Origin of the sequence: Serratia sp. HMSC15F11 (assembly GCF_001808215.1) — a bacterium.
GTDB lineage: Bacteria > Pseudomonadota > Gammaproteobacteria > Enterobacterales > Enterobacteriaceae > Serratia > Serratia nevei.
Genome location: NZ_KV792434.1, coordinates 1 through 55198, shown reverse-complemented (window position 1 = coordinate 55198; position 55198 = coordinate 1). Strand labels below are relative to the sequence as shown.

At 59.4% G+C, this 55198-nt stretch carries 57 protein-coding genes and 3 tRNA genes (1 of these 60 cut by a window edge); 19 read left to right on the top strand and 41 right to left on the bottom strand.

The genetic code is table 11. The features are described from left to right. Positions 1-583: the 3' portion of a bifunctional chorismate mutase/prephenate dehydratase gene (pheA, locus tag HMPREF3138_RS09080; protein ID WP_038871795.1), read on the top strand. The gene continues 575 nt to the left of window position 1, outside the view; 583 of the gene's 1158 nt are visible here — the last part of the coding sequence; its start codon lies beyond the left edge, outside the window; the stop codon is at positions 581-583. Between the two features lie 61 nt (positions 584-644). Here pheA and tyrA read toward each other — a convergent pair whose 3' ends face one another. Continuing rightward, positions 645-1766 carry a bifunctional chorismate mutase/prephenate dehydrogenase gene (gene tyrA / locus HMPREF3138_RS09075; protein ID WP_038871798.1) on the bottom strand — a complete coding sequence of 374 codons (1122 nt, stop codon included), beginning with the start codon at positions 1764-1766 and terminating at the stop codon, positions 645-647. A gap of 3 nt (positions 1767-1769) precedes the next feature. After that, positions 1770-2846, bottom strand: coding sequence for a 3-deoxy-7-phosphoheptulonate synthase (locus tag HMPREF3138_RS09070; protein ID WP_038871801.1), 1077 nt, complete (start codon positions 2844-2846; stop codon positions 1770-1772). 506 nt (positions 2847-3352) lie between these two features. On the opposite strand from HMPREF3138_RS09070, the gene HMPREF3138_RS09065 reads away from it, so the two are divergent. The 4 genes from HMPREF3138_RS09065 (at position 3353) to HMPREF3138_RS09050 (ending at position 5378) form a co-directional block, all read left to right on the top strand. Further along, positions 3353-4117, top strand: coding sequence for a DUF481 domain-containing protein (locus HMPREF3138_RS09065; protein WP_025159658.1), 765 nt, complete (start codon positions 3353-3355; stop codon positions 4115-4117). Between the two features lie 248 nt (positions 4118-4365). Further along, entirely contained in the window at positions 4366-4587 is a 222-nt protein-coding gene (locus HMPREF3138_RS09060; RefSeq protein ID WP_038871804.1) for an HP1 family phage holin, read from the top strand. Next, positions 4571-5086, top strand: coding sequence for a lysozyme (locus tag HMPREF3138_RS09055; RefSeq protein ID WP_038871806.1), 516 nt, complete (start codon positions 4571-4573; stop codon positions 5084-5086). Before HMPREF3138_RS09060 ends, HMPREF3138_RS09055 begins: the two co-directional genes overlap by 17 nt. A gap of 64 nt (positions 5087-5150) precedes the next feature. After that, positions 5151-5378, top strand: coding sequence for an ogr/Delta-like zinc finger family protein (locus HMPREF3138_RS09050; protein ID WP_016929021.1), 228 nt, complete (start codon positions 5151-5153; stop codon positions 5376-5378). A gap of 142 nt (positions 5379-5520) precedes the next feature. Here the strand turns inward: HMPREF3138_RS09050 and rplS are convergent, their stop codons facing one another. The 5 genes from rplS to ffh all read right to left on the bottom strand — a co-directional run bounded on the left by rplS (position 5521) and on the right by ffh (position 9137). Continuing rightward, a complete protein-coding gene (rplS, locus tag HMPREF3138_RS09045) occupies positions 5521-5877 on the bottom strand; it encodes a 50S ribosomal protein L19 (protein ID WP_015376707.1) in 357 nt (118 codons plus the stop codon). Between the two features lie 48 nt (positions 5878-5925). After that, entirely contained in the window at positions 5926-6693 is a 768-nt protein-coding gene (gene trmD / locus HMPREF3138_RS09040) for a tRNA (guanosine(37)-N1)-methyltransferase TrmD (protein ID WP_038871810.1), read from the bottom strand. A gap of 52 nt (positions 6694-6745) precedes the next feature. Next, positions 6746-7294, bottom strand: a complete 549-nt coding sequence (gene rimM / locus HMPREF3138_RS09035) for a ribosome maturation factor RimM (protein WP_019455135.1) — start codon at positions 7292-7294, stop codon at positions 6746-6748. 18 nt (positions 7295-7312) lie between these two features. Continuing rightward, on the bottom strand, positions 7313-7561 hold the full coding sequence (rpsP, locus tag HMPREF3138_RS09030; protein WP_004932501.1) for a 30S ribosomal protein S16: 249 nt from the start codon (positions 7559-7561) through the stop codon (positions 7313-7315). Positions 7562-7775: 214 nt separating this feature from the next. After that, entirely contained in the window at positions 7776-9137 is a 1362-nt protein-coding gene (ffh, locus tag HMPREF3138_RS09025) for a signal recognition particle protein (RefSeq protein ID WP_004932504.1), read from the bottom strand. Between the two features lie 169 nt (positions 9138-9306). Here ffh and HMPREF3138_RS09020 point away from each other — a divergent pair, with 169 nt between their 5' ends. Beyond that, positions 9307-10098, top strand: coding sequence for a cytochrome C assembly family protein (locus HMPREF3138_RS09020; RefSeq protein ID WP_004932506.1), 792 nt, complete (start codon positions 9307-9309; stop codon positions 10096-10098). Positions 10099-10140: 42 nt separating this feature from the next. Then, entirely contained in the window at positions 10141-11430 is a 1290-nt protein-coding gene (locus HMPREF3138_RS09015) for an HlyC/CorC family transporter (RefSeq protein WP_038871814.1), read from the top strand. 67 nt (positions 11431-11497) lie between these two features. On the opposite strand, the gene luxS is transcribed toward HMPREF3138_RS09015, so the two are convergent. The 9 genes from luxS to alaS all read right to left on the bottom strand — a co-directional run bounded on the left by luxS (position 11498) and on the right by alaS (position 18675). Next, positions 11498-12013 carry an S-ribosylhomocysteine lyase gene (luxS, locus tag HMPREF3138_RS09010; protein WP_019455133.1) on the bottom strand — a complete coding sequence of 172 codons (516 nt, stop codon included), beginning with the start codon at positions 12011-12013 and terminating at the stop codon, positions 11498-11500. 166 nt (positions 12014-12179) lie between these two features. Beyond that, a complete protein-coding gene (gshA, locus tag HMPREF3138_RS09005) occupies positions 12180-13742 on the bottom strand; it encodes a glutamate--cysteine ligase (RefSeq protein ID WP_038871817.1) in 1563 nt (520 codons plus the stop codon). A gap of 82 nt (positions 13743-13824) precedes the next feature. Beyond that, positions 13825-14253, bottom strand: coding sequence for a YqaA family protein (locus tag HMPREF3138_RS09000; RefSeq protein WP_004932520.1), 429 nt, complete (start codon positions 14251-14253; stop codon positions 13825-13827). Further along, the gene (gene yqaB, locus HMPREF3138_RS08995) at positions 14250-14816 is read right to left on the bottom strand and encodes a fructose-1-phosphate/6-phosphogluconate phosphatase (RefSeq protein WP_038871820.1); all 567 of its coding nucleotides are present in this window, start codon (positions 14814-14816) and stop codon (positions 14250-14252) included. The genes HMPREF3138_RS09000 and yqaB overlap by 4 nt, the downstream gene beginning before the upstream one ends. Before the next feature lie 175 nt (positions 14817-14991). Further along, positions 14992-15068, bottom strand: a tRNA-Arg gene (locus tag HMPREF3138_RS08990). Positions 15069-15126: 58 nt separating this feature from the next. Further along, positions 15127-15203: transfer RNA gene (locus tag HMPREF3138_RS08985), tRNA-Arg, on the bottom strand. A gap of 3 nt (positions 15204-15206) precedes the next feature. Further along, positions 15207-15299, bottom strand: a tRNA-Ser gene (locus HMPREF3138_RS08980). Positions 15300-15609: 310 nt separating this feature from the next. Continuing rightward, positions 15610-15795: a carbon storage regulator CsrA gene (csrA, locus tag HMPREF3138_RS08975; protein WP_004091602.1), complete on the bottom strand. Its 186-nt coding sequence runs from the start codon at positions 15793-15795 to the stop codon at positions 15610-15612. A gap of 252 nt (positions 15796-16047) precedes the next feature. Continuing rightward, entirely contained in the window at positions 16048-18675 is a 2628-nt protein-coding gene (gene alaS, locus HMPREF3138_RS08970) for an alanine--tRNA ligase (protein ID WP_038871824.1), read from the bottom strand. On the opposite strand from alaS, the gene HMPREF3138_RS26660 reads away from it, so the two are divergent. Next, positions 18625-18768, top strand: a complete 144-nt coding sequence (locus HMPREF3138_RS26660; RefSeq protein ID WP_162091232.1) for a hypothetical protein — start codon at positions 18625-18627, stop codon at positions 18766-18768. The two genes, alaS and HMPREF3138_RS26660, sit on opposite strands and share 51 nt — an antisense overlap. Positions 18769-18808: 40 nt before the next feature. Here HMPREF3138_RS26660 and recX read toward each other — a convergent pair whose 3' ends face one another. The 3 genes from recX to pncC form a co-directional block, all read right to left on the bottom strand. Next, a complete protein-coding gene (gene recX, locus HMPREF3138_RS08965; RefSeq protein ID WP_038871827.1) occupies positions 18809-19321 on the bottom strand; it encodes a recombination regulator RecX in 513 nt (170 codons plus the stop codon). 60 nt (positions 19322-19381) lie between these two features. Next, positions 19382-20446, bottom strand: coding sequence for a recombinase RecA (gene recA / locus HMPREF3138_RS08960; protein WP_004932541.1), 1065 nt, complete (start codon positions 20444-20446; stop codon positions 19382-19384). A gap of 111 nt (positions 20447-20557) precedes the next feature. Beyond that, entirely contained in the window at positions 20558-21046 is a 489-nt protein-coding gene (gene pncC, locus HMPREF3138_RS08955; protein WP_038871831.1) for a nicotinamide-nucleotide amidase, read from the bottom strand. Positions 21047-21289: 243 nt separating this feature from the next. Between pncC and HMPREF3138_RS08950 the strand changes: the two genes are divergently transcribed. Beyond that, positions 21290-22669 carry an MFS transporter gene (locus HMPREF3138_RS08950; RefSeq protein WP_038871834.1) on the top strand — a complete coding sequence of 460 codons (1380 nt, stop codon included), beginning with the start codon at positions 21290-21292 and terminating at the stop codon, positions 22667-22669. Between the two features lie 9 nt (positions 22670-22678). Here the strand turns inward: HMPREF3138_RS08950 and chbG are convergent, their stop codons facing one another. From chbG to HMPREF3138_RS08920, 6 genes are all read right to left on the bottom strand, one after another. After that, positions 22679-23440 (bottom strand): chitin disaccharide deacetylase, encoded by a 762-nt coding sequence (gene chbG, locus HMPREF3138_RS08945; protein ID WP_038871837.1) that lies wholly within the window; start codon positions 23438-23440, stop codon positions 22679-22681. 148 nt (positions 23441-23588) lie between these two features. Then, positions 23589-24437: a transcriptional regulator ChbR gene (chbR, locus tag HMPREF3138_RS08940; protein WP_038871840.1), complete on the bottom strand. Its 849-nt coding sequence runs from the start codon at positions 24435-24437 to the stop codon at positions 23589-23591. A gap of 15 nt (positions 24438-24452) precedes the next feature. Further along, positions 24453-25838: a glycoside hydrolase family 1 protein gene (locus HMPREF3138_RS08935; RefSeq protein WP_038871842.1), complete on the bottom strand. Its 1386-nt coding sequence runs from the start codon at positions 25836-25838 to the stop codon at positions 24453-24455. Positions 25839-25881: 43 nt separating this feature from the next. Then, a complete protein-coding gene (chbC, locus tag HMPREF3138_RS08930) occupies positions 25882-27243 on the bottom strand; it encodes a PTS N,N'-diacetylchitobiose transporter subunit IIC (protein WP_038871844.1) in 1362 nt (453 codons plus the stop codon). A gap of 12 nt (positions 27244-27255) precedes the next feature. Further along, positions 27256-27573 (bottom strand): PTS sugar transporter subunit IIB, encoded by a 318-nt coding sequence (locus HMPREF3138_RS08925; RefSeq protein ID WP_004932561.1) that lies wholly within the window; start codon positions 27571-27573, stop codon positions 27256-27258. Between the two features lie 417 nt (positions 27574-27990). Then, entirely contained in the window at positions 27991-28884 is an 894-nt protein-coding gene (locus HMPREF3138_RS08920) for a LysR family transcriptional regulator (RefSeq protein WP_038871846.1), read from the bottom strand. Between the two features lie 106 nt (positions 28885-28990). Between HMPREF3138_RS08920 and HMPREF3138_RS08915 the strand changes: the two genes are divergently transcribed. From HMPREF3138_RS08915 to mutS, 5 genes are all read left to right on the top strand, one after another. Further along, complete coding sequence (locus HMPREF3138_RS08915; RefSeq protein WP_015376694.1) at positions 28991-29791, top strand: SDR family NAD(P)-dependent oxidoreductase; 801 nt, start codon at positions 28991-28993, stop codon at positions 29789-29791. Between the two features lie 12 nt (positions 29792-29803). Further along, complete coding sequence (locus tag HMPREF3138_RS08910) at positions 29804-30775, top strand: aldo/keto reductase (protein ID WP_038871848.1); 972 nt, start codon at positions 29804-29806, stop codon at positions 30773-30775. Between the two features lie 30 nt (positions 30776-30805). Then, positions 30806-31471 (top strand): NHL repeat-containing protein, encoded by a 666-nt coding sequence (locus HMPREF3138_RS27015; RefSeq protein WP_223294883.1) that lies wholly within the window; start codon positions 30806-30808, stop codon positions 31469-31471. Between the two features lie 41 nt (positions 31472-31512). Further along, positions 31513-31797, top strand: coding sequence for a hypothetical protein (locus HMPREF3138_RS27010; protein ID WP_223295900.1), 285 nt, complete (start codon positions 31513-31515; stop codon positions 31795-31797). 309 nt (positions 31798-32106) lie between these two features. Continuing rightward, positions 32107-34662 (top strand): DNA mismatch repair protein MutS, encoded by a 2556-nt coding sequence (gene mutS, locus HMPREF3138_RS08900; protein ID WP_038883263.1) that lies wholly within the window; start codon positions 32107-32109, stop codon positions 34660-34662. A gap of 79 nt (positions 34663-34741) precedes the next feature. Here mutS and rpoS read toward each other — a convergent pair whose 3' ends face one another. The 8 genes from rpoS to ftsB form a co-directional block, all read right to left on the bottom strand. Further along, positions 34742-35740 (bottom strand): RNA polymerase sigma factor RpoS, encoded by a 999-nt coding sequence (gene rpoS / locus HMPREF3138_RS08895; protein WP_019455119.1) that lies wholly within the window; start codon positions 35738-35740, stop codon positions 34742-34744. 54 nt (positions 35741-35794) lie between these two features. Next, positions 35795-36793, bottom strand: coding sequence for a murein hydrolase activator NlpD (nlpD, locus tag HMPREF3138_RS08890; RefSeq protein ID WP_038871876.1), 999 nt, complete (start codon positions 36791-36793; stop codon positions 35795-35797). 325 nt (positions 36794-37118) lie between these two features. After that, on the bottom strand, positions 37119-37745 hold the full coding sequence (locus HMPREF3138_RS08885; protein WP_038871879.1) for a protein-L-isoaspartate(D-aspartate) O-methyltransferase: 627 nt from the start codon (positions 37743-37745) through the stop codon (positions 37119-37121). Then, a complete protein-coding gene (surE, locus tag HMPREF3138_RS08880) occupies positions 37739-38500 on the bottom strand; it encodes a 5'/3'-nucleotidase SurE (RefSeq protein WP_038871882.1) in 762 nt (253 codons plus the stop codon). Before surE ends, HMPREF3138_RS08885 begins: the two co-directional genes overlap by 7 nt. Beyond that, the gene (gene truD, locus HMPREF3138_RS08875; protein ID WP_038871885.1) at positions 38481-39527 is read right to left on the bottom strand and encodes a tRNA pseudouridine(13) synthase TruD; all 1047 of its coding nucleotides are present in this window, start codon (positions 39525-39527) and stop codon (positions 38481-38483) included. Before truD ends, surE begins: the two co-directional genes overlap by 20 nt. 4 nt (positions 39528-39531) lie before the next feature. Then, on the bottom strand, positions 39532-40005 hold the full coding sequence (gene ispF / locus HMPREF3138_RS08870; RefSeq protein ID WP_004932594.1) for a 2-C-methyl-D-erythritol 2,4-cyclodiphosphate synthase: 474 nt from the start codon (positions 40003-40005) through the stop codon (positions 39532-39534). Positions 40006-40015: 10 nt separating this feature from the next. Continuing rightward, positions 40016-40723 (bottom strand): 2-C-methyl-D-erythritol 4-phosphate cytidylyltransferase, encoded by a 708-nt coding sequence (ispD, locus tag HMPREF3138_RS08865; protein ID WP_038871888.1) that lies wholly within the window; start codon positions 40721-40723, stop codon positions 40016-40018. A gap of 3 nt (positions 40724-40726) precedes the next feature. Further along, positions 40727-41047, bottom strand: coding sequence for a cell division protein FtsB (gene ftsB, locus HMPREF3138_RS08860; RefSeq protein WP_016929043.1), 321 nt, complete (start codon positions 41045-41047; stop codon positions 40727-40729). Between the two features lie 403 nt (positions 41048-41450). Here ftsB and HMPREF3138_RS08855 point away from each other — a divergent pair, with 403 nt between their 5' ends. From HMPREF3138_RS08855 to HMPREF3138_RS08845, 3 genes are all read left to right on the top strand, one after another. Beyond that, positions 41451-42221, top strand: coding sequence for a basic amino acid ABC transporter substrate-binding protein (locus HMPREF3138_RS08855; RefSeq protein WP_038871891.1), 771 nt, complete (start codon positions 41451-41453; stop codon positions 42219-42221). Positions 42222-42334: 113 nt separating this feature from the next. Further along, on the top strand, positions 42335-43054 hold the full coding sequence (locus tag HMPREF3138_RS08850) for an amino acid ABC transporter permease (protein ID WP_042706788.1): 720 nt from the start codon (positions 42335-42337) through the stop codon (positions 43052-43054). Next, positions 43038-43760 carry an amino acid ABC transporter ATP-binding protein gene (locus tag HMPREF3138_RS08845; protein ID WP_038871895.1) on the top strand — a complete coding sequence of 241 codons (723 nt, stop codon included), beginning with the start codon at positions 43038-43040 and terminating at the stop codon, positions 43758-43760. Before HMPREF3138_RS08850 ends, HMPREF3138_RS08845 begins: the two co-directional genes overlap by 17 nt. 52 nt (positions 43761-43812) lie before the next feature. Here the strand turns inward: HMPREF3138_RS08845 and HMPREF3138_RS08840 are convergent, their stop codons facing one another. The 5 genes from HMPREF3138_RS08840 to cysG form a co-directional block, all read right to left on the bottom strand. Continuing rightward, positions 43813-44139 (bottom strand): DUF3561 family protein, encoded by a 327-nt coding sequence (locus HMPREF3138_RS08840; RefSeq protein WP_004932611.1) that lies wholly within the window; start codon positions 44137-44139, stop codon positions 43813-43815. An 84-nt stretch (positions 44140-44223) separates the two neighbouring features. Continuing rightward, the gene (gene cysC / locus HMPREF3138_RS08835; RefSeq protein WP_083301472.1) at positions 44224-44913 is read right to left on the bottom strand and encodes an adenylyl-sulfate kinase; all 690 of its coding nucleotides are present in this window, start codon (positions 44911-44913) and stop codon (positions 44224-44226) included. Then, a complete protein-coding gene (cysN, locus tag HMPREF3138_RS08830) occupies positions 44852-46279 on the bottom strand; it encodes a sulfate adenylyltransferase subunit CysN (RefSeq protein ID WP_038871902.1) in 1428 nt (475 codons plus the stop codon). Before cysN ends, cysC begins: the two co-directional genes overlap by 62 nt. An 11-nt stretch (positions 46280-46290) precedes the next feature. After that, positions 46291-47199: a sulfate adenylyltransferase subunit CysD gene (gene cysD, locus HMPREF3138_RS08825; RefSeq protein ID WP_004932620.1), complete on the bottom strand. Its 909-nt coding sequence runs from the start codon at positions 47197-47199 to the stop codon at positions 46291-46293. A 22-nt stretch (positions 47200-47221) separates the two neighbouring features. Next, the gene (gene cysG, locus HMPREF3138_RS08820; RefSeq protein ID WP_038871905.1) at positions 47222-48652 is read right to left on the bottom strand and encodes a siroheme synthase CysG; all 1431 of its coding nucleotides are present in this window, start codon (positions 48650-48652) and stop codon (positions 47222-47224) included. Positions 48653-48913: 261 nt separating this feature from the next. Here cysG and HMPREF3138_RS08815 point away from each other — a divergent pair, with 261 nt between their 5' ends. After that, complete coding sequence (locus HMPREF3138_RS08815) at positions 48914-49984, top strand: aminopeptidase (RefSeq protein ID WP_038871915.1); 1071 nt, start codon at positions 48914-48916, stop codon at positions 49982-49984. A 55-nt stretch (positions 49985-50039) separates the two neighbouring features. On the opposite strand, the gene HMPREF3138_RS08810 is transcribed toward HMPREF3138_RS08815, so the two are convergent. The 3 genes from HMPREF3138_RS08810 to cysJ all read right to left on the bottom strand — a co-directional run bounded on the left by HMPREF3138_RS08810 (position 50040) and on the right by cysJ (position 54353). After that, entirely contained in the window at positions 50040-50774 is a 735-nt protein-coding gene (locus HMPREF3138_RS08810; protein ID WP_016929052.1) for a phosphoadenylyl-sulfate reductase, read from the bottom strand. A gap of 61 nt (positions 50775-50835) precedes the next feature. Then, on the bottom strand, positions 50836-52551 hold the full coding sequence (cysI, locus tag HMPREF3138_RS08805) for an assimilatory sulfite reductase (NADPH) hemoprotein subunit (RefSeq protein WP_038871907.1): 1716 nt from the start codon (positions 52549-52551) through the stop codon (positions 50836-50838). Further along, the gene (cysJ, locus tag HMPREF3138_RS08800; protein ID WP_038871910.1) at positions 52551-54353 is read right to left on the bottom strand and encodes an NADPH-dependent assimilatory sulfite reductase flavoprotein subunit; all 1803 of its coding nucleotides are present in this window, start codon (positions 54351-54353) and stop codon (positions 52551-52553) included. The genes cysI and cysJ overlap by 1 nt, the downstream gene beginning before the upstream one ends. A gap of 436 nt (positions 54354-54789) precedes the next feature. Between cysJ and queD the strand changes: the two genes are divergently transcribed. Beyond that, entirely contained in the window at positions 54790-55149 is a 360-nt protein-coding gene (queD, locus tag HMPREF3138_RS08795; RefSeq protein WP_004932638.1) for a 6-carboxytetrahydropterin synthase QueD, read from the top strand. Positions 55150-55198 lie beyond the last annotated feature (49 nt).

Below are 55198 nucleotides of genomic sequence, written 5' to 3'. Positions count from 1 at the left end.
GATTGCCGGCGACAGCGATTTGAGCCAGATTGAAACCGTCTACAGCCACCCGCAGCCGTTCCAGCAGTGCAGCCAGTTCCTGAACCGCTTCCCGCACTGGAAAATCGAATACACCGAAAGCACTGCCGCCGCGATGGAGAAAGTCGCCAAGCTGAATTCGCCGAAGGTAGCGGCGCTGGGCAGCGAAGCCGGCGGCGCACTGTACGGGCTGCAGGTGCTGGAACATAACCTCGCCAACCAGCAGCAGAACATCACCCGCTTTATCGTCCTGGCGCGTAAAGCGGTTGACGTCTCCGAACAGGTACCGGCCAAAACCACGCTGATCATGGCGACCGGCCAGCAATCCGGCGCACTGGTCGAAGCGCTGCTGGTACTGCGCGATAACGGCATCATCATGACCAAACTGGAGTCACGCCCGATCAACGGCAATCCGTGGGAAGAGATGTTTTATATCGATGTGCAGGCCAACCTGCGTGCCGACGCGATGCAAAAAGCGCTGCGCGATCTGGCACCAATCACCCGCTCGCTGAAGGTACTGGGCTGTTACCCGAGCGATACCGTAGTGCCGGTCAACCCATCCTGAAACCATAAAAAAAGGGTTCGGCCAAGCCGAACCCTTTACCTTTACGTTTACCGCCCGCGTTTTACTGCCGGCTGTCGTTAGCCTGCCGCAACAGCGTGCGGCTCTCCACCAGGAAGCGCTGGGCGTAATCGCCGAACCAGTGCTCCACCTTGCGGAAACTGTCGATAAACGCCTGTTTGTCGCCATGCTCCAACAGCTTTATCGCCTCGCCGAAGCGCTGGTAGTAACGCTTAATCAGCGCCACGTTTTCCTCCGACGACATAATGATGTCGGCGTACAGCTGTGGATCCTGCGCAAACAGGCGGCCAACCATCGCCAGCTCCAGCCGGTAGATCGGCGAGGAGAGCGCCAGCAGCTGCTCCAGTTGCACGTTCTCTTCCGCCAGGTGCAACCCGTAGGCGAAGGTGGCGAAGTGCCGCAGCGCCTGAATAAACGCCATGTTTTGATCGTGTTCGACCGCGCTGATGCGATGCAGCCGCGCCCCCCACACCTGCAGTTGTTCAAGCAACCACTGGTAAGCCTCCGGCCGGCGGCCATCGCAGTAGACCACTACCTGCTTCGCCACGCTGCCCACGTCCGGGCCGAACATCGGGTGCAGCCCCACCACCGGGCCGCTGTGCACCGCCAGCATCGCATGCAGCGGACGGTTCTTCACCGACGCCAAATCCACCAGAATGCAGTCATCGGGCAACGTTGGCAGGCGGCTTATCACCTGCTCTGTCACATGGATCGGCACGCTGACGATCACCATGCCGGCGTCGGCCAACAGCTGTTCCGCCTGCGGCCAATCTTCCTGATCCAATACCCTGACCTGATAACCCGACAGCGTCAGCAGACGGTTGAACAGCCGGCCCATCTGGCCGTTGCCACCGATGATGACGATCGGCCGCAGCTGCGGGCACAGGGTTTTAAAGCCTTTATCGTTCTCGCTGACGTATGATTCGCGCATCACGCGGCGCAAGACGTCCTCAATCAAATCCGGCGGCACCCCGAGGTTTTCCGCCTCCTGACGGCGCGAGGCCAGCATCGCCGCCTCGCGCTCCGGCACATAAACCGGCAAGCCGTGGCGGCTTTTCACCTCCCCCACTTCCGCTACCAGATGCAGGCGCTTCGCCAGCAGATCCAGCAACGCTTTGTCCACCTCGTCGATTTGATCGCGCAGCGCGGTCAGTTCTGCCACCATAACTTACTTTTCTCCCGTGCGTGCCGTCAGCGCAGCGCCGAGTTCCTGATGCATATGACGCAGCAGCGTTTCCGTGCTCTCCCAGTCGATGCACGCGTCGGTGACGGACACACCGTAACGCATGTCTGCACGCGGCTGTTCGGAAGACTGGTTGCCCTCATGCAGGTGACTCTCCAGCATAATGCCGGTGATCGAACGGTTGCCCGCTTTGATCTGCTCCACCACGGACTCGGCCACCGCCGGCTGACGGCGATAGTCTTTATTCGAGTTGCCATGGCTGCAATCTATCATCAAGGACGGATGGAGTCCCGCCTCAAGCATCTGTTTTTCACAGGCCGCAACGTGCTCGGCGCTGTAGTTCGGGGTTTTGCCGCCGCGCAGGATCACGTGCCCGTCCGGGTTGCCCTGGGTCTGCAGCAGGCAAACCTGGCCCGCCTGGTTGATGCCGACAAAACGGTGCGGCATGGCGGCGGCGCGCATGGCGTTGATGGCGGTGCCCAGACTGCCGTCGGTGCCGTTTTTGAAGCCGACCGGCATCGACAGGCCGGAAGCCATTTCGCGGTGGGTCTGCGATTCGGTGGTGCGTGCGCCGATCGCCGACCAGCTGAACAAGTCCCCCAGGTACTGCGGACTGTTCGGATCCAACGCTTCGGTAGCCAACGGCAAGCCCATGCCCACCAGATCCAGCAACAGGCGACGCGCGATATGCAAGCCTGCTTCAACGTCAAACGAACCATCCATGTACGGATCGTTGATCAAACCTTTCCAGCCGACAGTGGTTCTGGGTTTTTCAAAATAGACGCGCATAACGATGTACAGCTGATCGCTCAAGTCAGCCGCCAGGGTTTTCAAACGACGGGCGTAGTCCAGCGCCGCATCCGGATCGTGGATCGAACAAGGCCCGCACACTACCAACAGGCGATGATCGCGCCCCTGCAAAATGTTGGCGATGGTGTTGCGCGCGGTGGCGATTTCATTTTCGTCGTCGGCGCTAAGCGGGAACTGGTTCTTCAGCTCCTCCGGCGTGATGAGAACCTGTTCTGCACTGATGTGTACGTTATTGAGCGCGTCTTTTTGCATGATGCTATTCCTGTCGTTTGGCGTTATGCGTTGAAATGGAACATTGAGCGTTTCAGGGCTCTACCTTACCACGCAATGTAAAGTTTTCAATCCAATTTCCGTAAATAAAAAATTACCGTGCTTTTACTTATGAAAAAACATGTATAAAAACATCCATGAAACGCAATTAAATTTATTTAAATCAACAATATAAACAACCCTCAAGATCTTAAAAACGCGCCTATGCGCCCTGCCAACCAAAACCCAATAACGTAAACATATGTGTACAATCAATTTTACAGGGAAGATACACCGCCCGTCTCGGCGCCCATGGACGGGCAGTAGCGGATACCGTCAGACTCAGCACGAAATGCCGCCGAAAGCGATGAATTTAAGTAGAAGAAAAGCGAATAAATGAGGAATAAAAATTAAAAACTTAAGCTAATGGCGGCTATTTTTGTCGCCGAAGTGAACCGATATAATGTGACCGTCATCAACAATAACCACCCTTAACAACTGGATCCAAGATGCTCTCTTCTCGCGCTCGTCGCGCTTTTCCGCTGTATATTTGCTGCTTAACGACTTTCACCAGTGTTTCAGCCCTTGCCGACAATACGCTTTTCACCGCGATGGACGATCCGGCCACCGCCAAGAAACCGTTCGAAGGCAACGTGCAGGCGGGCTACAACGCCCAGTCCGGCAACTCGCAAAGCTCCACCCTGTTGGCCAACACCAACATGACCTGGTTCAATACCGACGCGGCATATAGCCTGTGGGGGGCAGCCAACAACACCACCTCCTCCAACGTGCGCTCGTCCGAAAAGTACCAGGCCGGTGGCCGTACACGCTATAACCTGACCGATCGCAACTACCTGTTTGGCCAGGCCAGCTGGCTGAGCGACCGTTTCAACGGTTATGACTCACGCTCCACGCTGACCGGCGGTTACGGCCGTCAAATCCTCAACGGGCCGCTCAGCGACCTGCGGGTGGAATTCGGTCCCGGCGTGCGCCATGACGAATACCACGGCGGCGGCCGCTCAACCAAAGGGCTGGCCTACGGTGCGGCCAACTATTCCTATCAGCTGACCGACAACACCAAGTTCATTCAAGGCGTTTCCGCGCTGGCGAACGAGGAAACCACGCTGAACTCGGAAAGCGCGTTGAACGTGGCGATCAACGATCGCTTCTCACTGCGCGTGGCCTACACCGTGACCTACAACAGCAAACCGCCGGCCTCAGCGCCGAAGAACACCGATACCACCACTTCGGTCACGCTGGTCTACGGCCTGTAACCTCCTCCGCCCAGACTCTCTCGAAGCCCATCATCGATGGGCTTTTTTTATACCCGCCGCCCTTTCTTGCACAATCTGCTAAAAATATTCACCACACCCATTGACGACTTTAGCAAATAGCTTAATACTGTATGTATATACAGTAATTATCATACAGCCTTGGGGCATGCTGGATTTCGATAGCGAGTGGTCAGCAACGCATCGATAGCCTCAGTTCCGAGAGGCGGTAAACAAAGCGAGCATAAGCTATGGAGAAAATCACCTCATTCATCACCTACGCCATGGCGCTGTTTCTCGCCTGGCTCGGCAGGCTCTCTCCGCAGGACATTGCCTTTTTAGTCGGTGCGGCGGTAGGAATCGGCACGTTTCTGGTGAACTGGTACTACCGGCGTAAAAGCCTGCAGATCTTAAAGGCCATTGAGCGCAATGCGGCATCACGGAGGAAAATTTACGATGAGTGCAATCGTTAAGCGCTGCAGCGTCGCCGCCGTTTTGGCCATCGCCGTGCTGTTACCGTCATTTGGCGAGCTGCAAACCTCAGAAGCCGGCCTCAGGCTGATCGCCGATCTCGAAGGTTGCCGCCTGTCGCCTTACCAGTGCAGCGCCGGAGTGTGGACACAGGGCATTGGGCACACCGCCGGCGTCATCCCGGGCCAGGCTATCGATGAGCGGCAAGCCGCTGTGGATTTGGTAGACGATGTTCGCCGCACCGAGCGTGGCATGGCCGCCTGCCTGCCGCAAACGCTCCCACAAGAAACCTATGACGCGGTGATCGCCTTCGCCTTCAACGTGGGCATCAGCGCCGCCTGCCACTCCACGCTGGTCACGCTGCTGCAGCAGCGCCAGTGGCAACAGGCTTGCGATCAGTTGCCACGTTGGGTTTACGTAAACGGAAAGAAAAACAAGGGGCTGGAACAGCGACGCGCCACGGAACGCGCACTGTGCTTGCAAGGCATTGCCTCATCATGACGGGCTCGCTCGCCTAAGTGGTGATGCCACAACAATTTCACTTAATTTGTTCAAGGGGGTTCTTATGATGCACTGTCCACTATGCGGTCACGTGGCCCACACTCGCTCCAGTCGCTATCTGAGCGAGTCGACCAAAGAGCGTTACCATCAATGCCGCAATATCAACTGCAGCTGCACGTTCGCCACGCACGAATCCGTTGCACGGGTAATCGTTAAGCCTGGCGATGATATTGTGCCGGCGCAGCCGCACCCGCCGGAGAATCAGCATAAACAAAGCGCCGCCGCGCTGTAATGCAAAAAGCCTGCTGATGCAGGCTTTTTAATGTCGCTACAACGCGGTTAAATCTCGCAAATGCAACGAAGCCGGATTTTCAGATAAAAAAAGGGGTTGGCATAGGCCAACCCCTGATAACTATTAACTTTTGGATGCAGCGTTAGTTAACGCGGTTCAGACGCTCTTTGATACGAGCAGCCTTACCAGTACGTTCACGCAGGTAGTACAGTTTAGCTTTACGAACGGCACCACGACGTTTAACAGTAATGCTGTCGATTACTGGGGAGTGAGTCTGGAATACGCGCTCAACACCTTCGCCGTTGGAAATCTTACGAACAGTGAATGCAGAGTGCAGACCGCGGTTACGGATAGCGATAACCACGCCCTCGAATGCCTGCAGACGTTTTTTGCTACCTTCAACGACCCATACCTTCACTTCCACGGAATCACCCGGACGGAATGCAGGTACGTCTTGTTTCATCTGCTCTTGTTCAAGTTGCTTAATAATGTTGCTCATAATATGTCTCTTACCCTAGGTAAACTGATATATCGGTCCCGTCTGATGTCAGACGTTTCCTTCATAGTCCTGTTGCCTGGCCTGATGTTCCCGTTGGAACTCAGCCAGCAACACCGCTTGCTCGTCAGTCAGAGCTAGGCTTTCTAGAAGTTCAGGTCTTCTAAGCCAGGTTCGGCCCAGCGACTGCTTTAAGCGCCAGCGACGTATCTCGGTATGGTTGCCCGACAGCAAAACCGGCGGTACTTCCATCCCTTCCAACACCTCTGGGCGGGTATAGTGCGGGCAGTCCAGCAATCCGTCGGCGAAGGAGTCTTCCTCCGCTGAGGCCTGATGGCCCAGCACACCCGGTATGAAACGGGCGACTGAATCAATCAGAGTCATCGCCGGCAGTTCCCCGCCGCTGAGAACGTAATCGCCGATTGACCATTCTTCGTCAATTTCGGTTTGGATTACGCGCTCGTCTATCCCTTCGTAACGGCCGCACACCAGAATCATCTTCTGATTGGCCGCCAGTTCGCACACGCCGGTTTGATCCAGCTTGCGCCCCTGAGGTGACAGATAAATCACCTTTGCTCCCTCGCCTGCCGCTGCTTTCGCCGCATGAATGGCTTCCCGTAAAGGTTGCACCATCATCAGCATTCCCGGGCCGCCGCCATAGGGGCGATCGTCCACGGTGCGATGCCGGTCGTAGGTGAAGTCGCGAGGACTCCAACACTGCACGCTCAGCAGGCCATTTTTTACTGCCCGGCCAGTCACCCCGTAATCGGTGATAGCGCGGAACATCTCAGGAAACAGGCTTACAATACCGATGAACACAAGCCAATCCCCTTACCGTTATTCCACTTGCTTCGACCGTTTGATCCGGGGGTCAAAAACCAGGATCCCAATCTGCCTCAATCACGCGGGCAGTGAGATCGACTTTCTTGATAACCTGCCCATGAAGAAACGGAATCAACCGCTCCTTCATGCCGAACGCATCTTTCAGGTTCGCTTTCACAACCATCACATCGTTCGAGCCGGTTTCCATCATATCGATGACTTTACCCAGCTCGTAGCCGGCGGTGGTGACTACCTGGCAGCCCATCAGGTCTTTCCAGTAGTAATCGTCACCCTCCAGCGGAGGAAGTTGCTCAGAATCCACCATAATCTCGCGATTAGTCAGCAGATTCGCCGCGTCCCGATCGTCAATGCCTTTGACCTTGATGATCAGATCCTGACTGTGGCGCTTCCAGTCTTCCAACTCGATGTGCTGCCACTGACCCGCCTGCTGGATAAACCACGGCTGATAGTCAAAAATGCTTTCGGCGTTCTCGGTGGATGAAAACACTCTGAGCCAACCACGAATGCCGTAAGCGGACCCCATTTTACCGAGTACAATCGGCTGCTTAGGCGCTACCGGTTTGAGTTGCTTGCTCATTGCCACCACCGCGACAGATTAAGCTGCTTTCTTAGCGTCTTTGATCAGCGCGTGAACGCGATCAGAAACGGTTGCACCCAGACCAACCCAGTGCTCGATGCGGTCCAGGTCCAGACGCAGTGCTTCAGCCTGACCGGAAGCGATCGGGTTGAAGAAGCCTACGCGCTCGATGAAACGACCATCACGAGCGTTGCGGCTGTCGGTCACTACTACTTGATAGAACGGACGCTTTTTAGCGCCGCCACGTGCCAAACGAATTGTTACCATAACATCCTCTTTAGTTAATAAAACAGCCGGGCCCCATTGAGGGACGGGGCCCGGTTGCAATATAAAAAGCCCGAAAATTTTACTCATTTTGGCGCAAAAAGCAATCTAAAGCGTCGATCGCAGGGGACAACTTTTGCAGCCTGTCAAATTTCGGGCGGTTTTCACCGCGAACGGCGAATGCTGAAAGCGCCCGCACTCGGCGTGCGGGAGCCCGTCAGCGGCCTGGGAAGCCCGGCGGCATCATACCTTTCATGCCGCGCATCATCTTCGCCATACCGCCTTTCTTCATCTTCTTCATCATACGCTGCATTTCGTCGAACTGCTTCAGCAAGCGGTTGACGTCCTGCACCTGCATGCCGGCCCCCATCGCGATGCGGCGCTTGCGCGAGCCCTTGATGATTTCCGGTTTGGCGCGCTCTTTCAGCGTCATCGAGTTGATGATCGCCTCCATGCGCACCAGCACTTTATCGTCCATCTGCGACTTGACGTTGTCCGGCAGCTGGCCGGCGCCCGGCAGCTTGCTCAGCATGTTTGCCATGCCGCCCATGTTGCGCATCTGCTTGAGCTGCTCCAGGAAGTCGGTCAGATCGAAACCGTCGCCCTTCTTCAGCTTGTTGGCCAACTTCTCCGCCTGCTCGCGGTCGACCTTGCTTTCGATATCTTCGATCAGCGACAGCACGTCGCCCATGCCCAGGATGCGCGATGCCACGCGATCCGGGTAGAACGGCTCCAGCGCTTCGGTCTTCTCGCCCACGCCGAGGAATTTGATCGGCTTGCCGGTGATATGACGGATGGACAGCGCGGCACCGCCGCGCGCGTCGCCGTCGACCTTGGTCAGCACCACGCCGGTCAGCGGCAGCGCTTCGTTAAACGCCTTGGCGGTATTGGCGGCGTCCTGGCCGGTCATGGCGTCGACCACGAACAGGGTTTCCACCGGCTTGATCGCCGCGTGCACCTGTTTGATCTCGTCCATCATCGCTTCGTCAACGTGCAAACGGCCGGCGGTATCGACGATCAGTACGTCGTAGAATTTCAGCTTGGCCTGTTGCAGCGCGCGATTGACGATGTCGATCGGTTTTTCTTTGACGTCAGACGGGAAGAAATCGATGCCGACGCCTTCCGCCAGCGTTTCCAGCTGTTTGATCGCCGCCGGGCGATAAACGTCCGCGGAAACCACCAACACTTTCTTCTTCTGTTTTTCTTTCAGGAATTTGCCGAGTTTACCGACGCTGGTGGTTTTACCGGCACCCTGCAAGCCCGCCATCAGCACCACCGCCGGCGGCTGGGCCGCCAGATTCAGCTCGGTGTTGACTTCGCCCATCGCGGCGATCAGCTCGCCCTTGACGATCTTGACGAATTCCTGCCCCGGCGTCAGGCTCTTGTTGACTTCATGGCCGACCGCGCTCTCTTTGACGCGGTTGATGAAGTCGCGCACCACCGGCAGCGCAACGTCCGCCTCCAGCAATGCCATACGCACTTCACGCAGGGTTTCCTTGATATTCTCTTCGGTCAGCCGCCCGCGGCCGCTGATATTGCGCAACGTGCGCGACAATCGATCGGTTAAATTTTCAAACATCGTCTCATGCTCAACGTGTAATGACAGGCCGCTCCGGCGACACAATTGCGCCGATGATAACACGAAGCGCGGCGGATCTCTGCCTCAGCGTTGGAGATAGGTTGGAGTGAAACGCGCGCAACGTTATACTGACACTCCAATTAACCACGCCGAAGCAAAATTAAACGCTATGCCAGTTTTCTCCATTGTGGCTTTGATGGCCTACCTGCTCAGCCTTGGACTGATCATTCCCAGCTTGTTGCGGAAGAACAGCGCATACCGTCGGCTTGCCCTCGTCTCGGCGGTGGTGGCGCTGATTTGCCATGCCATCGCGCTGCAGCAGCGCATCTTTGACGTCAGCGCCGGGCAGAATCTCAGCCTGCTGAACATTGGCTCCATCGTCAGCCTGATCATCTGCTCGGTGATGACCTTCGTCGCCTCGCGCGACCGCGGCTGGTTCCTGCTGCCGATCGTCTACAGCTTCGCGATGATCAACCTGGCCTTCGCCAGCTTCATGCCCGGCGAGTTCATCACTCACCTGGAGGCCAGCCCGGAACTGATGGTGCATATCGGCTTGGCGCTGTTCTCTTACGCTACCCTGATCATCGCCGCGCTCTACGCCTTGCAGCTCGCCTGGCTCGACTACCTTCTGAAAAACAAGAAGTTGACCTTTAGCGCCGACATGCCGCCGCTGATGAGCATCGAGCGCAAGATGTTCCATATCACCCAGATCGGCGTGGTGCTGCTGACGCTCACCCTGTGCACCGGCCTGCTGTACATGGATAATCTGTTCAGCAAAGAGAACGTGCATAAAGCCGTGCTGTCGATCATGGCCTGGTTCGTGTATATCGTGCTGTTGTGGGGCCATTACCATGAAGGCTGGCGCGGCCGCCGCGTCGTCTGGTTCAGCTTCGCCGGCGCCTTCCTGCTGACGCTCGCCTACTTCGGCAGCCGTCTGATTCAGCAGGTGATGGTGCGCTAAGCCAGCCCGGTTCAATTCTCCCTCTCTATAAGGAATACTGCATTGGAGCATGTGTCGACGGGGACCCTCATCATTATCCTGGTGATCATGATCGTGGTCTCCGCTTACTTCTCCGCTTCCGAAACCGGCATGATGACGCTCAACCGTTATCGCCTGCGTCACCTGTCCAAACAGGGCAACCGCTCGGCGCGTCGGGTGGAGAAGCTGCTGCAAAAACCGGATCGGCTGATCGGGCTGGTGCTGATCGGCAACAACCTGGTCAACATCCTCGCCTCGGCGCTGGCGACCATCGTCGGCATGCGGCTGTATGGCGATCTCGGCGTGGCGATCGCGACCGGCATACTGACCTTCGCCGTGCTGTTGTTCGCCGAAGTGCTGCCAAAGACCTTCGCCGCCCTCTATCCGGAACGTATTGCCTTCCCCAGCAGCGTCCTGCTGGCGCCATTGCAAAAGGTGATGTTCCCGCTGGTCTGGCTGCTCAACGGTATCACCAGCCTGACCTTGCGCCTGTTCGGCATCCGCACCAACGTGCGCATCAGCGACGCCGTCAGCAAGGATGAGCTGCGCACTATCGTGCGCGAATCCCAGTCGCAAATCTCCCGCCGCAATCAGGACATGCTGATCTCGGTGCTGGACCTGGAAAAGGTGACGGTTAACGACATCATGGTGCCGCGCACCGAGATCGTCGGCATCGACGTCAACGACGACTGGAAGTCGATCATGCGCCAGCTGACCCACTCGCCGCACGGCCGCATCGTGCTGTATCGCAGCTCGCTGGACGACGCGATCGGCATGCTGCGCGTGCGGGAAGCCTACCGCCTGATGACCGAGAAAAAAGAGTTCAACAAAGAGAACCTGCTGCGCGCCGCCGATGAAATCTACTTCGTGCCGGAAGGCACGCCGCTCAACGTGCAGCTGGTGAAGTTCCAGCGCAACAAAGAGAAGGTCGGCATCGTGGTCGACGAGTACGGCGACATTCAGGGCCTGGTCACGGTAGAAGACATTCTCGAAGAGATCGTCGGCGACTTCACCACCTCAATGTCACCAACGCTGGCGGAAGAGGTCACGCCGCAGAGCGATGGCTCGGTCTTGATCGACGGTACCGCCAACGTGCGCGAGCTGAACAAAGCCTTTAACTGGACCCTGCCGGCCAGCGAGGCTCGCACCGTCAACGGTATGCTGCTCGAAGAGCTGGAAGAGATCCCTGAAACCGGCACCCGGGTGCGTATCGGCCACTACGATATCGACATTCTCGACGTGCAGGGCAACATGATCAAACAGGTGCGGGTCACGCCGATCACCTCGCTGCAGTCCAGCGTCGGCCACCACTGACCGCCGGCCTGAAAGTAAAAAAGACGCGAAATCGCGTCTTTTTTTTATCTCTGCGGGAAACTCGCGGCTAGATATGCAGTTCCTGCAGCTTCTCTTTCGGCAGCGCCAGCTCGTCGTTGTGGTTAACCACCACGTCGTTATCCAGGATGTGCTTGGCGATCTCCTGCGCTTCTTCCAGCGAGTGCATATGGTAAGTGCCGCACTGGTATTCGTTCAGCTCAGGGATTTTGCGCTGGTCGGTCACTTTCAGCACGTCGGCCATCGCCGCTTTCCACGCATCGGCTACGCGCTGCTCTTCCGGCACGCCGATCAGGCTCATGTAGAAACCGGTACGACAGCCCATCGGGGAGATGTCGATAATCTCCACGCCCTGGCCGTTCAGGTGGTCACGCATAAAGCCGGCGAACAGGTGCTCCAGCGTGTGAATGCCGCGCTCGGGCATCACTTCCAGGTTCGGGCGGCAAAAGCGCAGATCAAACACCGTGATGGTATCGCCATGAGGCGTTTTCATGGTTTTCGCAACGCGGACAGCCGGAGCTGCCATACGGGTATGATCGACGGTAAAGCTATCCAGCAATGGCATTTCGCTACCTCCTCGTAAAAGAGCATTTATTTCGAAACTTTTTTTCCTAACCGGGAAACCTTTTCCAACCCTGCGAGTCTGAGTATGTGAAAGACGCGCATTTGTTATCATCATCCCTGTCATCAGAGATGCATATTTGGCCACATTGATGTGGCCTTTTTCTTTTTCAGCTTCCGCCATTTTGCTTCAGGAACGCTTCAAAGCTTAGCGTATCATTGGCTTCTATGTCGCGTTGGCGCTGCCACGAGGCTTCCCGCTCTTTATCCAGCTCGGCTTCGTTCAGGATTTCCAACGGCTCTTCCAGCAACATCTGACGATACTGCTCCGCCAGCTGCAACCCGACGCGCCCAGTGCCTTCCGCCTTCATCGCCTTCAGAATGCGCGCAGAGAAGGTCAACTCAGGATCGTCGAACGCGGCAACCAGCTCGTCGCACACCTGCTGGTATTGACGGTTGCCGGCTTCGCTGTCCAACACTTCCGCCACCCGACGCAGATCGGCGAACAGCGCCTTACCCACTTTTTCGAGCGGTTCATGGCTGGCGCCACAGCCGATGCCGATGGTCTGGCCCGGCTTGCGCCCTTCCAGAATCACCTGGTTCCAGTTCTTGCGCGTGCACAGCAGTTCATCGCTGCTCATCTCCGGCGCATCGGCCAGCGCGCACCACACCAGGAACAGATCCAGGAAACGCGCCTGCACCGCGTCCACGCCGATTGGCGAGAACGGGTTGATATCCAGCGAACGCACTTCGATGTATTCGATGCCGCCGCGCAGCAGCGCGTCAGACGGCGTCTCGCCGCTTTGGGTCACGCGCTTCGGCCGGATCGGCGCATACAGCTCGTTCTCGATTTGCAGCACGTTGCTATTCAGCTGCAGGTAGCGATCGCCCTCTTTCACGCCCAGCTTGGCGAACTCTTCGGAAGGCGTGGCTATCGCCCGCTTCAGACCGGCCACATAGCTGTGCAGATCGTTGAAGGTGATGCCCAAATTGCTCTGCGACTTGTTGGTGTAACCCAGGTCGCTCAGACGCAGCGAGGTGGCGTACGGCAGGTAGCACATCCCCTGCTCGGTGCGCTCGAACGGCAGATTGGTCTCACGCCCCTTGAGGAACGAAGAACAAATGGCCGGCGATGCGCCGAACAGATACGGGATCACCCAACCGAAACGGTAATAGTTACGGATCAGGCGGAAATACCCCGCCGAGATCTGCTCTTTACCGCTTTCTGCGTCCTGCACGCCGGCCCAGGCCTGCCAAAACTCCAGCGGCAGCGAGAAGTTGTAGTGCACGCCGGAAATGGTCTGCATCAGCGCGCCGTAGCGATTCTTCAGCCCTTCGCGGTACAGCGTCTTCATGCGGCCGATGTTCGACGAACCAAACTGCGCCAGCTCGATATCCTGCTCGGCTTCGATAAAGCACGGCATGCTGAGCGGCCACATGCGCTCATCGCCGATATTGCGCGCCACGTAACGATGAATATCGCGCAGGAACGTCAGCAGGTGATCGATGTTGTCATCAACCGGCGTAATGAACTCTAACAGCGCTTCGGCGAAATCCGTGGTGATCCAGTGGTGCGTCAATGCCGCGCCCAGCTTTTCCGGATGCCCGGTGGTCGCCAAGGTGCCGTTCGGCGTGACCCGCAGCGTTTCACGCTCGATGCCGCGACGAATGCCTTTTAATGCCTGGGGATGGGCTTCCAACCAAGAAAGCGCCTGTGATACGTCCGGGATCAAATTGACCTCCCGCTTCTAAAAACAATAACTCGTAAGCATACTGAATCCGCACCCGAGAGAATATTGAGTTATATTCACTTGGTTACTGCCACCAGGCGATACCCTGTACCGTTATCATAGCCAAAACGATGTAACGCAGCGCCTTTCCGATACACAGAAACAGCGCGACAGAGCCCCAGGGCATGCGCAGCCAACCTGCCAACACGCATAACAAATCGCCCACCACCGGCACCCAGCTGAGCAGCAGCGCAGCCGGGCCGAAGCGTTGCAGCCACCCGAGCGCCGTTGCCAGCCCCCGCTGTGGTTTCAACGCCGGTAACAGGCGCCCGATAATGACATTGGTCAAGCCACCCAGCGTATTGCCCAGGGTCGCGGCCAGCACCAGCAACTCCGGCGAGACGCGACTCTGGGTCAGCAAGGCGACCAGAACGATTTCTGAATTTCCCGGCAGCAGCGTCGCACTGAGGAAGCTACTGCCAAATAACGATATTACGGCTAGCGTACTACTCACAGCGTACGGACGTCTACCACAGCCATACCGGCACTTTTCGCCGCCTGAATGCCGAAATCGGCGTCTTCAAACACCACGCATTTTTCCGGCGGCACGCCGATCAGTTCGGCACAGCGCAAGAAGGTGTCCGGCTCCGGTTTGTGGCGCTGCACGTCGTCCGCACCGACGATCGCGTCGAAGCAGTTGAACAGGCCAAGATGACGCAGCAGCATTTCCGCCATGCGGTGCTCGCTGCCGGTACCGACCGCCATCGGACGGCGGCCATGATAGGACTTCACCACCTCGATCAGCGGCAATGGACGCACGCTGTCCAACAGCATCGCTTCCACCGCGCGGGTTTTCTCCGCGGCCAGGTGATGGGGATCGAGATCGGCCTGATGGCTGGCGATAATCGCCTGAGCGATGCGCCAGGTCGGTGAACCGCTCAGCGCCACCATGGCCGCTTCATCAAACGTCATGCCATAACGGGACAGCACTTCACGCCACGCTTTGCGATGCGTTGGCTCGGAGTCCAGAATCGTGCCGTCCATGTCGAAAATAAGACCCTGATAGCGGTCGTACATCGTTACTCCATGATCGTTGAGGAAAGAAAACTACTTTAGCGTAAAGCCGTTGGGTTGTCGCTGACTGCGTCATAACGGAATGTGCTGTGCCCGATCGGCCGCAAAGGAGGACAGGGGGGAGAGAATGGCTAAATGCTGAAAAGCGAAAAACCCGCCGAAGCGGGTTTCTCTTAGATGGTGCATCCGGGAGGATTCGAACCTCCGACCGCTCGGTTCGTAGCCGAGTACTCTATCCAGCTGAGCTACGGATGCACAGTAATTCTTTGATACCCTATGGTACTTTGTTCCCAACTCTACCATACGGCTAATATGGTGCATCCGGGAGGATTCGAACCTCCGACCGCTCGGTTCGTAGCCGAGTACTCTATCCAGCTGAGCTACGGATGCAAATGGCGGTGAGGCGGGGATTCGAACCCCGGATGCAGCTTTTGACCGCATACTCCCTTAGCAGGGGAGCGCCTTCAGCCTCTCGGCCACCTCACCAAACGCTTCTTTCGAATTGTGCCTAACTTGCTTTAGAGAAGCTCATCGGCACTGCGTGGCGCACATATTACTTTCTCCGACTTTTAAGTCAAACAATTTTTCCCAACTCATGTGCGTTTGCACAATTCGCACCCAACATGGGCGATTTCACGGCAAAAAGGGCGTTTTATCAACAGGCAACCGCAGCGTCTGTAGCAACAAAGCAGAAAACTAACCGGGAAAATAATCACGAAAAAGAGAGGGGAGAACGAAAGAAGTGGATAAAACGATGCAGTAGCGTCTCGTCTGGCAACGAGACGCTGCTTCGGAATCAGTAAGTCGTCTGCTGAGACTTCTCTGCCTGAATGCGCTGATAGATTTCTTCACGGTGAACCGAAACCTCTTTGGGGGCGTTCACACCAATACGCACCTGGTTGCCTTTTACCCCTAGCACAGTGACCGTAACCTCATCGCCAATCATGAGGGTTTCACCAACTCGACGAGTCAGAATTAACATTCTTTGCTCCTTGAAAGATTAAAAGAGTCGGGTCTCTCAGTTTCCCCGTCATTATCCATCATATGTGGTGAAAACGTAAGCCGCGCAGCCCACAATAAGTGTAAGCAGACTTGGTCCCACCTCAGATAATGGTAAGTTTAGCCGACCTGAAAAACTTTGTTCCCGCAATTGTAACTAAATTGTGTTAGCACAGTATGAAAACGCCATAATCAACAAAGTATTATGGCGTTTGCGCGTGCTATTTATTTATGTTCACAGCTTCGAGGCCACCCAGGCTTCTACGCTGTTTAACGCCGCTGGCAGGGCGTTGATATCCGTCCCCCCCGCCATCGCCATATCAGGGCGACCACCGCCCTTGCCGCCTACCTGCTGCGCCACGTTGCCGATCAACTCGCCGGCTTTCACGCGGTCAGTCAGATCCTTGGTCACGCCTGCAACCAGGCTGACTTTGTCATCAGCCGTCGTTGCCAACACGATGATGGCCGAACCCAATTGATTTTTCAGGTCATCCACCATGGTGCGCAGCATTTTGGCTTCGACATTGTCCAACTGGCTGACCAACAGCTTCACGCCGTTAACCATTTTTGCCTGGCTGGACAGCGACGCGCTTTCCTGCGCCGCCTGCTGATCTTTCAGCTGCTGCAGTTCTTTTTCCAGCGCGCGGGTGCGATCGAGCACCGAGCGCACTTTATCGGTCAGGGTATTGCTGTCGCCCTTAACCAGCTGCGCAACGTCTTGCAACAAATCGCTTTGCTGGTGCAGCGTGGCGATAGCGCCGGCGCCGGTCACCGCTTCAATACGACGGATGCCCGCCGCGGTGCCCGACTCGCTCAGAATGCGGAACAGGCCAATATCGCCGGTGCGGCTGGCATGAGTACCGCCACACAGCTCGGTGGAGAAATCGCCCATGGTCAGTACGCGCACGTTGTCATCGTACTTCTCGCCGAACAGCGCCATCGCGCCCTTCTCTTTGGCATCTTCCAACGCCATCAGCTCGGTCTGTACCGGCAGGTTACGACGCACCTGCTGGTTCACCAGATCTTCCACCGCGCGGATTTGCTCCGGCTTCATCGCTTCGAAGTGCGAGAAGTCGAAACGCAGATATTTGTCGTTAACCAGCGAGCCTTTCTGCGCGACGTGGTCACCCAACGTTTGGCGCAGCGCGGCGTGCAGCAAGTGAGTCGCGGAGTGGTTCAGACGGATGCTGTTGCGGCGCTCAGCGTCGATCTGCGCATCCACGCGATCGTTCAGCTTCAGCGAGCCCTGCGCCAGTTTGCCCTGGTGGCCGATAGCCTGGCCGTATTTCTGGGTGTCGTTGACCACAAACTCTACGCCGGTGGCTTTCAGCACGCCTTTATCACCGACCTGGCCGCCGGATTCACCATAGAACGGCGTCTCATCCAGCACCACCACCGCCTCTTCGCCGGCGTTGATCCGATCGACCGGCTGGCCGTCGCGGAACAGCGCGATGACAGTTGCCTGCTGCTCGTCGTGATCGTAACCGCTGAACTGGCTGCTGCCGTCCACGCGGATCAGGCTGTTGTAGTCGGCGCCGAAACCGCTGGATTCGCGCGCACGGCGGCGCTGCGCTTCCATCGCTTCTTCAAAGCCCGCTTCATCGACTTTCAGACCGCGCTCGCGGCAGACGTCAGCAGTCAGATCGACCGGGAAGCCGTAGGTATCGTACAGACGGAAAGCGGTTTCGCCGTCCAGGGTATCGCCCTGCAGCTTGGCCAGCACTTCGTCCAACAGCGCCAGACCACGCTCCAGCGTGCGGGCAAACTGCTCCTCTTCGGTTTTCAGCACCTGCTCCACCAACGATTGCTGGCGTTTCAGTTCGTCGGCCGCCGGGCCCATCACTTCGATCAGTGGCGCCACCAGCTTGTAGAAGAAGGTGTCTTTCGCGCCCAGCATGTTGCCATGGCGGATCGCGCGACGAATGATGCGGCGCAGCACGTAGCCGCGGTTTTCGTTAGACGGGATCACGCCGTCCGACACCAGGAAGGCGCAAGAACGGATGTGGTCGGCGATAACGCGCAGGGATTTGTTGTCCAGATCGGTTGCACCGGTCACTTTTGCCACGGCGGCGATCAGGGTACGGAACAGATCGATTTCATAGTTGGAGTTCACATGCTGCAACACCGCCGCGATGCGCTCCAGGCCCATACCGGTATCCACCGAAGGTTTCGGCAGCGGCAGCATGGTGCCGTCGGACTGGCGGTTGAACTGCATGAAAACGATGTTCCAGATCTCGATGTAGCGGTCGCCGTCTTCTTCCGGGCTGCCAGGAGGGCCGCCCCAGATGTGATCGCCGTGATCGTAGAAAATCTCGGTGCACGGGCCGCATGGGCCGGTGTCGCCCATCTGCCAGAAGTTGTCGGAAGCGAAAGGCGCGCCCTTGTTGTCGCCGATGCGGATAATGCGCTCGGCCGGTACGCCGATTTGCTTCTGCCAGATGTCGAACGCTTCGTCATCGGTTTCATACACGGTGACCCACAGTCGCTCTTTCGGCAGGTTGAACCAGTTTTCACCGGTCAGCAGTTCCCACGCGTAGCTGATCGCGTCATGCTTGAAGTAATCGCCGAAGCTGAAGTTACCCAGCATTTCAAAGAAGGTGTGGTGACGGGCGGTATAGCCGACGTTTTCCAGATCATTGTGCTTGCCGCCTGCGCGCACGCAGCGCTGCGAGGTGGTGGCACGGGAATAGGCGCGTTTGTCCAGCCCCAGGAAAACATCCTTAAATTGGTTCATGCCGGCATTGGTAAACAGCAATGTCGGATCATTGTTAGGCACCAGGGAGCTACTCGCTACAACCTGGTGACCCTTACTATGAAAGAAATCGAGAAACGCTTGACGGATCTCAGCGGTGCTCTTGCTCATAATTTTCCTGGAAAGGCTAGAATAACGACACGTGAGCCGGTGACGCGTCATCCCGACGATGACAACCAGCTCACGAACAAAAAGTGGGGATAAGATAAATTTTCTTCAGAGGGAAGTAAAACCCCGTGTGCGCTCATTGCGCAAAATCACGGTAAATTGACTGAATTTCTTCCTGGAAGAAGCCGCGATAGAGCAGATAGCGCTGCACTTTGGCTTTCTCTTTCCAGTCGGTTGGCAACGCATCGCCAAATTTTCGCTGCGCCACCTGTTTCGCCTGTTCGCACCAGTCGATGTCGCATTCCGCCAGCGCGTCCTGCACCAGCGTTTTGTCGACGCCCTTTTGCATCAGTTCACTGCGGATGCGCTGCGCACCGTAACCTTTGCGGCTGCGGCTGCCGATGTAGCTGTGAGCGAAACGCTTATCGTCTAGCCAATTATGCTGGTAACAGTAGGTAATAACCTGCTCGATCAGCGCAGGATCCACCGGCTCTTCAGCCACCGGCGGTGATGCCGGCGCATGTGGCCCCTTGCCGCCAAAACGGGCTTTCGCCACAAACGGCTGCGCCGCAAGTTTGCGGCGCAGTTCAGCTTCACTATGATCGCGTTGCGACAGCAGGCGCATGGCGCGGCTTAGCAAGTCATTCATCATTCAAGCCTGAATTTATGGGATATGCGCCACACGAACGGCGGCGCATACCTTCAGCGATTAGAACTGCTCGCTGGTTTCCGCTTCGTCGTCTTCGAAGTCGTCACCGGAAGCGGCCACCAGCTCACCGCCGCTGTGCAGCAGCAGGTCACGCAGCTTCTTATCCAGCTCAGCGGCGATAGCCGGGTTTTCTTTCAGGAAGTTACAGGCATTCGCCTTGCCCTGACCGATCTTCTCGCCGTTATAGCTGTACCAGGCGCCGGCTTTTTCGATCATCTTGTGCTTCACGCCCAGATCGACCAGCTCGCCACGGCTGTTGATGCCTTCGCCGTACATGATTTGGAACTCAGCCTGCTTGAACGGCGCAGCGATTTTGTTCTTCACCACTTTCACGCGGGTTTCGCTGCCCACCACTTCGTCGCCCTCTTTGATGGCGCCGATGCGGCGGATATCCAGACGCACCGAAGCGTAGAACTTCAGGGCGTTACCGCCGGTCGTGGTTTCCGGGTTGCCGAACATCACACCAATTTTCATACGGATCTGGTTGATGAAGATCAGCAGGGTATTGGCGTTTTTCAGGTTGCCGGCCAGCTTACGCATCGCCTGGCTCATCATGCGTGCCGCCAGGCCCATGTGCGAATCGCCGATTTCACCTTCGATTTCCGCCTTCGGCGTCAGCGCCGCCACGGAGTCGACGATGATGACGTCAACCGCGCCGGAGCGGGTCAGCGCATCACAGATTTCCAGCGCCTGCTCGCCGGTGTCCGGCTGGGAGCACAGCAGGTTGTCGATATCGACGCCCAGCTTTTTCGCATAGATAGGATCCAGCGCGTGCTCGGCATCGATGAACGCACAGGTTTTGCCTTCGCGCTGCGCAGCGGCGATCACCTGCAGCGTCAGGGTGGTTTTACCAGAGGATTCCGGGCCGTAGATTTCAACGATGCGGCCCATCGGCAGGCCGCCGGCGCCCAAAGCGATATCGAGTGACAGTGAGCCGGTGGAGATCGTTTCCACGTCCATGGAGCGGTCTTCACCTAGGCGCATGATGGAGCCTTTGCCGAACTGTTTCTCAATCTGGCCCAGTGCCGCAGCTAACGCCTTTTGCTTGTTCTCATCAATAGCCATTTTTGCTCCTTCGTTTCGCAATGCCGGTGTTACCCCACACTGCCACTGAATGTATGTTGTGCAGGAAATGTCACTAATTATACTGTATGGTCATACAGTATCAAGCCTAATTTACAAAAATTCGTCGATGGCGGTTTGCAGCGCGAAAATCGTCGCCTGCAGCCGCACCGCGTCGCGGTCGCCCTCGAATTGCATCATGCGCGACAGCCCCCGGCCATCGCTGCCGGCGAAGCTGAACCACACGGTACCGACCGGCTTTTCCGCGCTGCCGCCATCCGGGCCGGCGATGCCGCTCACCGATAGCGCCAGATCGGCCTGCGCCGCCCGCAGCGCCCCTATCGCCATCTCGCGCACCACCTCTTCGCTGACCGCGCCGTGCGCCGCCAACGTGGCTTCGCTCACCCCTAACAGGTCATGCTTCGCCGCATTGCTGTAGGTGACGAAACCGCGATCGAAATAGGCGGAGCTGCCGGCGATATCGGTAATGGCCTTGGCGATACCGCCGCCGGTGCAGGATTCCGCGCAGGTGATCCAGCGGCCCTGAGCCTTCAGTTTTTCCCCCACCAGCACGCTGAGCCGGCGCAGTTGGTTTTCACTCATAACCTCTCCCTCGCGAATTCAGGTATATGCGCCCGATAGTAGCATTTATCAAGGCGATGCGACGGCCGACGCGTGGAAATGCGCAGCGCCTCGCAGGAGATGCGGTTTTAAGCGCCCGGCCAAGCTGCTAGTATCAAAAGAAGCGCCCCAGCGAGCGGCGGCGCACCAGCACAAGGAACATCACGGAGGCGGCACGCTGCGGCGGCGGCCTCAGGGCGCACCAGAAGAGATTAGGATGATAGCGTGAAAAAAACGTTGGGCGTATTCTTGCCGTTGTACACCACCACCCTGCTGCTGCTGTTGGGCTCGGGACTGCTCACCACCTACGTCTCACTGCGGCTGGCCTCCATCCACGTCAGCAGCGCGCTGATCGGCGCCATCATCGCCGCCAACTACATCGGGTTGGTGATCGGTGGCAAGGTCGGCCACTTTCTGATCGCCCGCGTCGGGCATATCCGCGCCTACGTGGCCTGCGCCGGCATCATTACCGCTGCGGTGCTGGGGCACGGCCTGACGGAGTTCATTCCCGCCTGGGTCGCCCTGCGCCTGGTGATCGGGCTGTGCATGATGTGTCAGTACATGGTGCTGGAAAGCTGGCTGAACGACCAGGCGGAATCCAACCAGCGCGGCATGGTGTTCGGCTTCTATATGGCGGCGACCTATCTCGGCATGTCGCTGGGCCAGATCGTGCTGATGCTGCAAAGCAACCTGGGCATCACCACGCTGCTGGTGATCGCGCTGTGCTTCGCGCTCTGTCTGGTGCCCATCGCCCTCACCACCCGCACCAATGCGCGCCACATGTCGCCGGCGCCGATGGAGCTGCGCTACTTTGTCGGCGCCATTCCCAAAGTGCTGGCCACCACGTTGGTGATCGGCATGGTGGTGGGCTCGTTTTACGGCCTGGCGCCGGTCTACGCCAGCCTGCAGTCCTTAACCACTCAGCAAACCGGCCTGTTCATGGCGCTGGCCATCTTCGCCGGACTGGTGGCGCAGTTCCCACTCAGCTGGCTGTCGGATCGCTATAGCCGCCCGTTGCTGATGCGACTCAACGCTATTTTCCTGATCGTGGCGGCGCTGCCGCTGGCGCTGCTGCCGCACATCGATTTCCCGCTGCTGCTGGCGGTGGGATTCGTCGTCAGCATGCTGCAGTTTACGCTCTACCCGTTGGTAGTGGCGCTGGCCAACGATCTGATTGAGCCGGAGCGCCGCGTATCGCTGGCCGCCTGCCTGCTGATGGCGTTCGGCGTCGGCGCCAGCATCGGGCCCTTGGCGGTCGGCGCGCTGATCGAGCCGCTTGGCGGTAATATCCTGTACGCCTTCTTCGCCCTGTGCGGCGTGCTGCTGGCGGCCCTCAGCCGCACGGCGAAAGCGGAGGAACCGCAGTTGGCGCAGGACGCACCGGTGCCGCATATTCCGCTGCCGGACAGCCTCACCAGTTCGCCGCTGTCGCCGGCGCTCAATCCGACCTTCGATGAGCAGATCATTCACGACACCATGCCGCCGCCGGAAGCGGCGCCCGATGTCGACGAGCCGCAGCCCGAGGAACAGGAGGCAGAGCCCCTGCCTCAGGGGGCCGATCCGCAAGAGGATACCGGCCTGAAAAAGGCGCACGCCATGCTGTAAACGGCGGCGCTACAGATCCTGGAAGGAGCCCAGCATAAAACCGCGTTCGGCGATCGCCGCTTTCAGCGTCGATGCGGTCAACACATCCAGCTCGACGAGGCGCGGATGACAGTATTTGCTCTGCAGGATCGTCGCGTCGAGGAATGCCGGGTGGCACATCATTTCCAATGACTCGGCGCCCTGCTCGTCGGCACGCGTCAACCGCTGCAGGAACAAGGCTTCGGAAATCATTTCACCGTAGAATCCCGCGTCAAACACGTCGGTACTGCAGGGCGTCTGCAAGGTAATATCGCGCCGTTTCGCCTCTTCGCGATCGAGGCGCAGCGGCAGACCCTGTGCCTGGGCAAACGCCTCCACCAGCGGGTAAATCTGCGGCTGCATATGCACATGGTGGTGGCTGTCGATGTGCGTCGGCGGCCTGCCGAACAGCGTCACAAACCGCGCGAACTGGCGCTGCAGTTCCTCGTGAATTTCGTCCAGCTGCAGCTCGCCGGCCTCGGCGCGGCACCACAGCCATTTACCCAGTTCGCCATGCTCGTTGACCAGCGAAGGCATGGCGCCCAGCGGCCTGCCATGGGTCAAAACGAAATGCAGCCCGATCGGCAGCCCCGGATATTGCCGGCTGAGCGCCGCCGCGTGCTGGGCGCCGCCGCCGTTCACCATTGCCGTGGTAGAAGAAACCACGCCATGCTGATACGCCTCGATGACGCCGTAGTTTTGCCCCTTGCTCAGGCCGAAGTCATCGGCATTCACGATCAGTAGTTTTTCCATAGTGGCTCCCGCGAGATGGATTTTTGGCAAGGGAAGTCCGACCGACCGACGCGGCATTCCCCTTCGCTAAGGTAAAAATCGAATGATTAACCGGCCGGCGGCCTGAAGCTCATCGGCATATCGGCGTTGATACTGATCGGGAGCGGCCCTAAAGAGGGCCGTAGCACTTTTTTCGGTAGTTGCCTGGGGTCACGTCGGTGAGCCGCTTGAAGTTCTTAATGAACAAGCTGACATCGCCATAGCCGGAATCAAAGGCGATATCGGAAACCGAAGAGTTGGTGACCTCCAGCTGCGTCTTGGCGAAATTGATACGGATCTCATTGATCACCTGCATCGGCGTCTTATGGTAGTAACGCCGCATCGCCCGAGTCAGATACTCCTGAGTCTTCCCCGACAGCGCCACCATGTTCGCCAACGCCCTTTCGCCGAACATCGCCTTGTCATGCATGCCGGCCAGGGTGTTCTTCAGCCACTGCGGGATATCATCGCCGCCGTCGTTTTCTTCCTTATAGTGACGAATGCGGCTGATCACATAGAAAGTCAGCGTTTCGAGAAATTCGGCGAAATCATCCTCGCGAAACTGCGGCGAATTCACCACCGATTCGATATAGGCCAAAAACTCGCTCCTCAGGCTGTAGGCCTGCGAGGCGACGAAGCAGCGCGGCAGCTGCTGCAAATAGTGCTCTTCGAAGAACGCTTTGCTGACCGCCACATTGAAGATTTTCGTCGCGCCGAACTCGTAAAAACTCTGGTGGTGGGAGCCGATAGGGATAAAGACGAAATCCCCACGTTCCAGCAACACCCGCTTGCCGTTGATCTCCTGGTAGCACTTGCCGCTCAGCACGATGGTGAACTCATAATAGTCGTGCTGATGCAGCCCGGTGGCGCTTTCCACCTTGTTGTAGATAAACAGGTGAAAATCTTTGCAGTTAAAAAAATCCTGCTCGCGAATCAGCTTCACGTCGTTCGCACTCAGCGAAATTCGGTTGTCGGACACGGCGCCGGCCTCCCGTTAGTCAAATCCGTTGCGTCTGGCCGCCTCGGCAAACCAGTAGCCGCTTTTCTTGATGGTGCGGCGCTGATCCGCCCGATCCAGCCGCACCAGCCCATAACGATTCTTGTAGGCGTTCAGCCAGGACCAGCAGTCGATAAAGGTCCAAAGATGATAGCCTTTGCACTGCGAGCCTTCCGCCAGCGCGCGGTGCAGCCATTTCAGGTGCTCGCGAATAAAGTCGATGCGGTAATCGTCCTCCACCCGCCCATCGGCGCCGATAAACGCCTCTTCGCCCTCAACGCCCATGCCGTTTTCCGAAATATAACAAGGCAGATTGCCGTAGTTTTCTTTCAGATCCATCAGGATGTCGTACAGCCCCTTTTCGTAGATCTCCCAGCCGCGGTGCGGATTGATTTTGCGGCCCGGCATTGCATAGTAACTGAACAAATCCTCCGGCGATGCGATCGGCCCCTCGGCACGGCGCCCCTCTTTCGCCAGCACCCTGCGCGGTTGGTAATAGTTGACGCCGAGGATGTCCACCACGCCGTCTTCAATCAGCTGTGCATCCTGCGGCTCGCAGTGGGGCATCAGCCCATGCCGCTCCAGCAGCTGCAGCAACGCCGCCGGATAACGCCCTTTGGCGACCGGATCGAGGAAACTGCGGTTGAGCAGCAGATCGGCGTCGTGCGCGGCCTGCCGATCCTCCGGCGCGTCGGAACGCGGATAGGTGGGGCTCAGGTTGAGAATGATGCCGATGTTCCCCGGCAGCTCCCGCGCTCTGAAACGCTGCACCGCCATGGCATGCGCCAGTACGCTGTGATACGCCACGGTGACCGCCCGTTTGAAATCCACCACGCAAGGGTAGTGCAGGTCATTCAGGTAACCGGCCTCCACCGGCACGATCGGCTCGTTGAAGGTGAACCAGTGGGTGACCCGATCGCCAAACAGACCGAAACAGGTATCGGCGTAACGCGCATAGGCTTCGACCACCGCCCGGCTTTCCCAGCCGCCGCGATGCTGCATGCACAGCGGCATATCGAAGTGGTAGAGATTGATAAACGGGGTGATGCCCTGCGCCAGCAGCTCGTCGATCATCGCGTTATAGAAGGCCACCGCCTGCGGGTTTACCTCTCCGTCGCCGTCCGGGATCAGCCGCGACCACGAGATCGACGTTCTAAAGGTATTGTGGCCCAGCGTTTTGAGCAGCCCGATATCGGTGCGGAAATGGTCGTAAAAGGTTGAGGCCTCGCCCGGCCCCACCCGATCGTGAAAGCGCTCGGGCGCGATCTCAAACCAATAGTCGAAGATGTTGCGGCTCTTGCCGTCCCGCGCGGCCGCCCCTTCAGACTGCGGCGCGGAGGTGGCGCTGCCCCACCAGAACCCGTCGGCAAATTGATATTCCATACTCGCGTCCCTCGCGGGGCGGCCACGCCGCCCCGTTCCACTGTTAGAATTTGAGCGCCTTGGCGATGTCTTCTTCGCTTTCCGTCGCCGCGTCGATCTGGCTCTGCGCCTTGTTGGAGATCGCCACGAACGGCAGATAAATCACGGTGGCGACCGCCAGGTTGAACAAGCTCAGCAACAGGGCCATGATGCTGCCGTTGGTGTTGAAGAACGCCCCCAGGCCGACCGGCATGGTCCAGGGTGCGATGTTGGTGATAGGCGGGATCAGCCCGGAGTAATAAGCCAGCGAGGTGATAATGGTCAGCACCGGCTGCACCAGGATGAACGGAATGAACATCACCGGGTTCATGATCACCGGCAGGCCGAACAGAATCGGTTCGTTGATCTGGAAAATGCCGGACGGCGTCGCCAGTTTGGCGACCTGGCGGTAATCTTCGCGGCGCGAGGCGATGAAGATGGCGATGATCAGGCCCAGCGTCGAGCCGGTGCCGCCAAGGTAGATGTAGGAGTCGACAAACGGCTTCGCCCACATATGGAACTCTTTCCCGGCGGCCACCGCCGCTTCGACCGAACCGTATTTGTTATACAGCTCCACGTTTTCCAGCGCGAACGGCGTCATGATGCCGCTGTCCAGCGCCGCCAGCGCCATGGAGCCGTGCACCCCGAAGAACCACAGCAGCGAGGAGAACAGCACGTACACCCAGCCCACCACGCTGCCCATCTTGGCCAGCGGCGCCGAAATGCCGTCCATGATGATCTGGTGGAAGTTGGTGCCCCAGTGCGCCAGCGCGAACGCCACCAGCCCCATGATAGAGAGGATGATGAAACCGGGGATCAGCGCCGAGAAGGAGCGCGACACCGAAGCCGGCACGCTGTCCGGCAGGCTGATCACCCAGTTGCGCCGCACGATGAAAGCAAACATCTCGGCCACCACCAGCCCGATCACCATACCGGAAATGATGTTGGCGCCGCCCAGCCAGTTGGCGCCCACCGCATAGGCCTCGCCGACGTTAAACGGCGTGACGGTCATAAAGGCCGCCACCGCCAGCAGTGCCGCAGCCAACGGATCGACCTTGCGCTCTTCGGCCAACGCCATGCTGATAAAGAACGGCGTCATCAGGGACATGATCCCCAGCGTACCGTTGTAAACGCTGCCGCCGATGCTCTTCAGCCCGTTCAGCGTCTCGATGGTGGAGGCATCCAGGCGCACGCCCAGCGAATAGAAGAACGATCCTTCGCCGAAGCTCAGGAACACGTTGTTGATCAACACGAACATCGCCCCGGTCAAGGTCAGCGGCATCAGGCGGATAAAGCCGTTCTTGATGGCGTTGACGTGGGGCTGCTTACCGATTTTTACGGCGAAAGGCAGGATAACCTTCTCGAGCGAGGCAATGAGGGTATTCACGGCGGCCTCCTGTTATTGATTGGCTTTCTTGATGGCGGCCACTGCGGCCTTCAGCACCCCCAGCCCATCGACCTTGCCGTACAGCAGCGGATCGATGACTTCAACAGGTTTGTTGGGCAGCTGTTTTTGCACTTCCGGCAAGGTGTAGGCGATCTGCGGCCCCAGCAGGATCAGATCCGCTTCAACGCCTTTCTCCGCGGCCAGCGCCTCCGGATAGGCGGCGATGATCACCGGTACTTCGTATTTCTCGGCCTGCGCCTTCATTTTTGATACCAACAGGGAAGTGGACATACCGGCAGAACAAAACAGATAGATTTTTTTCTTTTCCATACCAAGCACCTCAGATAATCAAAAAAACCCCGTGTTATTTGTATGCCAGATGCAATCACGATTGCTTCACGCACATTCCTTATGAAAATTTCCGTCACGTTGCCCTGGTTGCAGACAGTATACGGAGCATGAAAAACGGATCGGTAAGCCAGCGAGGATAATAACCGTCTCTCCTTGACCTGCTGGCTTGACCCCCTTCACATTTCGCACAAAAAAATAGTGTGACCGGGCTCTCAAATAACCGATATAGACTCGGAATATTCGCAATAAATATTCAAATAACAATTATAAACAGCAAGTTACAAACTCACCGAGAATTTAAGGGTTTATTTGCGCCTGAACAAGCGAAAAGGGAATAAAAATAGTTCAAGCTTGATTCACCTACAGCCATCCGAACGCGATAGCCGGTGAAGAGGGTTAGGTGGGCAGACGCAGCAACTCGATCACCGTGCTCAGCGCCACGGAATGATTCCTGCGGTTGGGGTAATAGAGGTAAAAACCGGTAAACGGCGCGCACCAGTCGGCCAACACCCGCCGCAGCCGCCCGCTCGCCAGGTGTTCTTCTACCTCTTGTTCGATGGCGAAAGCGATGCCGACGTGCGCCAGCGCCGCCTGCACCATCATCCTGCCGTCATCGAGTATCAACGGGCTGTTAACCGCCACGGAAAACCGCTGCTCGCCCTGGTGAAATGCCCATTTGTAGCGCTCGCCCGAAGAGGCCTTGCGCCAACCGATGCAGCGGTGCTGCAACAAATCCTGTGGATGCGTCGGTTCGCCGTGCCGTTGAAAATAGTCCGGCGTGGCGACGATGGCGAAACGCAGATCCGGCGTCAGGCGCACCGCACGCATATCGTTGTGCAGATCCTCGCCGAGCCGAATACCGGCGTCAAAGCCCTGTTCGACGATGTTGGCAAACCCTTCGTCCGCCACCACCTCCAGCGTAATGCCGGGGTACTTGCTGGCCAACCGCCCCAGATGCGGCACGATGGCGAGATCGATCGCCGAACGCGGCGCGTTGATGCGCACCAGGCCGCGTGGCCCTTCGCGAAACGCATTCAGGCTCTCCAGCGCGGCGTCGATGTCGGTAAAGGCCGGCACCAGCTGTGCCAACAGATGCTCACCGGCCTCCGTCGGCGAGACGTTGCGGGTGGTACGGTTCAGCAGGCGAATGCCCACCTGCGCTTCCAGCCCGCGCAGGGTGTGAGTCAGCGTCGGCGGCGTCACGCCCAATCGGGCGGCGGCGCGGCGGAAGCTGCGTTCACTGGCGATAGCCACGAAGGCCGCCAGGCCGGACAGTTCAGGTTTTTTCATGCTATTGATATAAATTATCTAATAGTGAGATGAATTTTTAGCGGATAGTTATCCGTCATCTAACAACATAGCATTGCGATCGACCCCATTACCAGGTATCGATACGATGATTAATGCTACAGCTCCAACTCATGAAACGCCGCGCCGTCTGGCGGACAAAGTTGTACTGGTGAGCGGCGGCGGCACCGGCATCGGCCGCGCCGCCGCACTGGCCTATGCCCGCGAAGGCGCCAAAGTCGCGCTGGCCGGCCGACGCGCGGCGGAAATCGAAGCCACGGCGCGCGACATCGCGCTGGCCGGCGGCGACGCCCTGCCCATCGTGGCCGACGTCTCCCAGGAAGGCGATATCCGCCAACTGATCGCCACGGTGACCGCCCATTACGGCCGGCTCGACGTCGCCTTCAACAACGCCGGCATCATCGGCAACTTCGCCCCCATCACCGAGCAGACCAGCGAGGATTTTGACCGGGTTATCGCCATTAACCTCAGGGGCGTCTGGCTGGCGATGAAATATGAGATTGAAACCTTCCTGGCTCAGCGCTCGGGCGGCGTGATCATCAACACCTCCTCCTGGCTGACCCACGGCGCGCTGGCCGGCTCATCCAGCTACTCCGCCAGCAAGGGCGCGCTCGATGCGATGATCCGCGCGGTGGCGCTCGAATACAGCGGCCAGGGCATCCGCGTCAACAACATCAACCCCGGCATCATCGACACGCCAATGGCACGCGGCAGCGTGGCTGACAGCGCGGCCTTCGCGCCCTTTATCGCCCACACGCCCGCCGGCCGCCTGGGTGAATCGGAAGACATCGGCGATGTGGCGCTGTGGCTGGCGACGGACGAAGCTCGCTTCATCACCGGCCAAAGCCTGCTGGTGGACGGCGGTTACACCATCGCCGGCATGCGTTGAGGAGACGAGGCCATGAACTACGTTCGGCTTGGCGACAGCGGCCTGAAGGTGTCCCGCCTCTGCCTGGGTTGCATGACCTACGGCGATCCGGCCTGGCGGCCCTGGGTGCTGAAGGAAGATGAAGCGCGCCCCTTTATCCGCGAGGCGCTGGAGGCGGGTATCAATTTTTTCGATACCGCCAACATTTACTCCGGCGGAGAAAGCGAGCGCATTCTCGGCCGCGCGCTGAGGGCGTTCGCCCGCCGTGAAGACGTGGTGATCGCCACCAAGGCCTACTTTCCAATGGACGCGCAGCCGAACAGCCGGGGGCTATCACGCAAGCACCTGCTGCACAGCGTCGACGCCTCCTTGCAGCGGCTGGGAACGGATTACCTCGATCTGTTCGTGCTGCACCGCTTCGACACCGAAACGCCGATCGAAGAAACCGCCGACACCCTCGATGGCCTGGTGCGGGCGGGCAAGATCCGCTATCTCGGCGCCTCCTCGCTGCACGCCTGGCGCCTGATGAAAATGCTGGCCTTTCAACGTCAGCACCGCCTGGCGCCGTTTATTTCGCTGCAAAGCCAATACAACCTGGTGACGCGTGAAGATGAAGAGGAGCTGATCCCGCTGTGCCTGGAGGAAGGTCTTGGTCTGACCCCCTGGTCGCCGCTGGCCCGCGGCGTGCTGGCCGGCTCCGGCAGTGGCGGCACGCTGCGCGCCGCCACCGACGAACAGGCGCCCCGTTGGTACGGCGGCAGAAACGAGGTAGAACGCACCGTCGCGGCGGTCGCGGAGGTGGCGGCCGCGCGCAGCGTTCCACCAGCGCAAATCGCGCTGGCCTGGCTGTTGGCCAAACCCGGCGTGGCGTCGCCGCTGGTGGGCATGTCCAAGCCGCATCATCTGCAGGATGCGCTGGCTGCGCTCGACCTCAGGCTATCACCGGAAGACGTGGCCGCGCTAGAGGCGCCAATGGCGCACGCTGTCCGCCCCGATCGCTGGTAGCCCCTTTTCCGTCATTCCAGGAGAGAAGACATGTCATATGCGCTTACCACACGAGCGGTGTTGCTCGCCCTCGCTGCCGCATTCACCTTTAGCGCTCCGGTGCAGGCTGCCGCCAGCGCAGACTGCGCCGCAAACAGCATGACGCTGCCGCCTGGCGCGCTTTACCCCAACGGCATCGCCCGTGCGACGGACGGTACGCTGTATGTCGGCTTTGTCACCAGCGGCAACGTGCTGCGCAAGCGGCCGGGTCAAACGTGGGAAACCTTTTTCCCCGGCGCTGACACGGTGTTCGCCTCAAACGCGCTGCGGCTGGACGAACAGCGCGGGCTGCTGTGGGGGAACTCGCCGGACTTTCTCTCCGGCGGCAAAACGCGCGCCAACCGCATCTATGCGCTGAACGTCGCGGATGGCCCCCCCAACCGCAACCTGGCGCTGCCGTCGGGGGAAATGAGCAACGATATCGTGCTCGGCGCAGACGGCACGGTGTACGTGACGGAAACCCGCGGCGGCGGCATCCTGCGCCTGCGGCCGGGCGAAACGGCATTTAGTACACTGTATCGGGATCCGCAGCTGGCGGCTCCCAGCGGGTTGGGAGCCGCCGGGATCGTGCTGTTCGACGACCGGCTGATGGCAGCGCCAATTTCGGCACCGGTAAGCTCTACCCCCTCAGCTATAACGATCCAAAGCCGCAGCTGACGGAAATGCAGCTGCCGCGCCTCATCGAAAACCCGGACGGGATGGGGTTGGCACCGGACGGCGCGCTGATCGTGCTGGAAAACGCGATCCAGAGCGGCCAGGGGCGGATCCTGCGGATCCCTTCCCCCAAGGCGGCAGGCATGCACCGGATTGAGATCTTGCGCGAAGGCATGGAGTCGCCGGTCAACCTGACTATCCCCCCACAAGGCTGCGCCTTTGTCAGCGAATCGCGCATCCGCCACCGCCTGCTGCCCGGCCATGAAACCGAAGTGCCCGACAGCTTCCGCCTCTATCAACTGCCTTTGCCTCTCACCGCCGCGCAATAACCTTTCCACCACGACTGCGGGTGGCGGCTCGCGTTGTTACCAGCAGGCGAACAACAATCACGCTTCGTTGCAAACCCGCCTTGCGCTACGCTTCCCATTTTTACCTGTGACAGCCGATTGCCCGCTGGGCTAGTATAAGCATCTGTGCAAACCTCGGGTTTGAGCGCGCCGTTTGGCGTTTTGATGATTTGATTTGCGCCGCCCGGCAAGCGCTAAATGGGGCGGCGCCTGCTGAAACAATGTGATAGCGAATGACGACAATGAAAATCACAGTTCCCTTTACATTCAATGGATTGGAAAAATAATCGCATGAATAGCACCGATAAACTCGATTCGCATACGCCGATGATGCAGCAGTACCTGCGCCTCAAGGCCCAGCATCCTGAAATCCTGCTGTTCTACCGCATGGGCGACTTCTACGAGCTGTTTTACGACGACGCCAAGCGCGCTTCCCAACTGCTGGATATTTCGCTGACCAAGCGCGGCGCCTCGGCGGGTGAACCGATCCCGATGGCCGGCGTGCCGCACCACGCGGTAGAGAACTACCTGGCCAAGCTGGTGCAGCTCGGCGAGTCCGTCGCCATCTGCGAGCAGATCGGCGATCCGGCCACCAGCAAAGGGCCGGTCGAACGCAAAGTGGTGCGTATCGTCACCCCCGGCACTATCACCGACGAAGCGCTGCTGCAAGAGCGTCAGGACAACCTGCTGGCGGCGATCTGGCAGGACGCGCGCGGCTTCGGCTACGCCACGCTGGACGTCAGCTCCGGCCGCTTCCGCGTCGCCGAGCCGCAGGATCTGGAAACCATGGCCGCCGAGCTGCAGCGCACCAATCCGGCCGAGCTGCTCTACCCGGAAACCTTCGAACAAATGGCGCTGATCGAACAGCGCCACGGCCTGCGCCGCCGCCCACTGTGGGAATTCGAGCTTGAGACCGCGCGTCAGCAGCTCAACCTGCAATTCGGTACCCGCGACTTGACCGGTTTCGGCGTCGAGCAGGCTCACCAGGCGCTGCGCGCCGCCGGCTGCCTGTTGCAGTACGTCAAAGATACCCAGCGCACTTCGCTGCCGCACATTCGCGGCCTCACCATGGAGCGCCAGCAGGACGGCATCATCATGGACGCCGCGACCCGCCGCAATCTGGAGCTGACGCAGAGCCTGTCCGGCGGCAGCGACAACACGCTGGCGGCGATCCTCGATCGTACGGTCACGCCGATGGGCAGCCGCATGCTGAAACGCTGGCTGCACATGCCGACCCGGGATATCAAGGTTCTCACCGCTCGCCAACAGGCGATCGGCGCATTGCAGGAGCTGTTTACCGATCTGCAGCCTTCGCTGCGTCAGGTGGGCGATCAGGAGCGAATTTTGGCGCGTCTGGCGCTGCGCACCGCCCGGCCGCGCGATCTGGCGCGCATGCGTCATGCTTTCCAGCAACTGCCGGACATCCGTGCGCTGCTGCAAGACGTGGACACCCCGCACGTGCAGCAGCTGCTGTCACAGGTGGGCCAGTTCGACGAGCTGCGTGAGCTGCTGGAACGCGCGGTCATTGAATCGCCGCCGGTGCTGGTACGCGACGGCGGCGTGATCGCCCCCGGGTACAACAGCGAGCTGGACGAGTGGCGCGCACTCGCCGACGGCGCCAGCGACTACCTCGACCGGCTGGAGATCCGCGAGCGTGAAAAGCTGGGGCTGGATACGCTCAAGGTCGGTTTTAACGGCGTACACGGCTACTACATTCAGGTCAGCCGCGGCCAAAGCCACCTGGTGCCGATCCACTATGTGCGCCGTCAGACGCTGAAAAATGCCGAGCGCTACATCATCCCGGAATTGAAAGAGTACGAAGACAAAGTGCTCACCTCCAAGGGTAAGGCGCTGGCGATCGAGAAAAGCCTGTACGACGAGCTGTTTGATCTGCTGCTGCCGCACCTGGCGGAACTGCAGCAAAGCGCCGCCGCACTGGCCGAGCTGGACGTGCTGGCCAATCTGGCCGAGCGCGCCGATACCCTGAACTACGCTTGCCCAACCATGAGTGAACAGCCGGGGATCCGCATTACCGAAGGCCGCCACCCGGTGGTAGAGCAGGTGCTGAGCGAGCCGTTTATCTCCAACCCGCTCACCCTGTCGCCACAGCGCCGCATGCTGATCATCACCGGCCCGAATATGGGCGGTAAAAGCACTTATATGCGGCAAACGGCGCTGATCGTGCTGATGGCGCACATCGGCAGTTACGTGCCGGCCACCAAGGCCACCATCGGCCCGGTGGATCGCATCTTCACCCGCGTCGGCGCGGCGGACGATCTGGCTTCCGGCCGCTCTACCTTCATGGTGGAGATGACCGAAACCGCCAACATCCTGCACAACGCCACCGAGCACAGCCTGGTGTTGATGGATGAAATCGGCCGCGGCACCTCCACCTACGACGGCCTGTCGCTGGCGTGGGCCTGCGCCGAGAATTTGGCTAACCGCATCAAGGCGATGACGCTGTTCGCCACCCACTACTTCGAGCTGACGACCCTGCCGGAGAAAATGGAAGGCGTGGTCAACGTGCACCTGGACGCGCTCGAACATGGCGACACCATTGCCTTCATGCACAGCGTGCAGGACGGTGCCGCCAGCAAAAGCTATGGCCTGGCGGTCGCCGCGCTGGCCGGCGTACCGCGCGACGTCATCAAGCGCGCCCGTCAGAAGCTGCGCGAGCTGGAGTCTATCTCCAGCCACACCGCCTCGGGCAGCGTCGATGCCACCCAGATGACGCTGCTGCAGGAAGAGACCTCGCCGGCGGTAGAAGCCCTGGAGGCACTGGATCCGGATTCCCTGTCGCCGCGCCAGGCGCTGGAATGGATCTACCGGCTGAAAAATATGGTGTAGTCTGGCGCCAAACGCGGACATAAAAAAACGGTGAGCATCATGCTCACCGTTTTTATTTGATGCGGTTCAACAACCGGCGTTATTCGCGGAACAGTGCCTCAATGCTCAGGCCCTGCATCTGCAGAATTTCACGCAGACGGCGCAGACCTTCAACCTGAATCTGACGGACGCGCTCGCGCGTCAGGCCAATCTCCCGGCCTACGTCTTCCAGCGTCGCCGCTTCATAGCCCAGCAGGCCGAAACGACGCGCCAACACTTCACGCTGTTTGGCGTTCAGTTCGAACAGCCATTTGACGATGCTTTGCTTCATATCGTCGTCTTGCGTGGTGTCTTCAGGCCCGTTGTCCTTCTCGTCGGCCAGAATGTCCAGCAGCGCTTTCTCCGAATCCCCGCCCAGCGGCGTATCCACCGAGGTGATGCGCTCATTCAGGCGCAGCATGCGGCTGACGTCATCCACCGGCTTGTCGAGTTGCTCGGCAATCTCTTCAGCGCTCGGTTCATGATCCAGCTTGTGGGAAAGCTCGCGCGCGGTGCGCAGATAGACATTCAGTTCTTTGACGATATGGATAGGCAAACGAATGGTACGGGTTTGGTTCATGATCGCCCGTTCAATCGTCTGACGGATCCACCAGGTTGCATAAGTGGAGAAGCGGAAACCGCGTTCCGGGTCGAATTTTTCCACTGCGCGAATCAGACCGAGGTTACCCTCTTCGATCAGATCCAGCAGCGCCAGACCGCGGTTGCTGTAGCGGCGGGCGATTTTCACCACCAGCCGCAGGTTGCTTTCAATCATGCGGCGGCGGGACGGCACGTCACCGCGCAGAGCACGCCGCGCAAAATAGACTTCTTCCTCTGCGGTCAGCAGAGGTGAATAACCGATCTCACCCAGATAGAGCTGCGTCGCATCCAATACGCGTTGCGTAACGCCTTGAGACAACAGCTCTTCTTCCGCTAAATCGTTCTCGCTGGCCTCTTCTTCTACCAGCGCTTTTTCATCAAACGACTCAGCCTCAGCTCCATTCTCGTCGAAATCCGCATCATCATGTAACTCGTTAACTTTCAGCGTATTTTGGCTCATATGCTGCTCCTACCCGTGATACCGCGAGCAGAATCTCAGCGTATTCTGCCCAATCTATCGCTGCGGAAGATAACGCAGCGGGTTTACGGATTTCCCCTTGTAACGAATTTCAAAATGCAAACGTACTGAACTGGTACCGGTGCTACCCATGGTGGCTATTTTTTGACCCGCCTTCACTTCTTGTTGTTCCCGGACCAGCATTGTGTCGTTATGAGCGTAGGCGCTCAGGTAATCATCATTGTGTTTGATGATGATTAGATTACCGTAACCCCGTAAAGCGTTGCCGGCATACACTACGCGGCCATCGGCGGTAGCGAAGATAGGCTGCCCACGGGAACCGGCGATATCGACGCCCTTATTCCCACCTTCTGATGAGGAAAAGTTATCAATAATCTTACCGTCAGTCGGCCATCTCCAGGTACTGACCGGAGAACTGTTGCTGACGGTGCTGCTCACGGGTGGAGCGGCTTCCGGTGCGGTAACAGGCGCAGTCGCGGTCCCAACCGCTGCGGCACCTGCTGCAGGTAACATCTTACCTACATTCTGTTTACCCGAGTTTTCAGAATACGCGTTAGTTGATTGAGAATCAACCGTTGCCGTCTGGATCTGGGAGCTGGAAGGTGGCTTCGGAACGCCGCCTTTGGTCGCGTCTGTCGTCGCCAGCATGCCGCCGCCGCCGTTGGCAGAACCATTACCAAGTTGAATGGTTTGGCCAACATTCAGGCTGTATGGCTCGGGAATATTGTTGCGCTGCGCCAGGTCGCGGAAATCGTTGCCGGTGATCCAAGCGATATAAAACAGCGTGTCGCCGCGCTTGACCGTATAGGTTTCACCGCCGCTGTAGCTCCCTTTAGGGATAGCGTTATAACTGCGGTTATAGACAATGCGGCCCTCGGGGCTGACCTGCTGCGCCCCGCCATTATTATTGCCGGATGGAACGGCACCGCCGCCACCCACGCTGCTGATAGGGGCCGACGTCGAGGCATTGTTCGTACAACCCGCCAACCACAAACTTACCATCGTACACACCGCTACCCGGCGTAACGTAATCATTGGGCTTCCCGTGCTCATGCTTCCCCCATGACAGCAATATCAGTGATATATCCAAAATACCCTTTACATCGTAGCCGAGCTTTTGCCACTTCCCAGTCCCTGCGATGTAAAGGCGCCGCCGGCCGATCCCTGAACGCCAGGTCATCTCCCGCCGGAGCATCAAAACGCGCGCCAATGCTAACCACATTGGCGTTGCCGCACCATAAGACAACTACGTAGAAAGGCCAATTCTAGTGAAAATTAGCCTGATTGGAACGAGAAAACCTTATCCGGACGTGATGAAAGTGCAACAGATTTTGCAGACGGTCGAAAAATCAGACAATCGCTAGGCCAATTCGCCTTTCACCAGCGGGACAAAGCGCACCGCTTCCACCGCATCGACAATGAACTCGTTGCCATGGCGTTGAATGCGTTTGAGGGTTTGGGCCTGCTCGCCCACCGGCAGCACCAAAATGCCGCCGTCGTCCAATTGTTCCACCAGCGCCTGCGGGATCTCCGGCGGCGCGGCGGTGACGATGATCGCATCGAACGGGCCACGCGACGCCCAGCCCTGCCAGCCGTCGCCGTGGCGGGTGGAAACATTATGAAGATCGAGCTGCTTCAGGCGGCGCTTGGCCTGCCACTGTAGCCCCTTGATGCGCTCGACGGAACAAACGTGTTGCACCAGATGTGCCAGGATAGCGGTCTGATAACCGGAACCGGTGCCGATCTCCAGCACCCGTGAAGTGGGCTTCAGATTCAGCAGCTCGGTCATCCGCGCCACCATATAAGGCTGGGAAATGGTCTGGCCGGAGCCGATCGGCAGCGCGGTGTTTTCGTAGGCCTTATGATCCAGCGCTTCGTCGACAAAACGCTCGCGCGGCACCGCTTCGATCGCCCGCAGCAGCTTTTCGTCCCGGATCCCCTGCTGCCGCAGCTGCGTCAGCAATGTTTGCATACGCTTGTTCACCATTCCCCGCTAACCTCTGCCTTGGTTAACCATGTTTTCACGACTTCCTGCGCCACGTAGGCAGTCAAATCCACCTGCAGCGGCGTGATCGCCACATAGCCTTGTTCCACCGCCGCAAAGTCGGTATCCGGCCCGACATCAAATTTATCACCAGGCGGCCCGATCCAGTAGAGATTTTGTCCGCGCGGATCCTGCTGGCAGAATACCTTGTCGGCGGGATGGCGGCTGCCGCAGCGGGTAACGCGCAGGCCTTTAATCTCCGCCAGGGGCAGATCCGGTACGTTGATATTCAGGATTTTTCCGGTACGCAACGGCTCACGCCGCAACGCGCGCAGGATACGGCAAGTAATGGCAGCGGCGGTCGCATAGTGCTGGTGGCCGTTCAACGACACCGCCAACGCGGGCAGCCCCAGATGCCGGCCCTCCATCGCCGCTGCGACGGTGCCGGAATAGATGACATCGTCGCCCAAATTCGGCCCGGCGTTGATGCCGGAGACCACGATATCCGGTGCCGGGTGCATCAGTGCGTTGACGCCAAGATAGACACAGTCGGTCGGCGTCCCCTGCAGCACCGCAATATCGCCGTTGGCCAGCGTCTGCGTGCGCAGCGGCGATTCCAGCGTCAGAGCATTGGAAGAGCCGCTGCGGTTACGATCCGGCGCCACGACCTGCACCTCGGCGAATTCCCGCAGCGCCGCCGCCAGCACCTGAATGCCCGGAGCGCTGACGCCGTCATCGTTACTCAGCAATATCCGCATCACTGTCATCCTGCTGCATGATCTCGCGAACTACGCTGGTGGCGAAGCTGCCTGCCGGCAGCCAGAAGCGCAGTTCCACGGTAACGTCATCCCACCAGTTCCACAGCATATTTTGCGGCTGCAACAGCAGGGCCCGACGAGCGGGTTCGACACGCTCGCGCTTTAAAAGCGTAAGCAATTCCGGCTGCTCCGCCAAGCATTGTTGTTCAAATGCCAACGCATCGCCGGCAGTACCCGGCTCGCCGTCGCCCGGCAACGCCGCGGTGACAACCAGCTCGCCGGCATCCAAGCGCTGTTGCAGCGTCTCCAGCTCATCGGCTTTGGCGACAAACCAGCTGCCGCGGCCCCTCAGCTGCAGGGCGTCACCTTCCAGCACGGTGCGCTGCAGGCCGTCGGCCAGACGCCTGCTCGCGACCTGATTAAACAGCGCGCTGCGGTTGGCGGACAGGTAGAAACTGCGCTTGCTGCGCTCTTTGACGCGAATTTCGTCATTCGCCCAGCGGCGCGCCATCACCAGGTTGTTGCCGCCGCGGCCGAAACGCTGGCTGCCAAAGTAGTTCGGCACGCCCTGCACGGCGATAGCCTGCAGGCGGCGTTCCACGTCCTGCCGGTCGGAAATCTGGCGCAGCACCAACGTAAAGTGGTTGCCCTTCAGGTTGCCGATGCGCATTTTACGCAGATGGCGGGCGTACGAGAGCACCTCGCAGCCTTCCAGCGTAAACCGGGAGAAGTCCGGCGTGTCCTTACCCGGCATATGCAGGCAGAACCACTGCTCGGTCACCGCGTGGCGATCCTTCAAGCCGGCATAGCTGACGGAACGGGCGTGAATACCGGCGAAGCGCGCCAGGTAATCGGCCACGAACTGGGTATTGCAGCCGTTTTTACGGATGTTAACCAGGACGTGCTCGCCTTCACCGTCCGGCGCAAAGCCCAGGTCTTCAACCACCACAAAATCTTCCGGATTGGCTTTCAACACCCCGGTGCTCTGCGGCCGGCCATGCAGCCAGGTCAGATTCGCCATATCCATGCGGTTATTCCTTGATCAGCAAGGCGACCGCTTCGCAGGCGATGCCCTCGCCGCGCCCGGTGAAACCGAGCTGCTCGGTGGTGGTGGCCTTCACGTTGACGTCATCCATATGGCACTGCAGATCTTCCGCCAGGAAGACGCGCATCTGCGGGATGTGCGGCGCCATTTTCGGCGCCTGAGCGATGATGGTGATATCGAGGTTGCCGAGGCGGTATCCTTTGGCGCGGATGCGTTTCCAGGCTTCGCGCAGCAGCTCGCGGCTGTCGGCGCCTTTGAACGCCGGATCGGTATCGGGGAACAGCTTGCCGATATCGCCCAGCGCCGCCGCGCCCAGCAGGGCGTCGGTCGCGGCATGCAGCGCGACGTCGCCGTCGGAGTGGGCCAGCAAACCTTTGTCGTAAGGGATGCGAACGCCACCGATCACCAACGGGCCTTCGCCGCCGAATTTATGTACGTCAAAACCGTGACCGATACGCATGGTGCGCTCCTTAATTGTCCAACTGAGTCAAATAGAACGCCGCCAGCGCCAAATCCTCCGGCCGCGTTACTTTAATGTTGTCCGCCCGGCCGGCGATCAGCTGCGGATGATAACCGCAATGCTCCAGCGCCGAGGCTTCGTCGGTGACGTTCGCACCTTCATCCAGCGCGCGCTGCAGGCACTGCTTGAGCAGCGGCAGCGGAAACAGCTGCGGCGTCAGCGCGTGCCACAGATCCTGGCGTTCGACGGTGTGAGCGATGGTTTCGCGGCCGGGTTCGGCGCGTTTCATGGTGTCGCGCACCGGTGCGGCGAGAATGCCGCCGACCTTGCTGTGTGCGGTGATCGCCAGCAGGCGCTCGAGATCGTCGGCGTGCAGGCAGGGGCGTGCAGCGTCGTGCACCAGTACCCAGTCCGCATCGCCCGCCAGTTTAAGCCCGGCCATCACCGAATCGGCGCGCTGTTTGCCGCCCTCAGTGACGATCACCCGCGGATCCTGGGCGATCGGCAACTGTTCGAACTGGCGATCTTCGGGGCCGATCGCCACGATCACCCGCTCAATGCGCGGATGACGCAACAGGGCGTGGATGGCGTGCTCGACGATGCTGTGCCGGCCGATGGTTAAATATTGCTTCGGGCATTCCGCCTGCATGCGGCTGCCGATACCGGCAGCGGGCAGGACGGCAATCACCGAAGGAAAGGTGCCTGCGGAGTGATTCATGCGTTATTTTTGTGCGTTATTTTGCGAGGAAGACGCCGCGTTGCGTCTGGATTGGTCAGGAACCAGACGATAGAAAGTCTCACCGGGCTTGATCATACCCAGCTCATTACGCGCTCGCTCTTCGATCGCTTCCTGACCGCCGTTCAAATCATCGATTTCGGCAAACAGCTGATCGTTACGCGCTTTCAACTTGGCGTTGTTGCCCTGCTGGACCGCAACGTCTTCATTGACTCGCACGTAATCGTGAATACCATTTTTGCCCAGCCACAGTGAATACTGTAACCAACCGAGCAATGCCAGCAATAGCAGCGTAAGTTTTCCCATCTCCGCCCCCTGAAAAACCGACCAATCATCCCACAACTTTTCGTTGGACTCCACACTGAGAGCGGCATTTCAACGCCAAATTCAGAATACGGATGAAGGGTTACCGAGTTTACCGCCTAATTCCGCGGCGAAAGCGGCAAAAAAAGCCCCTTACACCGGATGCGCACGACGTGTTTTCCAATGAGGCACACACTGCCCTTCACCTATTATGCAGCAAGAACCACTGCCTCCCCGCTTTCTGCCCCATCGCTTACTCCGTCGCAACGCAAAAAGTGAATATTTAACACCATACAAATAATATTCCTTATGCAGGGCTTGTACTTTTATTCATTGAGACTTATTTTTATGCATTACTAGTGCATAAATAATTCCAATATATAACCTTTCATTATCGGGGATCGCGATGTTAAAACGTTTAGTTCTGATCGGCGCCTGCCTGGCCGCCACCTTCTCCACCGCCGCGTTGGCGGCTGAACCTACCTACGTCGTCGGTTCCGGCGGCACCTATCGGCCGTTCGAATTTGAAAACAGCCAAAAACAGCTGGAAGGTTTCGACATCGACATCATCAAAGCGGTGGCCAAGGCCGAAGGCTTCCAGATCAAACTGATCAATACGCCGTGGGAGGGGATCTTCGCCACGTTGAATTCCGGCGATCGCGACATCATCATTTCCGGCATCACCATCACCGACAAGCGCAAACAAATGGTTGATTTCTCGGCGCCTTACTTCCCGGCCGAGCAGGCTATCGTGGTGCCGCAGGACTCGACGGTAAACTCCATCGCCGCGCTGAAAGCGCTGAAGGTCGGCGTGGTGAACTCCAGCACCGGCGACATCGTGGTGTCCGACGTACTGGGCAAAAACAGCACCGCCATCAAGCGCTTCGACAATACGCCGCTGATGCTGCAGGAGCTGTATGAAGACGGCATCGGCGCGGCGGTCGGCGACGTCGGCGTGGCCAAGTTCTATATCAAAACCCACCCTGAGAAAGCCTTCAAGCTGGTGCCCGACGCCAAGTTCGAGCGCCAGTATTTCGGCATCGCCGTCGCCAAAGGCAACGATGAGTTGCGTAACAAGATCAACGCCGGCCTGAAGAAAATCGTCGCCGACGGCATCTACGCCAAGATTTACCAAACCTGGTTCGACAGCAACGTACCGACGCTGCCGGCGGAATAATGCCCTGTCGCCGGCGCCCGCCAGGCCGTCGGCGCCCCCTGTTTCAGCCTACCAAGAAGGAATACCCTTTGAACTTCCGCTGGGAGATCATCCAGGAATACGCGCCGCTGTTTATGGAAGGCGCCTGGATGACCATCAAATGCACCATTATCTGCGTACTGCTCGGCACCACCTGGGGATTGATCCTCGGGCTGGGCCGTTTGGCGCAGGCGCCGCACGGCATCTGGAAACCCATCCTGCATTACGGCGTTCAGTGGCCGGTGCGCATTTACATCAGCGCCTTTCGCGGCACGCCGCTGTTCGTGCAAATCATGGTGGTGCACTTCGCGCTGGTACCGCTGTTCATCAACCCACGCGACGGCCTGTTGGTCACCAGCGGCCTGATGAGCGTCGATTTTGCCCGCGCGCTGCGCGCCGACTACGGTGCCTTTCTCTCCTGCGTAGTGGCGATCACGCTCAACGCCGGCGCCTATGTATCGGAGATCTTCCGCGCCGGGATCCAATCGATCGATCGCGGCCAGATGGAGGCCTCGCGCTCGCTGGGCATGAGCTACGGCAAGACCATGCGCCAGGTGATCCTGCCGCAGGCCTTCCGCCGTATGCTGCCACCGCTGGGCAACAACGCCATCGCCATCGTCAAGGATTCGTCGCTGGCCTCCGCCATCGGCCTGGCGGATCTGGCCTATGCCGCCCGCACCGTCTCCGGCGCCTACGCCACCTATTGGGAGCCCTACCTGACCATTTCGCTGGTCTATTGGGTCATCACCTTCCTGCTCTCGCTGTTAGTCCAACACATGGAAAAGAGGTTCGGTAAAAGTGATTCGCGTACATAACCTGCAAAAACAGTTCGGCGAGAGCCACGTGCTGCGCGGCATTTCCTGCCGGATCGCCGCCAACGAAGTGGTGTGCGTCATCGGCCCTTCCGGCTCGGGTAAAAGCACCTTCCTGCGCTGCATCAACGCGCTGGAAACGCTCTCCGGCGGCGAGATCGAGGTCAACGGCTTCGCCGTCCACGATCAAAAAACCGACCTGAACAAGATGCGTGAAAGCGTGGGTATGGTGTTCCAGCGCTTCAACCTGTTCCCGCACATGACGGTGTTGGAAAACATCATCATGGCACCGGTGAGCGTGAAGAAACGGCCGCGCGCCGAAGCCATCGCGCAAGCCGAGCAGCTGCTGCACAAGGTCGGGCTGCTCGACAAGATAGACGCCTACCCCAACAGCCTATCCGGCGGCCAGCAGCAGCGGGTAGCGATCGCCCGCGCGCTGGCGATGGAGCCGAAGATCATGCTGTTCGACGAACCCACCTCCGCGCTCGATCCGGAGCTGGTGGGCGAAGTGTTGGCGGTGATGAAATCGCTGGCACACGAGGGCATGACCATGGTGGTGGTCACGCATGAGATGGGCTTTGCCCGCGAGGTGGCCGATCGGGTGCTGTTTATCGATCAGGGGATCATTCAGGAGGAAGGTGCGCCGCAGCAGATCTTCAGCCATCCGGCCAATCCGCGCACACAGGCGTTTCTGAGCAAAGTTTTGTAACCTTCGGCACCGCTTTGCAATCCTTCGGGCGCCGGCAGCGGCGCCCGCTCTCTCACCACCCGGTCAAGAAGCTGAACACCAGCCAGAACAGGCACAGCACGATGGCGCCGGTCAGCAGCAGCGTCAGGATCAGACGCCCGCGCAACAGCATGCTGAGGGTGATGCCGATCAGCACCGACAGCGGCATCAGCGCCAGGAAGAACGGCCAGGTATAGAGCAGGAAAAACAGCGTGTTGGAACCGTAAACCAGGAACGGCAACGCGAACGCCAGCCAGTAGAAAACAAAGCCGCTGACGCCGCCCAGGAAAGAATAAGAAGGCTCCTCTCTCTCCTGTTTTGACTGCTTGGAGTCGATCAAGATAGGCGTGACATTTTGCATAGTGATCCCTGGTTATTCGGCTCGCTCTGCGGCGGCTTAGAGTAAAAAGCGCATGGCGAAAAACGCCACACGCTTTTTTTGAATTCAGGGTTTGATAATAGCCTGACCACGCAACACGTCTAACAATTGCGCAATCAAATTTGTTACCAATTGTTGGCCATCAAGGTGGATTTCCGGCTGCTGCGGCGCCTCGTAAACCGCGTCGATACCGGTGAAATTGCGCAGCTCGCCGGCGCGCGCTTTTTTATACAATCCCTTCGGATCGCGCTCCTCGCAGATCGCCAACGGCGTGTCGACGAACACCTCGATAAAGCGATCGTCGCCGAGCATTTCGCGCACCATCTGCCGCTCGGCGCGGTGCGGCGAAATGAACGCGGTCAGCACCACCAGCCCGGCATCCACCATCAGTTTGGCCACTTCCCCCACCCGGCGGATGTTCTCGCGCCGATCCTCGTCAGAGAAGCCGAGATCGCGGCACAGGCCGTGGCGCACGTTATCGCCGTCCAGCAGATAGGTGCTGACGCCGAGCCCGTGCAGCGCCTGCTCCAGCGCGCCGGCGACGGTGGATTTGCCCGAGCCGGACAGCCCGGTAAACCACAGCACCACGCCGCGATGGCCGTTGCGCGCTTCGCGATCCGCGCGCGTCACCGCGTGCGGATGCCAAACCACGTTCTCATCGTCCGGCCCGGTCGCCCTCAGTTCGGCGGCCACCTTATCGACCACCGAGCAGATCGCGTGCGCCCCAGTGCGGGAAGTGCTTGCGCACCAGCGCATTCAGCTCCAGCTCGAAGGCGCTGAACTCACCGTGCGCCGCCGGGGTGGCCTGCAGCGTTTCGCGCACCAGACCGGCGCCTACCGTGACGTTGCTCATGCGATCGATGAAGATCAGCCCGCCGGTGTCGTGATTGCTCTGATAGCTGTCCAGCACCAGCGGTTCGTCGAAGGTCAGCTCCACCAGACCGATGCCGTTAAGCGGCAACGTGTCTGCCGGGTGCTGCGCCAGCGTATTGATCTCCACCTGATGGCGGATGCTCTCCACGCGGGCGCGGGTCTTTTTACCGGCGATCTTGATGTCGTAGCTCTGGCCCGGCACCAGCGGCTGTTCGGCCATCCATACCACGTCCACCAGCGCGCTCTGCGCCGCCTGCAGGCTTTCGCCGGCGTCGACCAGCAGATCGCCGCGGCTGATGTCCACCTCATCCTTCAGCACCAGCGTAATCGCCTCGCTCGGCACCGCCTCTTGCAGATCGCCGTCGAAGGTCACGATGCGCGCCACGCTGGACTCCACACCGGAAGGCAGCACTTTGACCCGTTGCCCCACCCGCACCACGCCGGCGGAAAGCGTGCCGGCATAGCCGCGAAAATCGAGGTTCGGGCGGTTGACGTACTGCACCGGGAAGCGCAGCGGCTGGTTTTCTCGCTCGCTGACCACGTCAACGCTCTCCAGCACTTCCAGCAGCGTCGGGCCGCTGTACCACGGCATATGGGCGCTTTCGCTCGCCACGTTGTCGCCGTCCAGCGCCGACAGCGGCACGAATTTGATATCCAGATCGCCTGGCAGCTGCTGGGCAAAGGTCAGGTAATCCTGTTTGAACTGCTCGAACACCGTTTCCTGGTAGTCCACCAGATCCATTTTGTTCACCGCCACCACCAGATGGCGAATGCCCAGCAGGGTTGCGATAAAACTGTGGCGACGAGTCTGGTCCAGCACCCCTTTGCGCGCGTCGATCAACAGGATCGCCAGATCGCAGGTGGAGGCGCCGGTGGCCATGTTGCGGGTGTACTGCTCATGCCCTGGGGTATCGGCGATGATAAATTTGCGTTTTTCGGTCGAGAAATAGCGATAGGCCACGTCGATGGTGATGCCCTGTTCGCGCTCGGCCTGCAGGCCGTCCACCAGCAGCGCCAGATCGAGCTTCTCGCCCTGGGTGCCGATGCGTTTGCTGTCGCTGTGCAGCGTCGACAGCTGATCCTCGTAGATCTGGCGGGTATCGTGCAGCAGGCGACCGATCAGGGTGCTTTTGCCGTCGTCGACGCTGCCGCAGGTCAGAAAGCGCAGCAGGCTCTTGTGTTGCTGCGCGTGCAGGTAGGATTCGACGCCGCCCTGGTCAGCGATTTGTTGTGCGATTGCGTTGTTCATCCGGCGGCTCCTTAGAAATACCCTTGACGCTTTTTCAGCTCCATCGAGCCGGACTGATCGCGGTCGATCATCCGCCCCTGGCGTTCACTGGTGGTGGAGACCAGCATCTCTTCGATGATCTCCGGCAGGGTTTGCGCCTGCGAATCCACTGCGCCGGTCAGTGGCCAGCACCCCAATGTGCGGAAACGCACCATGCGCTGGCTGATCACTTCGCCCGGCTGCAAATCGATGCGATCGTCGTCCACCATCATCAGCATGCCGTCGCGTTCCACCACCGGGCGCGGTTTCGCCAGGTACAGCGGCACGATGTCGATCTTTTCCAGGAAGATGTACTGCCAGATGTCCAGCTCGGTCCAGTTCGACAGTGGGAAGACGCGGATGCTCTCCCCTTTGTTGATCTGGCCGTTGTAGTTGTGCCACAGCTCCGGCCGCTGGTTTTTCGGATCCCAGCGGTGGAAGCGATCGCGGAACGAATAGATGCGCTCTTTGGCGCGCGATTTCTCCTCGTCGCGCCGCGCACCGCCGAAGGCGGCGTCGAAACCGTACTTGTTCAACGCCTGCTTCAGGCCCTCGGTCTTCATGATGTCGGTATGCTTGGCGCTGCCGTGCACGAACGGGTTGATGCCCATCGCCACCCCTTCCGGATTTTTATGCACCAGCAGCTCGAAGCCGTACTCTTTCGCGGTGCGATCGCGGAACTCGTACATTTCGCGGAACTTCCAGCCGGTATCGACGTGCAGCAGCGGGAACGGCAGCGTGCCGGGGAAGAACGCCTTGCGCGCCAAATGCAGCATCACGGAAGAGTCTTTGCCGATGGAGTAAAGCATCACCGGGTTGGCGAATTCAGCGGCGACTTCACGGATGATATGGATACTCTCCGCCTCCAATTGCCGCAAATGAGTGAGTCGTTTTTCGTCCATAACAGGTCCTTAAAAGCCTTGCCTATGCCAAATTCACGACGGCCGGGCGCGCGGCCCCTTCCGTCTGCGATTGATGCCCGAACCAGGCGATTTGATGGTGCAGTTCCACCACTTCGCCAATCACCAGCAGCGCCGGCAGCGGCGCCCGTTGGGCCAGATGTTCCAGTTGATCCAGCGTGCCGATCTGCACCTGCTGATCGGCGCGCGTGCCGCGACTGATCACCGCCACCGGCGTATCGGCAGCGCGGCCGTGGGCGATCAGGCGTTGGCTGATGTCCGCCGCCTTCATGGTGCCCATGTAGATAGCCAGCGTCTGCCGCGCCCGGGCCAGATCGGCCCAGTCCAGGCCATCGCCGTCGGGGCGGCAGTGGCCGGTGATAAAGGTCACGCTCTGCGCGTGGTCGCGGTGCGTCAGCGGAATGCCGGCGTAGGCGGTCGCCCCCGCAGCGGCCGTGACGCCCGGCACCACCTGGAACGGAATGCCGGCGGCGGCGGCTACCTGCAGCTCTTCGCCGCCCCGGCCAAAGATGAACGGGTCGCCGCCCTTGAGGCGCACCACGCGTTTGCCCTGCTGCGCCAGCTCCACCAACAGCCGGTTGGTCTCTTCCTGGATCACCGAGTGCGCGCCGGCGCGCTTGCCCACGCAGATGCGCTCGGCGTCGCGGCGCACCAGATCGAGGATCTCGCCGCTGACCAGATGGTCATACAGCACCACGTCCGCCTGCTGCATCACCTGCAGCCCGCGCAGGGTCAGCAGCCCCACGTCGCCCGGCCCGGCGCCCACCAAGGCTATCTCACCCTGCGCGCCTTCATCGCCTGCGGCGAAGCTTTGCAAATCCTGCTCAAGCTGCCGCTCCGCCTGCGCCGTCTGGCCGTTGGCCACCAGCGTGGCGAAACGGCCGCCGAAGGTTTTCTCCCAGAAACGGCGACGCTCGCCGATCGAGGCCAGCCGCTGTTTGACCTGGCCGCGCCAGCGGCCCGCCACCTGCGCCATCTGCCCCAAACTGGCGGGCAGCAGCGCCTCCAGCTTTTCGCGCAGCAACCGCGCCAGCACCGGCGCCTGGCCGCTGGACGATACGGCCACCACCAGCGGCGAGCGATCGATGATCGATGGGAAGATAAACGAGCAGCGAGGCTGGTCGTCCACCACGTTGGCCAACACCCGGCGTTTATCCGCTTCGGCGAACACCGCGGCGTTCAGCGCGTTGTCGTCCGTGGCGGCGATCGCCAGAAACACGTCGTCCAGCTGCGGCGGGTCAAAGGTTTTCCCCAGCCAGAGCAGTTGCCCTCGCTGACGTTGTAGTTCCAGTTCCGGTGAGAGCGACTGCGCAACTATCCGTATTTCAGCCCCGGCGCGCTGAAGCAGATCGACTTTGCGCGCAGCCACGTCACCGCCGCCAACGACCAGCACCGGACGTTGTTTCAGATCGGCGAATATTGGTAGATAGTCCACAACAGCCTTTTCATATAACAGAAAGATAGTGTGACTATACGGGCTGAGATTTAGCCTCTGAAATGACGAAAAGGAATGATTAGTTCCTTTATGGAATATAGGCCGCAACGCCAGAGGCAAACGGTGATAACTGCGGCGGCGGTTTGCGCATTCGCGCGAAAATTAAGAGACGGGGAAATTGTGTAATGCCGCCCGGCGTCTCATACTGGGTGCCGCAGAAAAATGATCGGCAGCGCCGATAGCAAAGAAGGATTTTTCGGTATGTTTTCCCGTTTTTACCTGAAGACCAGCCTGCTGGCCCTCGCACTCGGCGGCGTCTTCAGCGTTTGTGCCGCACAGCCCGCAAAAGACGCGCCAATGGGCCGTTTCGCCGCCGAACAGACCCGCCACATCGCCACTTACTTCCCCGGCCGCATGACGGGCAGCCCGGCCGAATTGCTCACCGCCGACTACCTGAAGCAGCAGTTCAGCAAGATGGGTTACCAAAGCGACATTCGCAGCGTCAACACGCGCTATCTCTACACCAGCAAAGACGGCAAGAAGAACTGGAACAACGTCACCGCCAGCTCGGTGATCGCCGCCCGCAACGGCGACAGTCCGAAACAGATAGTGATCGTCGCCCACTTCGACACCTACACGCCGCAGAGCGACGAAGATCTGGATAACAACCTCGGCGGCCTGACGCTGCAGGGCGTCGACGACAACGCCTCCGGCATCGGCGTAATGCTGGAACTGGCGGAGCGCCTGAAGAGCATCCCCACCGCCTACGGCTTGCGCTTCGTCGCCACCAGCGCCGAAGAGCTCGGCTCGCTGGGTGCACAGAACTACCTGCAGCGCATGAGCGCGGAAGAGAAAAGCAACACCGTGCTGGTGATCAACCTCGACAGCCTGATCACCGGCGATCGTCTGTACTTCAACGCCGGGCGCAACACGCCGTCGCAGATGGCGAAACGCTCCCGCGATCGCGCGCTGGATATCGCCCATCGCTACGGCATCGCCGCCGCCAGCAATCCGGGCAGCACACAGCATCCGAAGGGCACCGGCTGCTGCTCCGATCAAGAGGTGTTCGATGCGGCGGGCATCCCGGTGCTGTCGGTGGAGGCCACCAACTGGTCGCTGGGCGACAAGGACGGCTACCAGCAGCGCGCCGTCAGCCCGCACTTCCCGCAGGGCATCACCTGGCACCGCCCGCAGTATGACAACCTGCAGTACCTGGATCGCTACCTGCCGGGGCGGATCGACAAACGCAGCCGCGACAGCGTGCAGATCCTGCTGCCGCTGATCAAAGAGCTGGCGCAGGCGCACCCGCCGAAAGCACAGAAGAAAAAGTAGCCCGCAAAAAAACAGGGCCCAGCATTGCTGAGCCCTGTCGTGTGATTCGCCTCGTTTAGCCTTCGTGCAGGCCGCACTCGCGCTTCAGCCCGAAGAAACGCGTCTCTTCCTCGCTCATACCCGGTTCCCACTTCTGGGTGGTGTGGGTATCGCCTACTGACAGGTAGCCCTGCTCCCACAGCGGGTGATAGCTCAGCCCGTGCTCGGTCAGATACTGGTAAATCTTGCGGTTGTCCCAGTCGATGATCGGCAAGATCTTGAACACCCCGCGCTGCACCGCCAGCACCGGCAGATTGGCGCGGCTGCCGGACTGCTCGCGCCGCAGGCCGGCGAACCAGCTCTGTGCCCCCAGCGTCTCCAGCGCGCGGTTCATCGGCTCAACCTTGTTGATCTGATTGTACTTTTCAATCCCTTCCACGCCCTGTTCCCACAGTTTGCCATAGCGCGCCTCTTGCCAGGCGGGAGACTGTTCGGCGCGGAACACCTGCAGATTCAGCTTCAGCTGGTCGGTCAGTTGATCGATAAAGCGGTAGGTTTCCGGGAACAGGTAACCGGTGTCGGTCAGGATCACCGGGATATCCGGCCGGATGCGTGTCACCAGGTGCAAACATACCGCCGCCTGAATGCCGAAACTGGACGAGAGTACGAACTCGCCGGGCAGATGCTCCAGCGCCCATGCAACGCGCTGTTCGGCGCTGAGGGTCTCCAGTTGGCCGTTGACCACCGCCAATGCCAGCGCCTGCCCGGATTTGGGCAACGCGTTCAGCGCCGCCAGATCGAATTCAGCCATGTTGTCTCTCCTGCTACTTGAAATTACCTGTGCGGCCCCTCTGCCCAGGGGCCGCCCGGCCTCACTCCCAGAAATCCCGCGCCGGATCCAGCACCGGTTTGACGATGCCCGCACGAACGGTGAAGTCGCCGAAGCCTTCGCCGGCGTTGCGCTCCTTCGCCCAGCGCCCCACCAACAGGTCGATCTCGCTCAGGATCTCGTCTTCGTTGATGTTCTCGCGGTACATACGCGGAATGCGCGTGCCTTCGCGGTTGCCACCCAAATGCAGGTTATAGCGGCCGACCGCCTTGCCCACCAGCCCCAGCTCCGCCAGCAGCGCGCGGCCGCAGCCGTTCGGGCAGCCGGTGATGCGCAGCACGATATGCTCGTCGCCCACCCCGTGCCGATGCATGATCCCTTCCACCTTGGTGACGAACTGCGGCAGAAAGCGCTCAGCCTCCGCCATCGCCAACGGGCAGGTCGGGAACGATACGCAGGCCATCGAGTTCTTGCGTTGCTCGCTGATCTCATCGTCGATCAGGCCATGATCGCGCGCCAGGGCCTCGATCTTCGCCTTCTCGCTTTCCGGCACGCCGGCAATGATCACGTTTTGGTTCGCCGTCAGACGGAAGTCGCCTTTATGGATCTTGGCGATCTCCGCCATACCGGTCTTCAGCGGGCGCCCCGGATAGTCCAGCAGGCGGCCGTTCTCGATAAACAGCGTCAGGTGCCACTGATCGTCGATGCCCTTCACCCAACCGATGCGATCGCCGCGGCCGGTGAATTCATACGGCCGGATCGGCGCGAAGGTGATGCCGGCGCGCTTTTCCACTTCGGCGCGGAAAACGTCCACCCCGACGCGCTCCAGCGTGTATTTGGTTTTGGCGTTCTTACGATCGGTGCGGTTGCCCCAGTCGCGCTGCGTGGTCACTACGGCCTCCGCGACCGCCAGCGTATGTTCGAGCGGAATGTAGCCGAACTCGCTGGCCTGGCGCGCATAGGTTTTCTTGTTGCCGTGCTCGATGGACAATCCGCCGCCCACCAGCAGGTTGAAGCCTACCAGTTTGCCGTTTTCGGCGATCGCCACGAAGTTCATGTCGTTGGCGTGCAGATCGACGTCGTTCTGCGGCGGGATCACCACCGTGGTTTTGAACTTACGCGGTAGGTAGGTCGGCCCCAGAATCGGCTCTTCGTCGGTGGTGGCCACCTTCTCCTGATCCAGCCACACCTCAGCGTAGGCGCGGGTGCGCGGCAGCAGGTGTTCGGAGATCTTCTTCGCCCACTCGTAGGCTTCCTGATGCAGCTCGGACTCCACCGGGTTGGAGGTGCACAGCACGTTGCGGTTCACGTCGTTGGCGGTCGCCAGCGCGTCCAGCCCCAGGCGGTTCAGCAGCTGGTGCACCGGTTTGACGTTGCCTTTCAGAATGCCGTGAAACTGGAACGTCTGGCGGTTGGTGATGCGAATGCTGCCGTACAGCGTGCTCTCCTGCGCAAACTTGTCGATGCCCAGCCACTGCTGCGGGCTGATGATGCCGCCCGGCAGGCGGCAGCGCAGCATCATGGCGTGGCGCGGCTCCAGCTTCTGCTCGGCGCGTTCGGCGCGAATGTCGCGGTCGTCCTGCTGATACATGCCGTGAAAACGGATCAGCAGGAAGTTGTCGCCGTTGAAGCCGCCGGTCAGGCCGTCGTTCAAATCTTCGGCGATGGTGCCGCGCAGGAAGTGGCTCTCCTTCTTCATGCGCTCCGCATCGGCCAGTTTGCCTTCGACTACCAAAGGCCCGGGGTGTTTATCACTCATCAGTAAACATCTCGCTGATAACGGCGCTCAAGGCGCAGCTCACTTAAAAATTCATCCGCCTGCTCGGTATCCATGCCACCGTGCTCGGCCACCAGTTCCAGTAATGTGTTTTCCACGTCTTTCGCCATGCGATTGGCATCGCCGCAGACGTAAATGTGCGCGCCTTCCTGAATCCAGCGCCACACTTCCGCGCCCTGTTCGCGCAGTTTGTCTTGTACGTATATTTTATGTTGTTGGTCGCGGGACCAGGCCAGATCGATGCGGGTCAAAAGACCGTCTTTCACGTAGCGCTGCCATTCGACCTGATACAGGAAGTCTTCGGTAAAGTGCGGGTTGCCGAAGAACAGCCAGTTTTTGCCGCCGGCGCCGTCGGCGTCGCGCTGCTGCATAAAGGCGCGGAACGGCGCGATGCCGGTGCCTGGGCCGATCATGATCACCGGCGCTTCCGGATTGGCCGGCAGGCGGAAGTTGTCGTTGTGCTCGATAAACACCCGCACGTCGCCGTCTTCCTCCAGGCGATCAGCCAGGAAACCGGAGGCGCCGCCGCTGCGGGCACGCCCGTCGATGTCGTAACGCACCACACCCACGGTGATATGCACTTCGCTTTCGTTCTCCGCCTGTGAAGAGGCGATGGAGTACAGGCGCGGCGTCAACGGACGCAGCAGACCGACCAGCTGTTCGGCGCTCAGATCCGCCGGCGCCTGACGCACCATGTCGACGATCGGCGTGTTGTGCGCGTACTGCTGCAGCGCGGCTTTATCCGCCAACAGGCCGATCAACTTTTCATCGCGCGACAGCGCGGCGTATTTATCGACGATCGGCGTGGTGTTCTGCGTTAGTTCGAAATGGCTGCGCAGCGCCTGCGCCAGCGGCAGGGTCTGCCCTTCCACCTCGACCGGTTCGTCGCCTTTCAGCCACAACAGTTGCACCAGTTCGTCCACCAGCGCCGGATCGTTGTCAAACCATACGCCGAGCGCGTCGCCTGGCTGATAGCGCAGGCCGGAGTCGCCCAGATCGATTTCGATATGGCGTACGTCTTTATCCGACGCGCGGCCGGTAATTTTCTGGTTGACCGCCAGCTGGGCGGTGAGCGGCTGTTCCTTGCTGTACGGGCTGCTGTCGAGCAGATCGACCGCGCCGCTGGCCAACACGCCCGGCGCGGCGCTTTCCGCCGGCGCGCGCGCCTTCAGCACCGACACCACCTGTTTGCGCCAGGCGGCGGCCAGTTCCTGATACTCCACGTCGGCGTCCACGCGCTCCACCAGGCGCTCGGCGCCCAGCTCGGCCAGCTTGCCGTCGAAATCTTTACCTGACTGGCAGAAATTCTCATAAGAGGTGTCGCCCAGCCCGAACACCGCAAAAGCGGTATCATTCAGCTTCGGCGCCTTCTTCGAGAACAGGAATTTATGCAGCGCCACCGCTTCTTCCGCCGGTTCGCCCTCCCCCTGCGTGGAGGCGACGATCACCAGCAGGCGCTCTTGGGCTATCTGCTTGAACTTGTAGTCGCCGGCGCTGATCAGCGTGGCGCTCAGATTGGCGGCCAGCAGATCGTCGCGCAGCTGCTCCGCCAGGCGGCGCGCATTGCCGGTCTGCGAAGCGGAAATGATGGTGATGCCGGCGGCAGCCGCAGGGGCGACAGGCGCAATGGCCACGGCTCCGGGCTGTTGATTGACCATGCCCCAAAAATAGCCGGACAGCCACGCCAGCTGCGTCGGCGAATAGTCGCCGATCGTCGCCTGCAGGCGCGCCAGCTGTTCGGGCGTCAGCGGGAGCAAAGATGTTGGAGGAGCCTGAGTCGTCATTGCTGTACTTATTTCCTATACTTAGCGCCTTTCCTGCCAGGCGCGCGCCAGTGTCAGTCGCTGTCTCTTCGCTGCGTCGGGTGTGCGGAAAAGATCAGGAGAGTTTGTAAGGTTACCGAGCAGAATAGCAACGATTAAATAAGGGATAGCAATAAATCATAACCAAAATGACTAAGCTGTTTTTCTGGTAAGGGATAACGCTTAAACCGTTAAACAAAGTTTTTTATCCAGATGAAATTAAAACGCTTTTTTTCATCATTTTTTCACCGTTCAACATTTCGACTCATTACCCCAGCCGATAGGTGCCGCAAACACCAAACAAAAAAAGTGTTAACCGCGCGCGGTTGTCGTGGCGCTAGACCATAACGGTATAAATGGCAAGCAGACGCGCTTTCCGGTACTATGCGGCGGTTTTTGAGTCAATGAGGCCGTAATAATGGCAACCACGCTGTTTAAAGATTTTCAGTTTGAAGCCGCACACCGTTTGCCGCACGTGCCGGAGGGCCATAAATGCGGCCGCCTGCATGGGCATTCGTTTATGGTGCGTCTGGAAGTGACCGGTGAAGTGGACCCCCACACCGGTTGGGTGATGGATTTCGCCGAGCTCAAGGCTGTGTTTTCCCCGATCTGGGAGCGGTTGGATCACCATTATCTGAACGATATTCCAGGATTGGAAAATCCCACCAGCGAAGTGCTCGCCGCCTGGATTTGGCAGCAGCTCAAGCCCCAGTTGCCGGAACTGACTGCGGTGATGGTGAAAGAGACCTGTACCGCGGGATGCGTATATAAAGGTTAAAAGAAAGGGCGCCGCAATGAACTGCGCCCCATAAGTTGGACGATGTAAA

Bases quoted from the DNA above. Each gene is read 5' to 3' on its own strand.
- tyrA (WP_038871798.1), bottom strand. From the start codon at position 1,766: ATGGTGGCAGAACTGACCGCGCTGCGCGATCAAATCGACGAGGTGGAC.
- HMPREF3138_RS09070 (WP_038871801.1), bottom strand. From the start codon at position 2,846: ATGCAAAAAGACGCGCTCAATAACGTACACATCAGTGCAGAACAGGTT.
- HMPREF3138_RS09065 (WP_025159658.1), top strand. From the start codon at position 3,353: ATGCTCTCTTCTCGCGCTCGTCGCGCTTTTCCGCTGTATATTTGCTGC.
- HMPREF3138_RS09060 (WP_038871804.1), top strand. From the start codon at position 4,366: ATGGAGAAAATCACCTCATTCATCACCTACGCCATGGCGCTGTTTCTC.
- HMPREF3138_RS09055 (WP_038871806.1), top strand. From the start codon at position 4,571: ATGAGTGCAATCGTTAAGCGCTGCAGCGTCGCCGCCGTTTTGGCCATC.
- HMPREF3138_RS09050 (WP_016929021.1), top strand. From the start codon at position 5,151: ATGATGCACTGTCCACTATGCGGTCACGTGGCCCACACTCGCTCCAGT.
- rplS (WP_015376707.1), bottom strand. From the start codon at position 5,877: ATGAGCAACATTATTAAGCAACTTGAACAAGAGCAGATGAAACAAGAC.
- rimM (WP_019455135.1), bottom strand. From the start codon at position 7,294: ATGAGCAAGCAACTCAAACCGGTAGCGCCTAAGCAGCCGATTGTACTC.
- rpsP (WP_004932501.1), bottom strand. From the start codon at position 7,561: ATGGTAACAATTCGTTTGGCACGTGGCGGCGCTAAAAAGCGTCCGTTC.
- ffh (WP_004932504.1), bottom strand. From the start codon at position 9,137: ATGTTTGAAAATTTAACCGATCGATTGTCGCGCACGTTGCGCAATATC.
- HMPREF3138_RS09020 (WP_004932506.1), top strand. From the start codon at position 9,307: ATGCCAGTTTTCTCCATTGTGGCTTTGATGGCCTACCTGCTCAGCCTT.
- luxS (WP_019455133.1), bottom strand. From the start codon at position 12,013: ATGCCATTGCTGGATAGCTTTACCGTCGATCATACCCGTATGGCAGCT.
- yqaB (WP_038871820.1), bottom strand. From the start codon at position 14,816: ATGTACGACCGCTATCAGGGTCTTATTTTCGACATGGACGGCACGATT.
- csrA (WP_004091602.1), bottom strand. From the start codon at position 15,795: ATGTTAATTCTGACTCGTCGAGTTGGTGAAACCCTCATGATTGGCGAT.
- HMPREF3138_RS26660 (WP_162091232.1), top strand. From the start codon at position 18,625: ATGAAAGAAATCGAGAAACGCTTGACGGATCTCAGCGGTGCTCTTGCT.
- alaS (WP_038871824.1), bottom strand. From the start codon at position 18,675: ATGAGCAAGAGCACCGCTGAGATCCGTCAAGCGTTTCTCGATTTCTTT.
- recX (WP_038871827.1), bottom strand. From the start codon at position 19,321: ATGAATGACTTGCTAAGCCGCGCCATGCGCCTGCTGTCGCAACGCGAT.
- recA (WP_004932541.1), bottom strand. From the start codon at position 20,446: ATGGCTATTGATGAGAACAAGCAAAAGGCGTTAGCTGCGGCACTGGGC.
- pncC (WP_038871831.1), bottom strand. From the start codon at position 21,046: ATGAGTGAAAACCAACTGCGCCGGCTCAGCGTGCTGGTGGGGGAAAAA.
- chbG (WP_038871837.1), bottom strand. From the start codon at position 23,440: ATGGAAAAACTACTGATCGTGAATGCCGATGACTTCGGCCTGAGCAAG.
- HMPREF3138_RS08935 (WP_038871842.1), bottom strand. From the start codon at position 25,838: ATGGAATATCAATTTGCCGACGGGTTCTGGTGGGGCAGCGCCACCTCC.
- HMPREF3138_RS08925 (WP_004932561.1), bottom strand. From the start codon at position 27,573: ATGGAAAAGAAAAAAATCTATCTGTTTTGTTCTGCCGGTATGTCCACT.
- HMPREF3138_RS08920 (WP_038871846.1), bottom strand. From the start codon at position 28,884: ATGAAAAAACCTGAACTGTCCGGCCTGGCGGCCTTCGTGGCTATCGCC.
- HMPREF3138_RS08915 (WP_015376694.1), top strand. From the start codon at position 28,991: ATGATTAATGCTACAGCTCCAACTCATGAAACGCCGCGCCGTCTGGCG.
- HMPREF3138_RS08910 (WP_038871848.1), top strand. From the start codon at position 29,804: ATGAACTACGTTCGGCTTGGCGACAGCGGCCTGAAGGTGTCCCGCCTC.
- HMPREF3138_RS27015 (WP_223294883.1), top strand. From the start codon at position 30,806: ATGTCATATGCGCTTACCACACGAGCGGTGTTGCTCGCCCTCGCTGCC.
- HMPREF3138_RS27010 (WP_223295900.1), top strand. From the start codon at position 31,513: ATGGGGTTGGCACCGGACGGCGCGCTGATCGTGCTGGAAAACGCGATC.
- mutS (WP_038883263.1), top strand. From the start codon at position 32,107: ATGAATAGCACCGATAAACTCGATTCGCATACGCCGATGATGCAGCAG.
- rpoS (WP_019455119.1), bottom strand. From the start codon at position 35,740: ATGAGCCAAAATACGCTGAAAGTTAACGAGTTACATGATGATGCGGAT.
- nlpD (WP_038871876.1), bottom strand. From the start codon at position 36,793: ATGATTACGTTACGCCGGGTAGCGGTGTGTACGATGGTAAGTTTGTGG.
- HMPREF3138_RS08885 (WP_038871879.1), bottom strand. From the start codon at position 37,745: ATGGTGAACAAGCGTATGCAAACATTGCTGACGCAGCTGCGGCAGCAG.
- surE (WP_038871882.1), bottom strand. From the start codon at position 38,500: ATGCGGATATTGCTGAGTAACGATGACGGCGTCAGCGCTCCGGGCATT.
- truD (WP_038871885.1), bottom strand. From the start codon at position 39,527: ATGGATATGGCGAATCTGACCTGGCTGCATGGCCGGCCGCAGAGCACC.
- ispF (WP_004932594.1), bottom strand. From the start codon at position 40,005: ATGCGTATCGGTCACGGTTTTGACGTACATAAATTCGGCGGCGAAGGC.
- ispD (WP_038871888.1), bottom strand. From the start codon at position 40,723: ATGAATCACTCCGCAGGCACCTTTCCTTCGGTGATTGCCGTCCTGCCC.
- ftsB (WP_016929043.1), bottom strand. From the start codon at position 41,047: ATGGGAAAACTTACGCTGCTATTGCTGGCATTGCTCGGTTGGTTACAG.
- HMPREF3138_RS08855 (WP_038871891.1), top strand. From the start codon at position 41,451: ATGTTAAAACGTTTAGTTCTGATCGGCGCCTGCCTGGCCGCCACCTTC.
- HMPREF3138_RS08850 (WP_042706788.1), top strand. From the start codon at position 42,335: ATGGAAGGCGCCTGGATGACCATCAAATGCACCATTATCTGCGTACTG.
- HMPREF3138_RS08840 (WP_004932611.1), bottom strand. From the start codon at position 44,139: ATGCAAAATGTCACGCCTATCTTGATCGACTCCAAGCAGTCAAAACAG.
- cysC (WP_083301472.1), bottom strand. From the start codon at position 44,913: ATGCGCTGGTGCGCAAGCACTTCCCGCACTGGGGCGCACGCGATCTGC.
- cysN (WP_038871902.1), bottom strand. From the start codon at position 46,279: ATGAACAACGCAATCGCACAACAAATCGCTGACCAGGGCGGCGTCGAA.
- cysD (WP_004932620.1), bottom strand. From the start codon at position 47,199: ATGGACGAAAAACGACTCACTCATTTGCGGCAATTGGAGGCGGAGAGT.
- HMPREF3138_RS08815 (WP_038871915.1), top strand. From the start codon at position 48,914: ATGTTTTCCCGTTTTTACCTGAAGACCAGCCTGCTGGCCCTCGCACTC.
- HMPREF3138_RS08810 (WP_016929052.1), bottom strand. From the start codon at position 50,774: ATGGCTGAATTCGATCTGGCGGCGCTGAACGCGTTGCCCAAATCCGGG.
- cysI (WP_038871907.1), bottom strand. From the start codon at position 52,551: ATGAGTGATAAACACCCCGGGCCTTTGGTAGTCGAAGGCAAACTGGCC.
- cysJ (WP_038871910.1), bottom strand. From the start codon at position 54,353: ATGACGACTCAGGCTCCTCCAACATCTTTGCTCCCGCTGACGCCCGAA.
- queD (WP_004932638.1), top strand. From the start codon at position 54,790: ATGGCAACCACGCTGTTTAAAGATTTTCAGTTTGAAGCCGCACACCGT.